The organism is Streptacidiphilus sp. MAP12-20, from assembly GCF_041262525.1.
Taxonomy (GTDB): domain Bacteria; phylum Actinomycetota; class Actinomycetes; order Streptomycetales; family Streptomycetaceae; genus Streptacidiphilus.
The window spans coordinates 1-56,912 of the sequence record NZ_JBGCCK010000034.1; the positions used below are offsets into that span (position 1 = coordinate 1).

Annotated in this window: 50 protein-coding genes and 3 pseudogenes (1 of these 53 running past the window's edge); 33 read left to right on the forward strand and 20 right to left on the reverse strand. The window is 70.3% G+C overall.

The annotated features are described in order from the left end of the window. The first annotated feature begins 329 nt into the window (after positions 1-329). The gene (locus ABIA32_RS31200) at positions 330-1,160 is read left to right on the forward strand and encodes a serine protease (RefSeq protein WP_370102815.1); all 831 of its coding nucleotides are present in this window, start codon (positions 330-332) and stop codon (positions 1,158-1,160) included. A gap of 28 nt (positions 1,161-1,188) precedes the next feature. Here the strand turns inward: ABIA32_RS31200 and ABIA32_RS31205 are convergent, their stop codons facing one another. Further along, complete coding sequence (locus ABIA32_RS31205) at positions 1,189-1,800, reverse strand: maleylpyruvate isomerase family mycothiol-dependent enzyme (RefSeq protein WP_370102816.1); 612 nt, start codon at positions 1,798-1,800, stop codon at positions 1,189-1,191. Between the two features lie 78 nt (positions 1,801-1,878). Continuing rightward, positions 1,879-2,856, reverse strand: coding sequence for an RNA polymerase subunit sigma-70 (locus tag ABIA32_RS31210; protein WP_370102818.1), 978 nt, complete (start codon positions 2,854-2,856; stop codon positions 1,879-1,881). A 123-nt stretch (positions 2,857-2,979) separates the two neighbouring features. Between ABIA32_RS31210 and ABIA32_RS31215 the strand changes: the two genes are divergently transcribed. From ABIA32_RS31215 to ABIA32_RS31240, 6 genes are all read left to right on the forward strand, one after another. After that, positions 2,980-3,966, forward strand: a complete 987-nt coding sequence (locus tag ABIA32_RS31215; protein ID WP_370102820.1) for an ATP-binding cassette domain-containing protein — start codon at positions 2,980-2,982, stop codon at positions 3,964-3,966. Continuing rightward, entirely contained in the window at positions 3,963-4,706 is a 744-nt protein-coding gene (locus tag ABIA32_RS31220) for an ABC transporter permease (RefSeq protein ID WP_370102822.1), read from the forward strand. The genes ABIA32_RS31215 and ABIA32_RS31220 overlap by 4 nt, the downstream gene beginning before the upstream one ends. Positions 4,707-4,740: 34 nt before the next feature. Then, positions 4,741-5,646: an SPFH domain-containing protein gene (locus ABIA32_RS31225; protein WP_370102824.1), complete on the forward strand. Its 906-nt coding sequence runs from the start codon at positions 4,741-4,743 to the stop codon at positions 5,644-5,646. Between the two features lie 10 nt (positions 5,647-5,656). Then, positions 5,657-5,905: a hypothetical protein gene (locus ABIA32_RS31230; protein WP_370102826.1), complete on the forward strand. Its 249-nt coding sequence runs from the start codon at positions 5,657-5,659 to the stop codon at positions 5,903-5,905. A 54-nt stretch (positions 5,906-5,959) separates the two neighbouring features. Continuing rightward, the gene (locus ABIA32_RS31235) at positions 5,960-6,472 is read left to right on the forward strand and encodes a putative immunity protein (RefSeq protein WP_370102827.1); all 513 of its coding nucleotides are present in this window, start codon (positions 5,960-5,962) and stop codon (positions 6,470-6,472) included. Between the two features lie 371 nt (positions 6,473-6,843). Continuing rightward, positions 6,844-7,131 carry a DUF5808 domain-containing protein gene (locus ABIA32_RS31240; protein WP_370102829.1) on the forward strand — a complete coding sequence of 96 codons (288 nt, stop codon included), beginning with the start codon at positions 6,844-6,846 and terminating at the stop codon, positions 7,129-7,131. A 25-nt stretch (positions 7,132-7,156) separates the two neighbouring features. Here the strand turns inward: ABIA32_RS31240 and ABIA32_RS31245 are convergent, their stop codons facing one another. Both ABIA32_RS31245 and ABIA32_RS31250 read right to left on the reverse strand, forming a co-directional pair. After that, positions 7,157-7,870 (reverse strand): spermidine synthase, encoded by a 714-nt coding sequence (locus ABIA32_RS31245; protein WP_370102831.1) that lies wholly within the window; start codon positions 7,868-7,870, stop codon positions 7,157-7,159. A gap of 73 nt (positions 7,871-7,943) precedes the next feature. Next, complete coding sequence (locus ABIA32_RS31250) at positions 7,944-10,118, reverse strand: MMPL family transporter (protein WP_370102833.1); 2,175 nt, start codon at positions 10,116-10,118, stop codon at positions 7,944-7,946. 142 nt (positions 10,119-10,260) lie between these two features. On the opposite strand from ABIA32_RS31250, the gene ABIA32_RS31255 reads away from it, so the two are divergent. Together ABIA32_RS31255 and ABIA32_RS31260 are read left to right on the forward strand one after the other, a co-directional pair. Further along, the gene (locus tag ABIA32_RS31255) at positions 10,261-11,469 is read left to right on the forward strand and encodes a M48 family metallopeptidase (RefSeq protein ID WP_370102835.1); all 1,209 of its coding nucleotides are present in this window, start codon (positions 10,261-10,263) and stop codon (positions 11,467-11,469) included. Positions 11,470-11,495: 26 nt separating this feature from the next. Then, complete coding sequence (locus tag ABIA32_RS31260) at positions 11,496-11,906, forward strand: nuclear transport factor 2 family protein (protein WP_370102837.1); 411 nt, start codon at positions 11,496-11,498, stop codon at positions 11,904-11,906. 10 nt (positions 11,907-11,916) lie between these two features. Here ABIA32_RS31260 and ABIA32_RS31265 read toward each other — a convergent pair whose 3' ends face one another. From ABIA32_RS31265 to ABIA32_RS31275, 3 genes are all read right to left on the reverse strand, one after another. Next, positions 11,917-12,480 (reverse strand): PadR family transcriptional regulator, encoded by a 564-nt coding sequence (locus ABIA32_RS31265; RefSeq protein WP_370102839.1) that lies wholly within the window; start codon positions 12,478-12,480, stop codon positions 11,917-11,919. Between the two features lie 37 nt (positions 12,481-12,517). Then, on the reverse strand, positions 12,518-13,153 hold the full coding sequence (locus ABIA32_RS31270; RefSeq protein WP_370102841.1) for a VOC family protein: 636 nt from the start codon (positions 13,151-13,153) through the stop codon (positions 12,518-12,520). A gap of 105 nt (positions 13,154-13,258) precedes the next feature. After that, the gene (locus ABIA32_RS31275; protein WP_370102843.1) at positions 13,259-14,560 is read right to left on the reverse strand and encodes a YhgE/Pip domain-containing protein; all 1,302 of its coding nucleotides are present in this window, start codon (positions 14,558-14,560) and stop codon (positions 13,259-13,261) included. A gap of 234 nt (positions 14,561-14,794) precedes the next feature. Between ABIA32_RS31275 and ABIA32_RS31280 the strand changes: the two genes are divergently transcribed. From ABIA32_RS31280 to ABIA32_RS31305, 6 genes are all read left to right on the forward strand, one after another. Further along, on the forward strand, positions 14,795-15,397 hold the full coding sequence (locus ABIA32_RS31280; RefSeq protein WP_370102845.1) for a hypothetical protein: 603 nt from the start codon (positions 14,795-14,797) through the stop codon (positions 15,395-15,397). 77 nt (positions 15,398-15,474) lie between these two features. Beyond that, positions 15,475-16,344: a hypothetical protein gene (locus ABIA32_RS31285; protein ID WP_370102847.1), complete on the forward strand. Its 870-nt coding sequence runs from the start codon at positions 15,475-15,477 to the stop codon at positions 16,342-16,344. A gap of 92 nt (positions 16,345-16,436) precedes the next feature. Further along, on the forward strand, positions 16,437-17,690 hold the full coding sequence (locus ABIA32_RS31290; RefSeq protein ID WP_370102849.1) for an amidohydrolase: 1,254 nt from the start codon (positions 16,437-16,439) through the stop codon (positions 17,688-17,690). Between the two features lie 462 nt (positions 17,691-18,152). Further along, entirely contained in the window at positions 18,153-19,706 is a 1,554-nt protein-coding gene (locus ABIA32_RS31295) for a M17 family metallopeptidase (RefSeq protein ID WP_370102851.1), read from the forward strand. Beyond that, complete coding sequence (locus tag ABIA32_RS31300; RefSeq protein ID WP_370102853.1) at positions 19,706-21,406, forward strand: AbgT family transporter; 1,701 nt, start codon at positions 19,706-19,708, stop codon at positions 21,404-21,406. The genes ABIA32_RS31295 and ABIA32_RS31300 overlap by 1 nt, the downstream gene beginning before the upstream one ends. A 33-nt stretch (positions 21,407-21,439) precedes the next feature. Then, entirely contained in the window at positions 21,440-21,760 is a 321-nt protein-coding gene (locus ABIA32_RS31305) for a hypothetical protein (RefSeq protein WP_370102855.1), read from the forward strand. Positions 21,761-21,784: 24 nt separating this feature from the next. Here the strand turns inward: ABIA32_RS31305 and glsA are convergent, their stop codons facing one another. Next, entirely contained in the window at positions 21,785-23,065 is a 1,281-nt protein-coding gene (gene glsA / locus ABIA32_RS31310) for a glutaminase A (protein ID WP_370102857.1), read from the reverse strand. Between glsA and ABIA32_RS31315 the strand changes: the two genes are divergently transcribed. Next, positions 23,064-23,282, forward strand: a complete 219-nt coding sequence (locus tag ABIA32_RS31315; protein WP_370102859.1) for a hypothetical protein — start codon at positions 23,064-23,066, stop codon at positions 23,280-23,282. The two genes, glsA and ABIA32_RS31315, sit on opposite strands and share 2 nt — an antisense overlap. 56 nt (positions 23,283-23,338) lie before the next feature. Here the strand turns inward: ABIA32_RS31315 and ABIA32_RS31320 are convergent, their stop codons facing one another. Continuing rightward, a complete protein-coding gene (locus tag ABIA32_RS31320) occupies positions 23,339-23,620 on the reverse strand; it encodes a hypothetical protein (RefSeq protein ID WP_370102861.1) in 282 nt (93 codons plus the stop codon). A 236-nt stretch (positions 23,621-23,856) separates the two neighbouring features. Between ABIA32_RS31320 and ABIA32_RS31325 the strand changes: the two genes are divergently transcribed. Then, positions 23,857-24,213, forward strand: coding sequence for a hypothetical protein (locus ABIA32_RS31325; protein ID WP_370102863.1), 357 nt, complete (start codon positions 23,857-23,859; stop codon positions 24,211-24,213). 189 nt (positions 24,214-24,402) lie between these two features. Continuing rightward, positions 24,403-26,514 carry a glycosyl hydrolase family 8 gene (locus ABIA32_RS31330; protein WP_370102865.1) on the forward strand — a complete coding sequence of 704 codons (2,112 nt, stop codon included), beginning with the start codon at positions 24,403-24,405 and terminating at the stop codon, positions 26,512-26,514. A gap of 27 nt (positions 26,515-26,541) precedes the next feature. Here the strand turns inward: ABIA32_RS31330 and ABIA32_RS31335 are convergent, their stop codons facing one another. Together ABIA32_RS31335 and ABIA32_RS31340 are read right to left on the reverse strand one after the other, a co-directional pair. Next, positions 26,542-27,123, reverse strand: coding sequence for a hypothetical protein (locus ABIA32_RS31335; protein ID WP_370102866.1), 582 nt, complete (start codon positions 27,121-27,123; stop codon positions 26,542-26,544). 22 nt (positions 27,124-27,145) lie between these two features. Beyond that, positions 27,146-27,505 (reverse strand): excisionase, encoded by a 360-nt coding sequence (locus tag ABIA32_RS31340; protein ID WP_370102868.1) that lies wholly within the window; start codon positions 27,503-27,505, stop codon positions 27,146-27,148. A gap of 68 nt (positions 27,506-27,573) precedes the next feature. Between ABIA32_RS31340 and ABIA32_RS31345 the strand changes: the two genes are divergently transcribed. Continuing rightward, complete coding sequence (locus tag ABIA32_RS31345) at positions 27,574-28,545, forward strand: Clp protease N-terminal domain-containing protein (protein ID WP_370102870.1); 972 nt, start codon at positions 27,574-27,576, stop codon at positions 28,543-28,545. A gap of 58 nt (positions 28,546-28,603) precedes the next feature. Here the strand turns inward: ABIA32_RS31345 and ABIA32_RS31350 are convergent. Continuing rightward, positions 28,604-28,741, reverse strand: a pseudogene (locus ABIA32_RS31350) (Tn3 family transposase); the annotation flags it as partial. 230 nt (positions 28,742-28,971) lie between these two features. Between ABIA32_RS31350 and ABIA32_RS31355 the strand changes: the two are divergent. Continuing rightward, on the forward strand, positions 28,972-32,514 hold the full coding sequence (locus ABIA32_RS31355) for a discoidin domain-containing protein (protein WP_370102872.1): 3,543 nt from the start codon (positions 28,972-28,974) through the stop codon (positions 32,512-32,514). 79 nt (positions 32,515-32,593) lie between these two features. On the opposite strand, the gene ABIA32_RS31360 is transcribed toward ABIA32_RS31355, so the two are convergent. After that, positions 32,594-33,547, reverse strand: coding sequence for a helix-turn-helix domain-containing protein (locus ABIA32_RS31360; protein WP_370102874.1), 954 nt, complete (start codon positions 33,545-33,547; stop codon positions 32,594-32,596). A gap of 86 nt (positions 33,548-33,633) precedes the next feature. On the opposite strand from ABIA32_RS31360, the gene ABIA32_RS31365 reads away from it, so the two are divergent. Then, positions 33,634-33,801 (forward strand): hypothetical protein, encoded by a 168-nt coding sequence (locus tag ABIA32_RS31365; protein WP_370102876.1) that lies wholly within the window; start codon positions 33,634-33,636, stop codon positions 33,799-33,801. Between the two features lie 99 nt (positions 33,802-33,900). Here the strand turns inward: ABIA32_RS31365 and ABIA32_RS31370 are convergent, their stop codons facing one another. From ABIA32_RS31370 to ABIA32_RS31395, 6 genes are all read right to left on the reverse strand, one after another. Further along, positions 33,901-35,502: a glycoside hydrolase family 13 protein gene (locus tag ABIA32_RS31370; protein WP_370102878.1), complete on the reverse strand. Its 1,602-nt coding sequence runs from the start codon at positions 35,500-35,502 to the stop codon at positions 33,901-33,903. Between the two features lie 62 nt (positions 35,503-35,564). Beyond that, a complete protein-coding gene (locus tag ABIA32_RS31375; protein WP_370102880.1) occupies positions 35,565-36,431 on the reverse strand; it encodes a carbohydrate ABC transporter permease in 867 nt (288 codons plus the stop codon). Continuing rightward, positions 36,428-37,369 (reverse strand): carbohydrate ABC transporter permease, encoded by a 942-nt coding sequence (locus ABIA32_RS31380; protein ID WP_370102881.1) that lies wholly within the window; start codon positions 37,367-37,369, stop codon positions 36,428-36,430. Before ABIA32_RS31380 ends, ABIA32_RS31375 begins: the two co-directional genes overlap by 4 nt. Before the next feature lie 43 nt (positions 37,370-37,412). Continuing rightward, a complete protein-coding gene (locus ABIA32_RS31385) occupies positions 37,413-38,780 on the reverse strand; it encodes an ABC transporter substrate-binding protein (RefSeq protein WP_370102883.1) in 1,368 nt (455 codons plus the stop codon). A gap of 204 nt (positions 38,781-38,984) precedes the next feature. Beyond that, positions 38,985-40,004, reverse strand: coding sequence for a LacI family DNA-binding transcriptional regulator (locus ABIA32_RS31390; protein ID WP_370102885.1), 1,020 nt, complete (start codon positions 40,002-40,004; stop codon positions 38,985-38,987). A gap of 88 nt (positions 40,005-40,092) precedes the next feature. Continuing rightward, positions 40,093-40,800, reverse strand: a complete 708-nt coding sequence (locus ABIA32_RS31395; protein WP_370102887.1) for an SDR family oxidoreductase — start codon at positions 40,798-40,800, stop codon at positions 40,093-40,095. 101 nt (positions 40,801-40,901) lie between these two features. On the opposite strand from ABIA32_RS31395, the gene ABIA32_RS31400 reads away from it, so the two are divergent. From ABIA32_RS31400 to ABIA32_RS31410, 3 genes are all read left to right on the forward strand, one after another. Then, positions 40,902-41,735 carry a helix-turn-helix transcriptional regulator gene (locus ABIA32_RS31400; RefSeq protein WP_370102889.1) on the forward strand — a complete coding sequence of 278 codons (834 nt, stop codon included), beginning with the start codon at positions 40,902-40,904 and terminating at the stop codon, positions 41,733-41,735. A 61-nt stretch (positions 41,736-41,796) separates the two neighbouring features. After that, positions 41,797-42,876, forward strand: a complete 1,080-nt coding sequence (locus tag ABIA32_RS31405; protein ID WP_370102891.1) for a dihydrodipicolinate reductase — start codon at positions 41,797-41,799, stop codon at positions 42,874-42,876. Next, positions 42,873-43,370, forward strand: coding sequence for a carboxymuconolactone decarboxylase family protein (locus tag ABIA32_RS31410; RefSeq protein ID WP_370102893.1), 498 nt, complete (start codon positions 42,873-42,875; stop codon positions 43,368-43,370). Before ABIA32_RS31405 ends, ABIA32_RS31410 begins: the two co-directional genes overlap by 4 nt. 90 nt (positions 43,371-43,460) lie before the next feature. Here the strand turns inward: ABIA32_RS31410 and ABIA32_RS31415 are convergent, their stop codons facing one another. Beyond that, a complete protein-coding gene (locus tag ABIA32_RS31415) occupies positions 43,461-44,492 on the reverse strand; it encodes a LacI family DNA-binding transcriptional regulator (protein ID WP_370102895.1) in 1,032 nt (343 codons plus the stop codon). Between the two features lie 224 nt (positions 44,493-44,716). Between ABIA32_RS31415 and ABIA32_RS31420 the strand changes: the two genes are divergently transcribed. From ABIA32_RS31420 to ABIA32_RS31460, 9 genes and pseudogenes are all read left to right on the forward strand, one after another. Further along, a complete protein-coding gene (locus tag ABIA32_RS31420; protein WP_370102897.1) occupies positions 44,717-46,717 on the forward strand; it encodes a glycoside hydrolase family 127 protein in 2,001 nt (666 codons plus the stop codon). Positions 46,718-46,797: 80 nt separating this feature from the next. Then, positions 46,798-47,313 (forward strand): annotated as a pseudogene (locus tag ABIA32_RS31425) (RICIN domain-containing protein); the annotation flags it as partial. Between the two features lie 39 nt (positions 47,314-47,352). Continuing rightward, positions 47,353-47,640: pseudogene (locus tag ABIA32_RS31430) on the forward strand (putative Ig domain-containing protein); the annotation flags it as partial. A gap of 2,320 nt (positions 47,641-49,960) precedes the next feature. After that, positions 49,961-51,250 carry a sugar ABC transporter substrate-binding protein gene (locus tag ABIA32_RS31435; RefSeq protein WP_370102899.1) on the forward strand — a complete coding sequence of 430 codons (1,290 nt, stop codon included), beginning with the start codon at positions 49,961-49,963 and terminating at the stop codon, positions 51,248-51,250. A 59-nt stretch (positions 51,251-51,309) separates the two neighbouring features. After that, entirely contained in the window at positions 51,310-52,272 is a 963-nt protein-coding gene (locus ABIA32_RS31440; protein WP_370102901.1) for a carbohydrate ABC transporter permease, read from the forward strand. Between the two features lie 10 nt (positions 52,273-52,282). Beyond that, positions 52,283-53,110, forward strand: coding sequence for a carbohydrate ABC transporter permease (locus ABIA32_RS31445; protein ID WP_370102903.1), 828 nt, complete (start codon positions 52,283-52,285; stop codon positions 53,108-53,110). 52 nt (positions 53,111-53,162) lie between these two features. After that, positions 53,163-54,647, forward strand: a complete 1,485-nt coding sequence (locus ABIA32_RS31450; protein WP_370102905.1) for an arabinofuranosidase catalytic domain-containing protein — start codon at positions 53,163-53,165, stop codon at positions 54,645-54,647. Between the two features lie 119 nt (positions 54,648-54,766). Then, a complete protein-coding gene (locus ABIA32_RS31455; RefSeq protein ID WP_370102907.1) occupies positions 54,767-56,713 on the forward strand; it encodes a phosphatase PAP2 family protein in 1,947 nt (648 codons plus the stop codon). 47 nt (positions 56,714-56,760) lie between these two features. After that, a protein-coding gene (locus ABIA32_RS31460) for a jacalin-like lectin (RefSeq protein WP_370102909.1) crosses the window boundary here: on the forward strand, positions 56,761-56,912 show its start. It continues 1,228 nt past the right edge of the window; 152 of the gene's 1,380 nt are visible here — the first part of the coding sequence; the start codon lies at positions 56,761-56,763; its stop codon lies off the right edge, out of view.

A 56,912-nucleotide genomic window follows, 5' to 3' on the forward strand; every position in this document is an offset into this window, starting at 1 on the left:
GGCAGCTCTTCGACGAACAGCACGCTTTCACCTCCGTCCCGGCAGATCTGGCCGTCGCTGCTTGACTTGTTAGGCACGTGAGATGTCTTTCAGCGTCCGACAGATAAGCGTCACGTGGCGGCTAACCCGTCCTGGCCCGGCCAAACCCCCGCGGTTCGACGCGTCGGTCAGCGTTGCCTTGCCGAAGAACGACACCAGGGCCCCCGCGATCAAGCAGTCCGGGCACCGCTGCCCGGCCCACTCGGCGTCCCGACGAGCCTTCTTGACAGTACGTCATGGACACGCCAGTTTGGTGGCATTCGCTCCCACACCACTCCGAGAGGTGTCTCGTGAAACGACAGCTGCTCAGCGCCGCCACCGCCCTGCTGCTCGCCGGCGCAGGCGCCCTCGCCGTCACCGTGCCCGCGCACGCGAGCACCGCGGATGTCTCCGTCAGCTTCGCCGGGACCGTCGCCCTCGACGACTGCAGCGGCTCGGTGGTGAGCTTCGCCAACTCCTCCCCCAGCGACCCGGCGCTGGTCCTCACCAACGGCCACTGCCTGGAGTCCGGCATGCCCGACCCCGGTCAGGTGATCGTCGACCAGCCCTCCAGCCGCACGTTCACCCTGCTCGACGCCTCCGGCAACGGCCTCGGCACGCTGCAGGCCGACAAGGTCGCCTACGCGACGATGACCAACACCGACGTGACGATCTACCGGCTGACGAACAGTTACGCCGACATCCAGAACACTTACGGCATCAGCCCGTTGGTGATGTCCGAGAGCCATCCCGCAGCCGGTGCGTCGATCGAGGTGGTCTCCGGCTACTGGCAGACCACCTACTCCTGTTCCATCGACGGCTTCGTCAACCAGCTCGACGAGGGCAACTGGGTCTGGAAGGACTCGGTGCGCTACACCCCCAGCTGCAACACCATCGGCGGCACCTCGGGCTCACCGGTCATCGACACCTCCACCGGACAGGTGGTCGCGGTCAACAACACCGGCAATGAGAACGGCGAGTCCTGCACCGTCAACAACCCCTGCGAAGTGGACGCGAACGGCAACGTCACCGTCCACCAGGGCACGAACTACGCCGAGGAGACGTACTACATCCCCGCCTGCTTCGGCCCCGGCAACCAGCTGGACCTGACCCGCGCCGGCTGCGGTCTGCCCCGCCCCTGAGCACCGGGACTCAAGGGCGTAGCGCCCGTCAGAGTGCGGGATCCGTGGCCCGGTGCGGGACGGGGCGGCGGCCGGTCACGGTCAGCAGGACGTCCTTGACGGGCAGCTCCACCACCCGACCCGTGCCGAGACGGAAGTCCGCATCGGTGGCGCGCAGTTCGAGTCCGGCGAGGTCGACGCCGAAGTAGGCGAGGGCGCGGGGACGCGAGTGTTCGAGGACCACGGCGATGCGCTCGGGCGGAGCCGGGGGCAGCCCGAGGGGCTCGGTGATGTCCAGGCCGTGGATCACGTCATGGCTCAGCGCGGCGGCCGGCCCGCCGCCGGGCGGCTGCCAGGGGTGGCGAACGTTGTCGCGCAAGGTGCCGAGCAGCTCGTCCGAGGTCATCCGGGCGGCGTCGCGGCGGGCGACGCGGTCCGCGTAGCGGTTGAAGGAGAAGCCCGCGGCGATCATTCCCGCCACGAAGCTCGGAGTGCCGGTGCGGAACGGCATGGTGATGTGGGCGACCACCTCGCGCACCCGCCAGCCGGCGCAGAGGGACGGAGCGTCCCACTGTGCTTCGGTGAGATCGGCGAGGAGCGCGGCGAGGCGCTCGCGCTCGGCATGGGTCTGCGCCTGCAGCTCTGTTGTTCTCGGAGTCATGGGGTTCGCTCTTCCTGCTGAGGGAGTGGACATGCCTTTCACTCCCTCATACGAGGCGAGGGCCGCGAACTCATCGCTCTACGACAGAAGACTTTCCGGATGCTGCGGGAGTCCGTACTCGGCGAAGCGCTCGCCCCAGCCGAGGAAGGTGACGATCTCGGCGACCCGGTTCCCGCGCAGCTCCAGCACGAGCAGCGCGAAGGGTCGCAGCATGCCGTCGGGGTCCGGCCGGTACTGGCCGAGCGTCGGGCAGCCGCTGGCGGGCGCCCCCGGCAGGAGTCGGTGGTCGGCGCAGGCGTCCGCGCCGGCGGTCATGGCCGCCCCGATGCTCGCGGGACCGTGCAGCCACCAGGCGAAGGGAGGCATGCCGGAGCGCACGTCCTCGGCGAGCAGTCCGATCAGCCGCTCCACGTCGTGGGCCTCGAAGGCGTCGACGTAGGCGCGGAGCAGCTCCTGCTGCGTGGTGTCCGTCGGGTCGGGCACGTCCGCCGGAGCGGGGCGGTGCTCGGCCAGGGTCGCCCGGGCCCGCTGCAGCGCGCTGTTCGCGGACGCGACCGAGGAGTCGACGATCTGGGCGGCCTCCGCGGCGGAGAAGCCGAGGACGTCGCGCAGCACCAGCACGGCCCGCTGCCGGGGCGGCAGCCACTGCAGGGCCGCGACGAAGGCCAGCCGGACCGACTCCCGGCGCGCCGAGAGCTCGGCCGGGTCGGCGACGTGGAACAGCCGCGAGTCGGCCATCGGCTCCACCCAGTGCGTCGGCGCCAGCGGCGTCCCGAGCACCCCGTCCGTCGCGGCGGGGCCGAGATCCCAGGGCAGCGCGCGGCGGCGGGCACCGCGCAGCAGGTCGAGGCAGACGTTGGTGGCGATGGTGTGCACCCACGTGGACAGGCCTGCCCGGTCCGGGTCGTACCGGTCGAGCTTCCGGTAGGCGCGCAGCATCGTCTCCTGCACCGCGTCGTCGACCTCGCCGGCAGCGCCCAGCATGCGGTAGCAGTAGCCCGTCAGCGGCCCTCGGAGGGGTTCGAGGGCAGTCTCGGCGAAAGTCGATCCATGCATCGCAGCCACCCGTCCATGATGACGAACCCGCACGACGGATTGCCTGCGGAGGGCTCAACACTCTTCAAAAAGTGATATCACTATGCTAGACATAGAGAACCGACCGGAGCGAAGGAGGGCCCGATGCACGCAGCAGAAAGCGGCCGGTCCGCGAGCGACCCCGTGGCGGTCGAGGTCAGCCATCTGGGCAAGAGCTTCGGTGGCCGGACCGCCGTGCACGACGTGTCGTTCAGCGTCGCTCGCGGCGAGGTGTTCGGATTCCTCGGCCCGAACGGCGCCGGCAAGACGACAACGGTGAGGATCCTGGGCACGCTGATCACGCCGACCTCCGGGTCGGCGACGGTGGCCGGTATCCCGTTGACCCCGGAGAACGAGGTGGAGATCCGTCGGCGGATCTCGATCATGCCGGAGGCTCCGGGGCTGTACCGGAGGCTGACCGTGCGGGAGAACCTGGAGTTCTTCGCCCGCCTGTACGGCCTGTCGAAGCGCTCCGCCCGGATCGAGGAGGCACTGGACGCCGTCAACCTCGGCGACCGCGCGGAGGACCCGTGCGGGAGTCTGTCCAAGGGACTGCGCCAGCGGGTCGCCCTCGGCCGCGCGCTGCTCAACGATCCTGAAGTGATGTTCCTCGACGAGCCGACTTCCGGACTGGACCCGGTGGCCGCGCACGATGTGCACGGCCTGATCGACTCGCTGCGGCAGCGCGGCGTCACCGTCTTCCTCACCACCCACCGGCTCAACGAGGCCGAACGGCTCTGCGACCGGATCGCGATCATGAACACCGGCCTGCAGACGATCGGCCGACCCGACGAACTGCGCCACACCCTCTTCGACAGGTCGCTGGAGATCACGACCTCCGCACCCCTCCCAGACGCTGACCTCGTCTTCACCGGCCTCCCGGCCGTCGAGGGCTGGCAGCACGACACCCGGGTGACCGACGGCACGACCGGCTACGTACTGGCCGTGTCCGATCCCGCCCAGGCGGCGCCGCAGGCGGTCCGCGCCCTGGTGGCCGCCGGGGCGGACGTGTTGTCGATCAGCGAAGCGCGGCACTCGCTGGAGGACGTCTACCTCGAACTGGTCGAGGACCAGGAAGGCGGATCCCGATGACCACCGCCACGGCCCAGATCGGCGCGGTCGTCCGCAAGGAGCTCACCGAGTTCCGCCGCAACCGCTTCATCCTCTCCACGATGGCCGTCTTCCCGGTCCTCTTCCTCATCTCGCCGACGGCCACCATCCTGGCGAGCAAGGCGGCGGTGAACAGCCAGAAGCTGGACACCCAGGTCGGCGCCTCCCTGATGATCCTGATGCTGATCCCGGTCCTGCTACCGGCCACTGTCGCGGCCAACTCGGTGGTCGGCGAAAGAGAGCAGGGAACCCTGGAGCCGGTGCTGACCACACCGATCCGCCGCGAGGAACTGCTGATCGGCAAGGCGGTCGCGAACCTCATCCCCGCGATCGTGCTCTCCTACCTCGTGTTCGGCGTTTTCCTGACGGTCGTGGGCATCGGCGCGAATGCGGTGATCGCCACGGCCATCTATCACGCGCCGCAGATGCTCGCCGAGGTCTTCTACATCCCGCTGCTGGCTTGCTGGGCGGTCTGGGTCGGCATCGCCGTCTCCACCAAGGCCAACGACACGCGCGTCGCCCAGCAGCTGAGCACGCTGGGTAGCTTGCCCCCGGTCGCCGTGATCGCGCTCATGTCCTTCGGCGTGATCAAGCCGACGCTCACGACCGCCCTCGCGTTCGCAGGCTGCCTGCTGGTGATCGACTTCGCCGCCTACCGGTTCGTCGCGAAGCTCTTCGACCGCGAACGAATGATCACCGGCACCAAGACCGAGCGGCACTGAACCCACCCCGCACGTCAGAGAAGGAGGCAGCCCGATGGTTGCTGAAGAGCCCAGCGGGATCCAGGCCCGGATGCCGCAGTCGCCGGTGAGCGAGCACCCCGCGAGCGCCTGGCCCGGAGGACCGGCGCTGGCCGGCGGCCTGGTCCTGATCGTCGCGGGCGCGGTGCTGGCCGCGAACTCCACTGGTGCCGCCTCGAAGTTCGCGGCCGTGCCCATCGTGGCCGGTGTCCTGCTGCTGGCCGGGCTGACCGCGGTCTCGCCGGGCCAGGCCCGGGTGGTCTCCCTGTTCGGCCGCTACGCGGGAACCGTGAGGGACACGGGTCTGCGCTGGGTCAATCCGTTCACCCGACGGCAGCGGATCTCCACCCGGATCCGGAACCACGAGACCGAGGTGCTGAAGGTCAACGACGCCGACGGCAACCCGATCGAGATGGCCGCCGTGGTGGTCTGGCAGGTCGACGACACCGCCAAGGCCGTCTACGCGGTCGACGACTTCGTGCAGTTCGTGGCGATCCAGACCGAGACGGCGGTCCGGCACATCGCCGGCAACTACCCGTACGACGCGCACCGCGACGAGCAGCTGTCGCTGCGTCAGAACGCGGAGGAGATCACCTCGCGGCTCTCCGCGGAGATCACCGCCCGGGTCGCCTCCGCCGGCGTCCACGTGATCGAGTCGCGCATCACCCGGCTGTCCTACGCGTCCGAGATCGCCCAGGCGATGCTGCGGCGCCAGCAGGCAGACGCTGTGGTCGCCGCGCGTCAGCGGCTGGTCGAGGGAGCGGTCGGCATGGTCCGCCAGGCCCTCGACGACCTCGCCGACCAGGGCATCGTCGACCTGGACGAGGAACGCAAGGCCGCGATGGTCAGCAACCTGCTTGTCGTGCTGTGCAGCGACCACGCCACCCAGCCCGTGGTCAACACCGGCTCCCTCTACCAGTAGGCGGGGGCAGGTGACCGAACGCAAGAAGATCCTCCTCCGCCTGGACCCGAAGGTCCACGACGCGCTGGCCCGCTGGGCCGGGGACGAACTGCGCAGCACCACCGCCCAGATCGAGTACGTCCTGCGGGCAGCCCTCGCCCAGGCCGGCCGCCTCCCCGGCAACGTCGGCGCCATGCCCCGCCGCGGCCGCCCCCCGAAGGACGGCAGCGCACCGGCCCCCGCCGACGAGCCGCCGGCCGACGGGACGGCTGAGGAGTGACGGCGTGAGAGCCGTCCTGGACGGAGCCGCCCGCCCGCGCTGTACCGTCGAAGTGTGATCTTGCCCAAGGAGCGCGACCCCCGGTTCATCACTGTTCGACGCGGCGGGACCCTTACAGACTCCGACCATCGGCTCCTGGCCCTGTGGGCGGCAGCGTGCGCGGAACACGTGCTGCACTTCTTCGAGTCGGCGCAGCCCGCAGACCCCCGGCCGCGTCAGGCGATCGAGCAGATTCGGGCATGGGCTCGCGGAGAGATCAGGATGTCCGAGTCCCGCGCAGCGGGCGGCCATGCCATGGCTGCGGCACGAGTGTTGAACGGAGCGGCTCGCCACGCGGCATTCGCTGCCGGCCAGGCCGCGGTGGTGGCGCATGTCGCCGCGCACGAGCTCGGAGCCGCCGCCTGCGCGATCAAGACTGTGCGAGCCGCGGCTCCCGCAGGCGAGACCGAGGGCGCCGGACAGCTCGAGTGCCGCTGGCAGCGTGAACAGCTTCCGGCGGCGATTCGCGAACTTGTCCTGGACGATCAACGCTTGCGCAACGAGATCTGTTGGTCGGTCTTCGACTGACGCAGGAGGCCGCAGGCACCACGGTCCCCGCGAGGCGGCGTGGACCCGGTACGACTGCGGCATCGTGGAGTTCCTGGTGCGCACGTTCCAGGGGCGGCTTCAGCGCACCCCTTTCAGTGGGACCGACCTGTGGCGGAACGGGTCCCCGAGCTTTGTTCGCGGCTGAGCCACGAGGGACTGGCCTACTTCGACCGGGCGGGCTACCGGCGCGGGCCAGCCTGGCTCGATCAACCCTGGTCGCCGTCGAGGGCCTGCGCCGTTCCGGCTGAGCCGGGTCCGTCGGAGCCCGCCCGGGCGGGTTCCCGACGGAACCCGCTGCCGCCAACCGTTCGGCCCTTTCCTCCGGGGCGCACCCGGCATAGCGTCCTGTTATGACCTCACGTTCCGGCAACAAGACCCTCAACCGCGTCGTCCTGCTGACCGCCTGCGGGATCGTCGGCGCCGCCGTGGCCAAGGAACTGCGCAAGCCCGCCGGTGAGCGCAGCTGGCACGGCCGGATCGTCGGCCTGCCGTACGACTTCCGCCCGCCGACGCCCGCGCGGGTGCGCGCAGAGTTCTGGGACCCGGACAACAACGCGCTGTTCACCCCGCACGCCTTCGGGGTCGGCTACGGCGTGAATCTCGCCCGCGTCGTCGGGCGCTTCTGCCCGCCGGACTGACGAGGCCGGTCTCGGGGCCGCCGAGCTACCTCGCGAGGTAGACGGTGTTGGTCGCCGCGCGCTCCTGCAGTGGGTTGTCGAAGGTGACGACCTCGGCCCGCACCTCGCCGAAGACCTGTGCAAGCTTCGCCATGAACTCCTCGTCGGGCCGATCGTTCGACCAGAGCGCGAAGACCCCGCCGGGTCGCAGCTGCGCCCGGAGTCGCAGCAGGCCCGCGGGCTCGTAGAAGTCGGCGTGGCTCGGATGCAGCAGATGCCGCGGCGAGTGGTCGACGTCGACGAGGATCGCGTGGAACCGCCGGTCCGGGGCGGCGGGGTCGAGGGCGACGGCGGAGCGGATCAGCGCGAAGAAGTCGCCGTGGACCAGCGTGCAGCGAGGGTCCGCCGCCACGCCGGAGGCGATCAGGCCCTGCTCGTGCCATTCGATCACCTCGCTCAGCGCGTCGACGACGACGAGCGAGGACACGTACGGGTTCTCCAGCGCCGCCTGCGCCGTGCAGCCGAGGCCGAGCCCGGCCACGGCCACGTCGAGGGAGGTCCCCGCGGCGTCCGCCAGCTCCGCGAGAGCCAGGCGCGCCAGCTCCACCTCGGCGACCGTGAAAAGGCTCGACATCAGGTACTCGTCGTTCAGTTTGATCTCGTAGACGTCCTTGCCCACCGCTGGGTACCAACGCCGGCGCAGCACGAGCTCACCCATCGGCGTCTGCCGCCAGTCGAGTTCCTCGAAACGGAGACTCACAAGAACTCCCCCAGCAGGGTGGTGCGCGAAGACTGTCGTCTCGGAGTCTGACACGCGCGAGCCCCCACCTCCGTCAACCGCCCGACAGCCGGTGTGTGAGCTTCTCGCCCTCGATGTCGGGGTCGGGCACGTACTTGGCGAACCACTGCGGGTGGTACCAGAGCTTCGCGCGGACCAGTGCCATCACGGCGGGCACGAGGGCGAGGCGGACGACGAAGGCGTCGAGGAAGACGCCCGCCGCGAAGCTGAACCCGATGGCCTTGATGGTGGGGTCCTTGCTGAACATGAACGCCACGAAGATCGCGAACATGATCAGTGCGGCCGCCGTCACCACCCGCGCCGCCAGGCCGGTGCCGCGTTCGACGGCGTTCCTGGCCTCGCCGGTCTTCGTGTAGTCCTCCTTGATCCGCGAGACGACGAACACCTCGTAGTCGCTGGAGAGGCCGAAGATGATCGCCAGCATGATGATGGGCAGGAAGCTGATCGTCTCGGACTTGGTGATGCCGAAGACCCGTTGGCCCCAGCCCCACTGGAAGAGCGCGACCTGCATGCCGAACGCCGCGGACACCGAGAGCAGGAAGCCGAGGATCGACGTGATCGGCACCAGGATCGTCCGGAACGCGAAGGTCAGCAGGACGAAGGCCAGGCCGACCACCACCACCAGGAACACCGGCAGCGCGGAGGACAGCTTCGCGGACACGTCGATGTTCGAGGCGGTGACGCCGCCGATGAGGATCGTCGCGCCGCTGGTTCCCGCGATCGTGGCGCGGTTGTCGCGCAGCGCGTTGACCAGGTCGGCGGTGGCCGGGTCGTTCGGGCCGGTCGTCGGGACCACGCGGATGACGCCGATGCCGTTGGCCACGGTGACCGGCGTCGCCACGGCGACACCCGGGATCTTGCTGAGCGAGGTCGCCATGGTCTGCACGGTCTGCGGCGAGGTGACACCGTCCGCCACCACCTGCAGCGGCCCGTTGAAGCCGGGCCCGAACGCGGCCGTCGTCAGGTCGTAGGCCCGGCGGGAGGTGTCGGAGGTGGGCTTCGAGGAGCCGCTGGGCAGGCCGAGCTGGACACTCAGGGCCGGCACCGCCAGCAGCAGGAGCAGCGCGATTCCCCCGATGAGCACGGGCACGCGGAACCGGACCACGAAACGGGCCCAGGCCGCGCCGAAGGTCCGATGCGGAGCGGTGGCGGCGGTGACCGCGACGTCCTCGTGATGGCCGGGCCGCAGCGGGGTGCTGATGAAGTTGGTGACCTTCTCCCCCGCAAAGCCGAGCATCGCCGGGAGCAGGGTCAGCGAGATCAGCATGGCGATCGCCACGGCGGCGGCCGCGGCCAGGCCCATGACGGTGAGGAAGGGGATGCCGACGACGGAGAGGCCGCAGAGTGCGATGACGACGGTGAGCCCGGCGAAGACCACGGAACTGCCGGCGGTCCCGGCGGCCAGGCCCACCGATTCCTCCAGTTCCCGGCCCTGGAGCAGGTTGTTGCGGTGCCGGGACAGGATGAACAGGCCGTAGTCGATGCCGCAGGAGAGTCCCAGCATCAGTGCGACGGTCGTCGACGCCGACGCGATGGTGATCACCGCCGCGAGAGCGGTGACCCCGGTCAGCGTGATCACCACGCCGATGACCGCGGTGAGGATCGGCAACCCGGCGGCGACCAGGGCCCCGAAGGTGACCAGCAGGATGATGAACGCGACGACCAGCCCGATGATCTCGGGCAGTTCGGAGGGGACGAGCCGCCACCCCGGGTAGACGCTGCCGGAGTACTCGACCTGCACGCCGGCGTCCCTCGCGGGGGCCACGGCGTCCTGGACGGCGTTCAGCGACGCGTCCTTCACGTCCGCAGGCTGGGCGGAGAACTGCACCTGCCCGAGCGCGACCTGACCGTTCGGCGAGACCGCTTTCGCCTGGTAGGGATCGCTCGCCGAGGCCACCTGCGGTGCCTTGGCCAGGTTTGCGACTGCCGCCTCGATCCCTGCCTTCGGCCCCGGATCGGTGACCTTCACCGCGCCGTGGGTGGCGAACACCACCTGCATCTGACCGCCCGCCAGAGCGGGCAGCTTCGCCTTGAGCAGATCCGCGGTCTGCTGCGACTCGGTGCCGGGGATGGTGAAGTTGTCGTTGGTCTTGCCCCCGCTGACCACCGAGAGCAGGACGGTGGCGACCACGGCGACGAGCCACAGGCACAGCACGAGGCGGCGCCGCCGGAAAGCCCACTGGGCGAGACGGAACAGGTAGGTCGACACGCGCCCACCGTCGCACGGCACCCCGCCGACCTGCCCGCCGAGCTGCGCCGTCCGAGGAGCCGCGCCCTTCCCTTCCCTGCCCTTCCCTGCCCTTCCGTGCCCTCCGTACGGGCGCAGGCCCGCCGTCACGCACACTGGACGCATGCCAGGTCTGGAAGCCGAGTTCACCCCCGAGCAGATCGACCGTTCCCGGGCCAGGAAGCGGGAGACCGTGCCGCTGCGCTACGCCTCCGCGTCGCTCGGCCTGGTCGTGCCCGCCGTCCTGGGCTTCACCCCGCTCGGCGCCGCGCTGGTGCGCGCCGCCGGGCGGATCGCGGGCGGGGGCTGGATCGCCACCGCCGTGCTGGGCGCGATCGCCCTCCTGCTGGTGATGTATCTGCTCGCGCTGCCGGTGTCCGCGCGGATGGAGGTCGTCAACCGGCGGTGGGGTCTGTCCATGCGCTCGTGGCGGCTGTTCGCCGCCGACGCGGCGAAGGGGTTCGCGATCGGCGCGGTGCTGTTCGCCGGCGCCGCCGTCGGCCTCTACGGGCTGATGCGGGCGCTGCCCGGCAGTTGGTGGACCTACGCGGCGGCGGGCGCGGCGGGGCTGGTCTTCCTGCTGTCGTTTCTGCTGCCCGTGGTCGTCGAGCCGCTCTTCAACCGGTTCACCCCGCTGCCCGACGGGCCGTTGCGTCGTCAGCTGATGTCCCTGGTCGACGCGTCCGGCGTGCGGGTGCGGGACATTCTGCTGACCGACGCCTCCCGGCGCACCACGGCGACCAACGCCTACGTCTCCGGCATCGGACGCACCCGACGCGTGGTCGTCTGGGACACCACCGTGGAGCGCGCAGCCCCGGAGGAGGTCGCCGCGGTGGCGGCCCACGAGCTCGGCCACGCCGCCCGAAGGGACGTGCTCATCGGCACGCTGGTCGGTTCCCTCGGCACGGCCGCCACCGTCTGCCTCATCGCGGCCGCCCTGCGCTGGGGCCCGCTGCTGCACGCCGCCGGCGTCAGCCGACCGGCCGACCCGAGGTCGCTGGGGCTGGTGCTCGCCCTCGCCACGGCGATCGGCGCGGCCGGCGGACCGGTCCGCCTCGCGTTCAGCCGACGCGTCGAGGCACGCGCCGACACCTACGCACTCGGTCTGACCCGCGCCCCGGAGACCGTCGTCGCGATGCAGCGCCGCCTCGCGGTGCTCAACCTCGCCGACCTCGAGCCCCACCCCCTCGCCGTCCTCCTCTTCGGCAGCCATCCGCCCACCCTCGCCCGCATCGCCCAGGCCCGCGCCTGGGCCGCGACCCACGGCCTGCCGGACCCGCCCCGCCTGCCCTGGACAGAGCACCCGAGCGGACCTACTGTCGAGGCACCTTAATCAATTAGTTGACTATGGAGTGCCTGATGAAGTCCTTCCGTGAGGCGATCGAAGCCAAGGACATGGACGCGGTCGAGGCGATGCTCGCCGACGACGTCGTCTTCACCAGCCCGGTCGCGTTCCGGCCCTACCCCGGCAAGGCGATCACGGCGGCGATCCTGCGCGGCGTGGTCAAGGTCTTCGACGACTTCCGCTACGTCCGCGAGATTCAGGGCGGCGCGCACCACGCCTACGAGTTCGTCGCCACGGTGGACGGCCTGGAGATCAACGGCTGCGACTTCCTGACCTGGAACGACGAGGGGAAGATCGTCGACTTCAAGGTCATGGTGCGCCCGCTGCGCGCGGCCGAGGCGCTCGCGGCACGCATGGGTGCGCAGTTCGCATCCATCAAGGCCGAGGCGGATGCCTTCGAGGCGGAGGCCGCCGAGGCCGGGTGACGGCAGCCGGTCAACGCAGGGTAGCGGCGCGCCGGTCCAGGACAGCCAGGCTCTGCTCGGCCCAGCGCAGGTTCTCCTGTTCGAAGGCGATCCCGCGCTGCAGCGTGAGATACGGGCCGACGCGCTCGGCGTGCGCGAGGTAGTCGTGCTCGCTGCGCCCGGCCAGCAGCCGGGCGCGCAGGCGCTCGTAGCGGGCGAGCTTCGCCCGCGCCCACTCCCCCCGCTCGCGGATCGCGGCACGGACGGCCTCGTCGTCCCCCGCGTCGATCGCCTGGACCTTGACCAGCAGCTCGTCCCGGATCGCGGTGGGCCGGGGCGGATCGGCGGTGAATGCGCGCAGGGCGACGCGACCGGCCTCCGTGAGCGAGAAGAGGCGCTTGTTGGGTCGCCGCTCCTGCTCGACCAGGCGCGCCCGGATCAGGCCCTCGGCCTCCATCCGGTCCAGCTCCCGGTACAACTGCTGAGGAGTGGCCATCCAGAAGTTGGCCACCGACGCGTCGAACTCCTTGGCCAGGTCGTAACCCGACGCCTCGCCCTCCAGGAGTGCGGCCATCACCGCATTGCGCAACGCCATGCCCCGAGGCTACCGGCCCTCGGACCCCCGTCCGGGTTCAGATCGTCACCGGGCCCCGCTCGGTGGCGAACTCGACGGCCACCAGGCCGGGCTCCTCGTCCTCCACCCAGGTGACGTCCACCTGGTCGAGCGGATGGTCGGCGGGCTCCCCCAGGAAGTCGGCGATCGCCGCGGCGTCCCCGGCGATGGAGAGCCCCTGGATCCGCGAGGTCGTGCGCGGCTCCGCCGAGGGCCGCTGGTCCGGGCCGACCAGCCACTGCAGGAAGTAGGGCAGCTGCGGATCCTCCATCAGCTCCAGCAGCCCGATCTGCTTCCAGTGCAGGTCGAAGCCGTCCGGGCGGACCCGGTGGCCCTCGGCGGCGGTGCGGCCCAGGCGCGCCTCGACCGGTGCCATGTCCTCGACGGCGACCACCCAGCCGAGCCAGCCGCCGCCCTCCGCGGCGCGTCTGGCGACCGCCTGCCCGAAGGGCGCACGGTCGGCCGCCGGGTGGTCGAGCGTGGTCACCACCTCGACGTAGGTTCCTCCGGCCAGCGGCAGCACGAAGTTGCGGGTGCCGAAGCGCGGGTGCACCCCGCCGTCGACGAACCCCGCGCCGAGGGCGGAGCCGATCCGCTGCACCGTCGATACGAAACTGTCGCGGGCCACCGCGTATGACACATGATCCAATCGCACCCGGTCATCATGGCTCGCCCCGTCCCCTCGACGCCGTTCGCCACGCGCCGACCGCCGTCGGGTAACGCATCCGGCCGAACGCCGCCGGGCGTGCCGCCGACGGCGTCAGGCAGGCTGCGGGGTGAGCCGGTGCAGGCCCTTGCGGTCGTAGTAGCGGGTCATCCCGAAGCCGAAGAGCAGGGCGAGCGCGAAGCCGATCGCGATCATGATCCAGGCGCGGGTGAGGCCGGCGTCGGCGCGCGCGTCGAAGTAGAGGATGGCCCGCACCCCGTCGCTGAGTTGACGCATCGGCTCGAAGATCGCCAGGAAGCGGTAGAAGGACGGGACGGCCTGCAGCGGGATGGTCGCCCCGGACGACGGCAGGCCGAGGACGATGAAGACGAACATCGCCACGAGCTGTCCGATCCCGCCGAACGCGGCGTTGAGTGCCTGGACGCCCAGGCCGACCGCGAGGCTGGCGCAGTAGGAGTAGATCCAAAGCAGCGGGATGTGCGAGGCGTCCATGCCGAGGATCGCGATGGTGGCCACCATGACCAGGGTGGTGCTGAGCACGGTGATGCCCGCGCTCATCACCATCTTCAGCAACAGCGTCTGGGTGCGGCTGATCGGCACGGTGGGGCGGCGGGTGTGCCAGGGGCCGATCTCGTTGTCGGCGTAGCCGAGGGCGGTGTCGACGCCGGTGTTGATGATGTTGCCGCCGAGGAAGCCCGCCAGCACCAGCAGCAGCGTGTAGTAGAACGCGCTCAGGCCCAGGCCGCTGTGCGCGCCGAGCGGGTGGCCTGCCTGTGTGACGACCTCGACCGGGTCCGCCAGCAGCAGGCGGGTCGTGGAGCCGGTCTGCGCCGTGGCCGGGGAGGCGGTCAGCTGCTTGCCGATCGTCAGTGAGGCCTGGTGGGCAGCGTTCTGGGTGATCTGACTGGCCAGCGACGAGCCGAGGCTGCCCTTGGCCGGGTTGGTGAGGACCGTGATCGTCGGATGCGCGGTGGCGTTCGCCGTGGTGAGCGCGGCGACGGAGGCGGTGAAACCGGCGGGGATCTCCAGGGCGCCGTAGACCTTGCCGGAGGCGAGCTCGTCCGCGGCCTCGCTCTGGCTGAGCGTGCGCCACTCGACCGGACTTCCCCCAGCCCTGGCGGTGGTGACGGACCGGGTGATCTCGGCGCCGAGGTTCTGCTGCTGACCGGGCAACGGCGGGCCCTGGTCCGCGTCGACCACGGCGATCGGCAGCCGGTGCAGGTCCTGGCTCGGGGTCAGGATGCCGCCCATGTAGAGCAGGGACAGCAGCAGCGCGAGCAGTGCGCTCATCACGGTGGGGAGGAGCCACAGCTTGGGTCGGCGCAGCAGCGAGGCTGCGCGTGTCTGGCGGGGTGCCGGGCGCTGTGTCGGTCGCTGGGAGCTGGCGGAGGCCATGGTTCTCCGAAGGGTTCTGGACGGGTCGTCGGCGCAGTTGACCGCCAGCTCAGGATCGGCGCAGCGGCAGAACGCGGCAACGCGGCGCGGGGCCTCGCGGACGTCGGGGCGAGCCGTCCACCGCACCCGTCCGGAGGAGTCGCGCGTCACCGGCTCGGGTGGCGCCGCGTCGCGGTCCGGCGGACGCGAGAGTCTAATCGAAGGCAATCCGACCACGATCGTGAGGACCGACCGATGCCCAGCGTCCGCCGCCGCTCCCGCCCCGTCGCTTACACCCTGGCCCTCGTGGGCGCGCTGACCCTCGGCCTCAGCGCCTGCAGTTCCACGTCGACGAGCAACAACTTCTCGGGCTCCACGACCAGCGCCTTGGGGCCGGCCACCGGCGCCTCGGGAGTCGGGCCCTCCGCTCTCAAGTCCCTGGCCTCCGCCGGGGTGGCGTCGGCGGCCTCAGCCTCGGCCTCGAACGCGGCCCAGGCCTCGGCCTTCGCCTCCTCGGCCGCCGCCCAGGCCGCACAGAACGCCGCCCTCTACCGTTCCGAGCTCTCACACGTCACCGGGCGGGGCGACGCCGTCTCCGACGTCCAGGTCACGGGTGTGCCCAAGGCGGAGACCGGGGGGCTGCACGCGGTCATCGTGAACATCACCAACCGCAGCCGCGCCGAAGCCTCCTACGCCGTCCAGATCGACTTCACCGACCCGGCCGGACACGTGATCGACACCGACATCGTCGGCACGCAGCATCTCGCACCTGGCGCGAAGGCCACTCCGGTCGCCTTCAGCACCAAGGATGCCGCGCTCACGCTGATCCCCGTGATCGCGAAGGCGCAACGGTTCTGAACAGCCCGGCGGACCGTGAGCGCCGACGTGTCGTCAGGACTCTGACGTTCTGGCTGCGCCCCGCCTTCGTGCTGCGCGTGGTCAACCGCTTCCAGCGCATCGTCGCTTTCGACCGCGCCATGGCGCTGGCCTCCACGGCACTGACAGCGATGATCGCGCTCGCCATCCTCCTCGGTCCGCTGCTGGGCTACGTCGGACAGCAGGACACGGCGAGCCGCATCGTCGCCCGCTACGGCCTGACCGGCGGCGGCGCGGACGCCGTCCAGCAGATCTTCTCCGCCGACGAGCAGACGAGCACCAACCTCCTCGGCGTGCCGTTCCTGCTGATCTCCGTGCTCAGCTTCACCCGTGCCGGGCAGCGATTCTTCGAGCAGACATGGGAGCTGAAACCACTGGGCGTCCGCAACACCGCCAACGGGCTGCTCTGGATCGCCGCGCTCGCGGTGTACCTGACCGGCGCCACCTGGATCCGAGCGGTCACCGGGCGTTCGGGCTCCCTGGATGCCACCTCCGCATGGCTGACCGCTCCCCTGAGCTGCGCGTTCCTGCTGCTGACCGGTCTGTTGCTGACCAATCGGCGGCTCTCCTGGAGGGACCTGCTCCCCTTCGCCGTGGCGGCGGCGATGGCGGAGGCGGCCTACTCGATGGGGGCGACCGCCTATCTGCCCGTCTACTTCAGCACCTCGGCTTCCCGCTACGGCCCGGTCGGCGCGGTCTTCGCGATGATTTCAACCCTCTTCGTCGTCATGCTGATCACCGTCGGCGCCGGCGCCCTCGGCCGTGAGGTCGTCATCGAACTGGAGCGCATCCGCCGTGGGGAGGAAACCCCTGACGGGGAGGTGCGCCAGGAATGGAGCAATCTCCGCGCTGAGGCGCGACTCCGCTGGGACGTCACTCGCGAGCGCATCCAACGGCGTGAGAGCCACCCTCCGCGCGAGCCCGGCTGAGAGGGCCCGACCCTGGCGGCCCAAGATCTCGTCTCGCGTCCGGCGGGCTCCGGGCTTACCTTGCCCGTATCCGCGCACAGAGAGGCTGGACCATGGTTCATGGGGTCGTCGAGGGCCTGTCGGAGATCCGGGAAAGCTTGGCCGACCTCTATCGGGACCTGCATCAGCATCCGGAGCTCTCCTTGCAGGAGACCCGATCGGCTGCCGTGCTCGCGCGGCATCTGCGGGAGGCCGGCTGCGACGAGGTCGCGGAGCAGGTGGGCGTGACGGGCGTGGTCGGGGTGCTGCGCAACGGCGAGGGCCCGGTCGTCATGCTCCGGGCCGACTTCGACGCGCTTCCGGTGGAGGAGCGGACGGGCCTGCCGTACGCGAGCGTGGCACGCGGCGTCGACCAGGAGGGCCGCGAGGTCCCGGTGATGCATGCGTGCGGCCACGACATGCACGCGGCGTGTCTCGTCGGCGCCGCCACGCTCCTCGCGCGGTCGCGGGACCAGTGGCGCGGAACGCTGCTGGTGGTGTTCCAGCCGGCCGAGGAACTCGCGGTCGGCGCGCGCGGGATGGTCGACGACGGGCTCTTCGAACGCTTCCCCGAGCCGCAGATCGTACTCGGCCAGCACGTCGCGCCACTGCCGGCCGGCTTCATCGGTTACGGCACCGGACCCGTGATGGCTGCGGCGGACTCCCTCCACATCACCCTGCACGGGAAGGGCGGGCACGGCTCCCGTCCGGAGTCGACGATCGACCCGGTTCTGATGGCGGCGAATGTGGTGACCCGGCTGCAGGGGATCGTGGCCCGCGAGGTACCGCCGGCCGAGCCCGCCGTGGTCACCGTGGGCCGCCTTCAGGCCGGCACGAAGGAGAACATCATCCCCGACAGGGCCGAACTCGGGGTCAACATCCGCACCTACACGCCGCAGGCGCGCGATCTGGTCCGAGCGGCGGTCGAGCGGATCGTGCGAGCCGAATCAGCGGCCAGCGCCGCCGTGGCCGAACCGGATCTCGATTGGTTCGGCAGTGCCCCGGCCCTGGTGAGCGAGCCGGACGCCACGAAGGCCACGATGGCCGTCTTCACCGAGTACTTCGGCGCGCAGCGGATCCAGACGATGCCGCTCGTGAACGCGAGCGAGGACGTGGGGGTGTTCGGACAGGCCATCGCGGTACCGACCGTCTTCTGGTTCTGGGGAGGCCTCGAAACCGAGCCCACCCTCGCCGCTCTCATGGAGGGCCGCCTCGACGAACTGCCGGGCAATCACTCCCCGTTCTTCGCCCCGGTCATCGAGCCGACCCTGAGCACCGGTGTCGAAGCGCTCGTCATCGCGGCGTTGACCTGGCTCGGCGCACCCTGATCCCCCAGGGCGCTGCGTTCAGCCGTTGCGAACCCGCGTCCACACCAGACGACCGTCCGACCCGGGCTCGCAAGTCAGTTTGGTCTGCTGGCTGCTCGTCGCCGCCTGGCCCTTCGTCGCGCAGAACGTGCCGGCTTTGACCCTCGTGACACCTCCCGGAGCGTGGTTCCGGCGACCGATCGGCACCGGCGCCGCCCCGTGCACCGTGCTGGTGGAAGCCTGCATGCACCCATGGGCCTGCACGGGGCGACGAACGCCCTGGGATACCTGGCGGCCCACGCGCTCGCTCGATGCGCTGAGCCGGTGAGGCCGTGAGCCGGTGGGAGCAGCGGCGTCGCCCGGTCGGCGCAGCGGGCGGCGTGCCGGAGTGTGACGAACCGGTGACTGTGGGACCACTGGACGTGGCCTGCCTGACTTCGTGCATCCGCACCGCTGGCAACCGCGGGCCGGGAGGAGCCGGGGATGGCCTTGGACGCAGAGGACTTCGACCCAATTCCGTCGTGGGGTCGCTCCTGCGACGTCTCCGTCGTCGCGTCGGCCGACGGCGCGACAGCGGCGGTGCTGGGCGTGCCGATCGCCCGGGGCGGCGAGCCGCCCGAGTGGCTCGGCGCGGCCGACCTCGCCGCGGCGGGGTTCCAGGGCAAGGTCGGTGAGACCTTCCTCAGCCCCGGCCCCGGCGGGCGCCCGGTCGTGCTCTACGGGATCGGTCCGGCCGACACCGTGGGCGTGACCGAACTACGCGACGCCGCCGCCACGTTCGCCCTCGCCGCCACAGCTCGTGCCCACCTCGCGACCACCCTGCCCGAGACGGACCGGCAAGGCGTGGAATCGGCGGCGCAGGCTCTCGTCGAGGGCGCCCTGATGGCGCGCTACTCGTTCGATCCGCTCAAGGCGGAGCCTGCGGCTCCTGGCCTGGCATCGCTGACGCTGGTGCTGCCGGAGGCCGCGCGCGCCGACGCGGAGCGGGGGGCCAGGCGCGGCTGGTGGCTGGCGCGAGCGACGCTGCTCGCCCGGGATCTGGCGAACTCGCCCCCCAGTCTGCTGAACGCCGCGCGCATCGCGGAGTGCGCCCTGGACCTCGGCCGCGAGACGGGCCTCGAGGTGGAGGTGTTCGACCAGGAGACCCTGCGACGCATGGGGTGCGGCGGCCTTCTCGGGGTCAACGCCGGCAGCGTCGACGAGGCCCGGATGATCAAGCTCAGCTACACGCCGCCCGCCGCGGACGGGCCACCCCGAGGACGGCTCACCCTGGTCGGCAAGGGGATCATGTACGACTCCGGCGGGATCAGTCTCAAGCCGTCGGACGCGGTGCACGCGACCATGAAGAACGACATGTCCGGTGCCGGGGCCGTCCTCGCGGCCATGTCGGTGCTGGGCGGCCTCGGCTGCCGGACCGCGGTGACCGGCTACCTGATGTGCACGGACAACATGCCCTCGGGTTCGGCCACCAAGCTCGGCGACGTCCTGTGGATCCGCGGCGGCAAGACCGTCGAGGTGCTGAACACGGACGCGGAGGGCCGCCTGGTCATGGCGGACGCGCTCGTGCTCGCCACCGAGGAGCCCACCGACGCCATCGTGGACATCGCCACCCTGACCGGCGCCTGCCTGCGGGCGCTCGGTGCGGAGATCGCCGGGGTCTTCGGGAACGCGCAGGGCCTGGTCGACCAGGTGCTGGACGCCTCCCTCAAGGCGGACGAGCCCGCCTGGCAGCTGCCGCTGGCGCGGCGCTACCGGGCGGAACTGGACTCGGACCTCGCCGACATCAAGAACATGGGCGGCCCGAACGGCGGCGCGATCCACGCCGCGCTGTTCCTCGAGGACTTCGTGGCCGGCCGGCCCTGGGCGCACATCGATATCGCCGGCCCCGCCCAGAACGACCGGGCCGCGTCCTGGCGTCCCAAGGGCTGCACCGGATTCGGGGCGCGACTGCTCGCCCAGCTCGCCTTGGACTTCTCGCCCCCCGAAGCCTCCGAGAGCGGCACCGCGCTCCACGGCGTGAGCGAGGTGACCCGCTGATGAGCGTGCTCGCGTCCATGGACTCCGATTCCGGTGACGAGAAGGGGAGTTCCGCCACCGCGACGGGTAAGGGCAAGTCCGCCGGCGGCGGCATGCAGCGGATCCTCGACGTCATCGAGCGGGTCGGCAACAAGGTCCCGCACCCCGCCGTCATCTTCCTGCTGCTGTGCGTGCTGGTGATCGCGCTGTCCGCGATCCTCTCCGCCTTCAACGTGCACGCCACCTACGAGACCGCCCAGTCCGTCCCGGTGCCCGCGACGCAGCTGCACGAGGGGGGCACCGAGTATCCGGGCACACAACTCCCCGCGGACTCGCAGTACACCCATAACTACGTGACGGTGATGGAGACCAAGAAGGTCGAGAGCCTGCTCTCCGGCGACGGCGTCCGGTTCCTCTTCACCTCGATGACGCACAACTTCAACGACTTCGGCGTCGTGGCCGTCATCCTCGTGGTCATGGTCGGCGTCGGCCTGGCGGAGGAGTCCGGGCTGATCGCGACACTGATCCGGAAGTTGGTGAACCTCGCACCGGCCTGGGCCCTGACGGCCATCATCGTCTTCGCGGGCATCATCTCCAGCGTCGCCACGGACGCCGGATACCTGGTGCTGATCCCGTTGGGAGCAGTCGCCTTCATCGGCGCCGGGCGCCATCCGCTGGCGGGGATCGCCGCGGCGTTCGGCGGGGTCAGCGCCGCGTTCGGCGTCAACATCCTGATCGCTCCCGTGGACGGGATCATCACCGAGATCACCAACCAGTCGATCAAGCTCGTCAAACCCGGCGAGTCGCTCAACCTGACGGCCAACTACTACTTCGCCATCGGTTCGACCATCTTCCTCACCGCGGTGATCACCTTTGTCACGGAGCGGATCATCGAACCGCGGCTGGGCCGGTACGAGGGCGGAGAGGCCGAGGCAGAGCCCAAGGAGCGCCTCGACGCGGCGGCCGAGAAGCGCGGGATGCGTTTCGCCGGTCTGGCGCTGGTCGGCGTGGTCGTCGCCATCACACTGCTCGCGTTCATCCCCGGGGCGCCGCTGCGGAATCCCAAGACGGGCAGCCTCTTCGAGGACTCCCCGTTCATGGACGGCCTGATCGTGATCATCATGATCGCGTTCCTGGTCATGGGCCTCGCCTACGGCGCCGGGGCGAAGACCCTCAGGGGCAGTGCGGCCACGATGGAGGCGATCACGAAGACCTTCTCCGGTCTGGCCGGGCTGATCTTCCTGCTGCTGATCATCGCCCAGTTCATCGCCTACTTCAACTACAGCAACATCGCGACCGTCGCCGCGGTCAAGCTCGCCGATCAGCTCGAAAGCGCGAACATCGGCGCGATCTGGCTGCTCATCATGTTCATCCTGGTCACCTACCTGCTGAACGTGATCATCCCGGGAATCATCCCCAAGTGGGCGATCTTCGCGCCGATCTTCGTGCCGCTCTTCCTCCGGCTGCACGTCGCACCGCAGACCGTTCTGGCCGCCTACCGGGTCGGCGACTCGCCGACCAACGTGATCACTCCGCTGATGGTCTACCTGCCCTTCATCGTCCTGCTCTGCGAGAGGTACAAGAAGAAGTCCGGTGTCGGCACCGTCATCTCGCTGATGGTCCCCTACACCCTGGTCGTCGGCGTCGCCTGGCTCCTGTTCTTCGTGGTCTGGTACTTGATCGGGATTCCGATGGGCCCGGGTGCGCCCGTCAAGATCTGAGCGGCGGGGTGCTGCCTCGGAGGTGGTGACGCGATGAGCCATGCCGCGATATGCCTGGTGATCCTCGCCGTGGTCATCGGTCTGTTCGTCTGGAACCGACTGCCCGTCGAGGTCCTGGCGCTCGGATCCGGTCTCGCGCTGCTGGCCACCGGCGCGCTGACCGTCGACCAGGTGTTCGCCGGTTCTGCTCAACCCGGACACCGGCCTGGTGTCCGGGTTGCCGGTGCTGATGTGCCTGGCTGTTCCCGCCGCCGCGGCCCTGCTCACCCCCGTCGCCACCGCGGCCAACATGATGGTGATGGGGCCGGCCGGGTCGGCGCGATGGCCGTCGTGCCGCTCGCCTGGCCCCTGTGAGGCGGCCCCTGAGGAATGACGGGGTCAGCCTGCCGATCCGGCCCAGGCGAGGGCCGCCTCCCTTGAGCCGTGAACCACGACGTGATCGGCGAGTCCGGAATCCGAGGATGCGACCAGACCCACCCGGAGGCCCGCCGCGGCGACCGCGGCGATCGCGCCGCGCAACAGGGCCACGGCCGAGGCGTCCACGTCGGTGACCCGGTCGAGGTCGAGCACCAGGCAGCCGGGGGGCTCCTCGGGCAGGCACTCGCCGACGGCGTGGACGACTCGCTCGGCCGCGGTGAAGTCGAGCGCCCCCTGCGCCGTGACCAGGGCGAGGCGCCCGCCGTCGGTCCAGGCCTCGGTGACCGTGGGCGCGCTCGGCGCCGGGTTGTGCATGAGGTGGAGGCCGAAGCGGGCGGACAGCTCGCGCAGGGCGGCGACGACCCGTACCGAGTTCCCTGAACTGTCGAGCAGGGGACTGTAGCCCGCGACCCCGAAGCGCCCGGGGCTGACCGCGACCACCCCGCCGGAGACGCCGCTCTTGGCGGGCAGCCCCACCCTGAGCAGCCACTCTCCGGAGCCGTCGTACATTCCGCAGGTCGCCATGACCGCCAGCACCTGGACGGCGACGGGCTCCGGCACCACCTGCTCGCCGGTGAGCGGGTTGCGGCCGCCGGCGGCGAGCGTGGCGCCCATGACCGCGACGTCGACGGTGTCCACCAGCACCGCGCACTGCCGGAAGTACACCTCGGCGGCCTCCACGGGAGAGCAGCGCAGCGACCCGGACGCCCGCATCAGGTGGGCCAGCGCACGGTTCCGGTCCCCCGTCTCCGACTCGGCGCGACGGACCCCCTCGTCGACGTCGAGCACGCGCCCTGCGAAGCGGCCGAGGACGTCCAGGATCCGGGCGAACCGGTCCTCCGGATCGGTGGCCTCAAGCAGAGCGGTCGTAGCGATGGCGCCTGCGTTGATCATGGGATTGGCGGGTCGCCCGGTCCCCGGTTCCAGGCTGATCGCGTTGAACGCCTCGCCGCTGGGCTCGGCTCCGACGCAGCGCGCCACTTCCGCCAGGCCCTGCTCGGCGAGTGCGAGAGCGTAGACGAAGGGCTTCGACACGGACTGGATGGTGAACGGGACCTCCGCGTCACCGGCCCGGTAGCGGTGCCCCTCCGGACTGACGAGCGCCAAGCCGAAAGCCCCTGGTTCGGCCAGCGCCAGGGGCGGGATGTAGGAGGCCAGGTCGCCGGAGTCGTCGCGGGCGTGGCTGCCGCACAGCTCCGCAAGCGTGGCGCTGACCACCTCGAACGCGATGCGGGAGGCCATGCGACCCATGCTGGACGCCTTCCGGGCGTCCCGCAACGCCTGGCTCGGCGCCTTGCCCGCGGATCGGAGCCCGGACACCTGCAGTCCGGGGACCGGCGCGCCGGAGCAGAGCCGCAGCGAACAGCAGTGGTTCGCCGCCCTCGACGCGAATGAGCCGGCCACGCTCACCGGCCTGATCACCCGTGCCCTGACCGCACGCCCCGAGGGCGCCGACTGACCCGATCCCGCCCACCGGGCCGACGGCGCCCGCCACGACCCCGCCCGGCCTCCGCCTCAGCGGCAGCGGGTGCTGATCCACCGCGCGCCGCGCTCGGCGGCCCTGATCCGCCGTTCGCGTCGGGACAGCGGCCATGAAGCGCTCGCGGCGAGGCCCTCAGGGGCCGCCTCCGCGGCCAGGCGGGCACCCGCTTCGCTCAGTTCGGCGAGCAGCTGCCCGCGCCGATCCGGTCGCCTGGTCCGCAGCAGCGCCGCGTACAGACCCTCGATCCGAGCGACCACGCCACCGAGACGAAGCCTTGCCTCGGTGGCGTCGCGCAGTTCCCCACCAGATGACACTCGCCGCTCCCCCTCGCCCAGCATCCAACAGTTGCCTACTTGCGCAAGTGTATGCGAGGGGTCCCCGACGCAGGCTCAGTCGAGCTTCACCGGCGGCTAGTTGGGATCGGCGCGGGCGAAGCAGGCAGCGCCGGGTTCTGTACGACCGGTGCCGTGTCGCCCGCCCCGGTGGTTTGCCGCTCGGCTCATCACCCTTGGCCTGACGCGCATCCCCGTCGCCCGCTACCGTTTTGATCATGACTCAGATACTTGTCGAGGAGAACTTCGAGCACATCGACGGCCAGGACATGGAGGACATCATCGCCGCGCTGGCCGCCCTCGGCCTCACCGCCGATCCCACCCAGCCGCGCACCGCCGTTCGGGGCCGCCCGTGGGTCATGGTGCTGCACTGGATCCAGGGCGAACTCCCGCCCGCCGTCGACGAGAAGCTCAACTCCACGCTCGCGGACACGGTCAGGGACATCTTCGGCAGGCCGCGAGCGGTCGACCGGGCCACCGGCTCCATGCGGCCCCGGACCGCGCCTCGGCTCGTCGAGGTCCACGGCCCGACTGGCGCGGTCATCCGGACGATCGGAGTTCCGAGCATCGGGTGACCCCGACTCCTTCGTGCGGCAGCGCAGCGGCACGGCGGCCCGCCGTCGCGACGAAAGCTGTGTGCGGACTATGCGTCAGCCCCCTTGACGGAATCGTGTCAGGAAAGTTTCCTAACTAATTGCTGGTTCCGCACCCCAGCTTCCGCCTCCCCTGGCGCTAACAGGCATGCCCCGGAGCGAAGGAGTCCCATGCACCGTCCCGTTCACCATCCCCTTCACAGTCCCAGCCGGCGATGGAAGAAGCCCCTGGCAGCGGCCGTCAGCGGAGCCCTCCTCGGGCTCTCGCTCACCGCTTTGGCGGCCGCGCCCGCGCACGCCACGACGACACCGGCACTGCCGTTCCCGCAGCACCAGACCTACAAGGTGGGCGTCATGCCGTCCGCCTCGCAGGCCACCCGCGACGCGGCGGTGGAGAAGCAGTACAACTCCTGGAAGTCCACCTACCTGGTCCACGGCTGTGCCTCGAACGAGTACTACGTCTCCACCAAGGGCGACGGCGACGCCACCAACAACGGCCCGGTGTCCGAGGGTCAGGGCTACGGCATGAACATCGTGCCGCTGATGGCGGGTTACGACGCCAACGCGCAGACCGAGTTCAACGGCCTGTGGCAGCTGGTCAAGGACCACGAGGACCAGTACGGCCTGATGCAGTGGCAGTTGGACGGCCTCTCCTGCAAGTACTACAGCTCGGGCACCCCGGACGCCGCGACCGACGGCGACCTCGACATCGGCTACGGACTGATCCTGGCCGACAAGCAGTGGGGCGGCTACACCGCCGACGCCCAGACCTGGCTGAACAACATCTGGAACCACGACGTCACCTCGGACGGCCACCTCAAGTGCGAGGACGACGGCCCGACGACCGACACCCGGCCCTCCGACCACATGCTCGACCACCTGCGCGCCTTCGCCGCCTACGACACCACGCACGACTGGAACAAGGTCATCACCCGCACCGAGGCGCTGGACTCGGCGTTCACCGCCGCCTACTCGCCTAGCGCGGGCCTGCTCTCCGACTTCGTCATCAACGCGAACACCAGCTCCCCCTCCCCCGCGCCGGCGAACTACCAGGAGAACCAGCCGGACAACATCGTCGGCTACAACTCCATCCGCGTCCCCTGGCACATGGGCACGGACGCGCTCCAGAACGGCAGCAGCGTCGCCGCGACCGCCTACGACATCGCGAAGAAGTGGTCGGCCTGCACCAAGGGCCTGGCGGGCGGCAATCCGGCCAACGTCCAGCCGCACATCAAGCTGAACTGCGCCAACGCCAACATCTCCGGCGACACGACGGCGGAGGAAGCGGGCGACTCCATCGGCCCGGCGGCGATGGCCGCCGGTGACCAGGCCTGGACGGATGCCATCTGGAACCAGCTGGCGACCAACCCCTTCGGTGACCACTACTACGGCGAGACCATCAAGATGCTGGTCTACCTGGTCATGTCGGGCGACTACTGGAACCCGGCGGGCACGACCAGCCCGGCCGAAGACTTCTCCCTCTCCGCCAGTCCCACCGCCGCCTCGGTGACGGCGGGTCAGGCCGCCACGGCCACCGTCTCCACCGCGGTCACCTCCGGCCGCACCGAGTCCGTCTCGCTCACCGCGTCGGGCGCGCCGTCGGGTGCGACCGTCAGCTTCAGCCCGGCCTCGGTCAGCTCGGGCGGCAGCTCCACCATGACCGTGTCCACCACCTCCACCGTCGCCGCGGGCAGTTACCCGATCACGGTGACCGGCACGGCCGCCTCCGGCAGCCACAGCGCGAGCTACACCCTCACCGTCACCACCTCGTCCGGCGGCGGCTGCACCGCAGCTCAGCTGCTCGGCAACCCGGGATTCGAGAACGGCAGCACCACCGCGCCCTGGACCGGCACGTCGACCCTCGGCTTCAACCCGATCACCGCGGCGTCGAGCGCGGAACCGGCCCATTCGGGCAGCTGGGAAGCCTGGCTCAACGGAAACGGCACCGCCGACACCGACACCGTCAGCCAGAGCGTCACCATCCCGACCGGCTGTGTGAGCGCCACGCTGACCTACTGGCAGCACATCGACACCACCGAGAACACCAGCACCGCGACACCTGACACCTTCAAGGTCCAGCTGCTCAACAGCAGCGGCACCGTGCTGACGACCCTGGCCACCTTCAGCAACCTGAACAAGAACACCGGCTATGCCCAGCAGAGCTTCAGTCTCGTCCCCTACATCGGCCAGACCGTGAAGCTCAAGTTCACCGGCACTGAGACCGACGCCAACGGCGGCACCACCAACTTCGTCATCGACGACACCGCCCTCAACGTCAACTGACGCCCACCGCAAGGCCGTCCGAGCCGGTCACCGCACCGGCTCGGACGGCACGGCCTCCTGCAGCAGCCCGTAGACGAAGCGGGCCCGGTACGTGCGAACCACGCCGGCAGAATCGCGCAGGCCGAACCGGCTGACCCACCGGTGCGGCGCGTCCGGGGGCAGGTGGACGACGTCGGTGAAGAGCTCGTGCAGATCACCGACCACGTACTGCCAGGGCGCGAGAGCGTCCGTCGCCGGCACGGCAGGCGGGCGACTCCCTTCCTCCCTGACCAGCCACTCCTGCCAGACCGCCCCTTCGGGCCCCTCGACCGCCTCGAAGAGCAGCCCCGGCCAGAGCGGCAGCCGCCAGCGGTGCAGGCGGCAGGGCAGATCGCCCACGCGCTGCTCGCGGACCTCCGTCGGCGGCCCGAGCACCGCCCGGTATCGGCTCACTCCGCGCGGCGCCGTCCGGGACCGGACGAAGCGCTGCCAGTCGGCGTTCACCTGACGCATCTCCGTCGCCGAGAAGCCGAGCGCCTGCCGGGCCCGCTCCACCAGGGCCGGCTGAAAATCGGCCATCCTCCGCAGCAGCACGAGCTGGAACTCGGACACTCCGAACGCCACAGTCATCGCTGCTGCCTGCCCCGGCCGGTCACTTTCGCTCCAGCGCGGCCAGCCGCAGCTCGAGCTGGTCAACCCGGTGCCGTAGCAGGGTGACCTGGGCTTCCAGGCTGACTTCCCGTTCCGCCCTGCGCTGGATGCGCGGTGACGTGGCGGCGCGCTCGATCACCGCGTCCAGCTGGACCAGGCGCTGCGGCCCGTTCGGGCCGTCCACCAGCCGGGACTGGATCTCGCCATTGCGGTACCAGGACCGCAGGGCCGAGCGGGAAACGCCGGTCTCGGCTTCCGCCTTGCCCAGCGTGACCCAGGGTTTCTCGTCCAGCTGCTCGAACAGCTCCAGCTCATTCTGCCAGCGGGCGAGCCGGTCCTCCCAGTCCGACGATGGCTCCATCACACCCTCCCTTCAGCACAGTGACCCTGTCAATACCAGTGTATTGACAGGGTTGCAACCATAGAACCATGACATTCGAGAGGTTCACGGTGGAAGCCCGCAAGGTGGTCGTCACGGCTCAGGAGGAGGCGAGACTGCTCAAGCACCACCACATCGGCACGGAGCACATCCTGTTGGGGCTGCTGGACGCGCCGGACAGCATGGCGGCGAAAGTTCTGCACCAGCTCGGGTACGACAAGGAGACGGCGCAGGTCGATATCGCCGCGGTGGTCAAGCCCGGCACGCGGGAGCTGAGCGGCCATATCCCGTTCGCGCCGAGCGCGAAGAAGACGCTGGACCTCGCCCTACGCGAGGCGCTGCAGCTGCACCACACCTCCATCGGAACGGAACACATCCTGCTTGCCCTGGTCAGGGAAGGGGAGAGCGTCGGCGCGAAGGTGCTTGCCGAGCGGATCAATCCGATCAGCAAGATCCGTGCCGCCGTGCTGGCGTCGTCGGAGGGATCGCAGGACGTCGAGGCCGGCCCATGGCCGACCGGCACACCTGCCACCGAGGACACCGTGTCCGCCGCTCGCGCGCTGGCGGGTGGCGCACCGATCGGCAGCCATCACCTGCTTGAGGCGATGCTGTGGGCGGAGAACAGCATGGCGGCCAAGGTGCTGCGCGAACTCGGGGTCGACCCGGACGCGGTCGCCGCCAAGATCGACGAACTGGATCCGGAGACGACCACGGACGCGAACCCGGAGGAGGCTGCCGCGCGCACGATGGAGATCCGGCTGGTCGACGGTGAGGTGCACGTGATCCTGCGGGACCCGACAACGGTCACGATCGCCAAGAAGGTCACCGAGCTGTCCGGCGGCCCGATCCAGGGGGTCGGCCCGGTGGCCGGCATGTTCGTCCCGCTCTGGCGGTCGACCAACCAGCTGCTGCAGCAGATCCAGCGTGTGCTGGAACCGGAACCCGGAGAAGAGGACGGATCCGCCGCGGGCAACGTGGCCAAGCTCGTACGCGCGATCCTCGCACCCCGGCTCCGCCGGTGAACCGGCTGATCAGCGGGCCGGAACCTGTCGTTGGGACGGGCGAGGACGGGGGCCTGGACCGCAGGTAGGTCTGGTGGACGTGGGAGAGCCGGCCCTGCTTCAGTGCGTCCAGCCCGCCGCTCACCGGGGTGCAGTCGACATTGCAGCCGTGCGCAACCAGCAGCGCGGCGATCGTGGCATGCAGGTCCCGAACCTGCCTCGCTTGCGCTGCTTGCGGTAAAGATGACGCTATTTGCGCTATGGATAGCGGTAGTTGCGCATCTTGTTCTAGATATTGCGTCGATCGAGTGACGCCCATACGCTCCCTCGTTAGCAACTGACTCCCCCTCACCCCACCCACCATCCCCCCGACCCGCGAGGGAATCCATGTCAGGCACTCGCCAATCGAGACTCCGAACGGCCACGCTGGGCCTCCTGGCCCTGCTGTTGTCCCTGTTGCCCCTCCTCCACCCCGTCGGCGCCCGTGCCGCAGGGACCAACCTGGCGCTCGGCAAGACGATGAGCGCGAGCGGCGTCCAGCAGAACTACGCCGCGAGCAACGCCAACGACGGCAACCAGAACAGCTACTGGGAGAGCACCAACAACGCCTTCCCGCAGTGGCTCCAGGTCGATCTCGGCGCGAACACGGCCGTCGACCACATCGTCCTGAAGACGCCGACCGCCTCCGGCTGGGGCGCCCGCACCCAGACGCTGAGCGTCCTGGGCAGCACGGACGGCAGCAACTTCTCGACCCTGGTCGGTTCGGCGGCCTACAACTTCGACCCGGCGACCGGAGCCGCGGTCACCATCGCCCTGCCGGCCTCGACGAGCACCCGTTATCTGCGGGTCAACGTCACCGCCAACACCGCCTGGCCCGCCGCACAGGTCTCCGAGTTCGAGGTCTACGCCCCGACCGGCGGCGACACCACCCCGCCCACCGCGCCCGGCAACCTCGCGTACACGCAGCCGCAGTCCGGGCAGATCAACCTGACCTGGACCGCCGCGACCGACAACGTCGGCGTGACCGCCTATGACATCTACGCCAACGGCGCCAAGGTCGGCTCGGTCGGCGGCAGCACGCTGACCTACACCGACTCCCAGCCCGACACCGCCACCGTCACCTACTACGTCGTCGCCCGCGACGCGGCCGGCAACCAGTCGCCCGCCAGCAACAGCGTCACCCGGACCGGAAGCACCCCGACCGGCAGCAACCTCGCCCTCGGCAAGCCGATCAGCGGGAGCGCGTACACCTACACCTACGCGCCCACCAACGCCAACGACGGGGACCTCACCACCTACTTCGAGGGCTCGACCTACCCGAGCCAGCTCACCGTCAAGCTCGGCGCCAACGCCGATGTGACGGCGGTGAAGGTGCTGCTCAACCCCGCCTCGGTCTGGTCGGCGCGGACCCAGACCATCCAGGTGCTGGGCCGCGAGCAGAGCGCCACCGGCTTCACCAGCATCAGCGCGGCGCAGACCTACACCTTCGACCCGAACACCGGCAACACCGTCACCATCCCGGTCAGTGCCCGGGTCGCCGACGTCGAGCTGAGCATCACCAGCAACAGCGGCGCGCCCGGCGGCCAGGTCGCCGAGTTCCAGGTGATCGGCACTCCGGCCCCCAACCCGGACTACACCGTCACCGGCTCCTCCTGGTCCCCCGCCTCCCCCGTGGAGACCGACCCGGTGACCGTCTCCGCGACCGTGCAGAACATCGGCACCGCCGCCGCGCCCGCGAGCAGCGTCAACTTCTACCTGGGCACCACCAAGGTCGGCAGCGCCGCCGTGGGCGCCCTGGCTGTCGGCGCGTCGACGACCGTCAGTGCGAACATCGGGACCCAGGCGGCGGGCAGCTACCCGCTGACCGCCAAGGTCAACGAGTCCGGCGCGGTCATCGAGCTCAATACCTCCAACAACAGCTACACCAACCCCACCAACCTGGTCGTCTCCGCCGTGCAGAGCTCGGACCTGGTGGCCTCGCCGGTCGGCTGGACGCCGTCCAACCCGTCGGCGGGCAACACCGTCAACTTCTCGGTGGCGGTGAAGAACCAGGGCAACATCGCGACCGCGAGCGGCTCGCACGCGATCACCATGACGCTGCTCGACAGCAACGGCGCGACGCTGACGACGTTCAACGGCTCCTTCAGCGGCTCACTCGCGGCCGGAGCGACCAGCGCGCCGGTAGCGATGGGTAGTTGGACGGCGGCCAACGGCAAGTACACCGTGCACACGGTGATCGCCGCGGACGCCAACGAGCTGCCCGTCAAGCAGGCCAACAACACCAGCGACACGCCGTTCTTCGTCGGCCGCGGCGCCAACATGCCCTACGACACCTACCACGCCTACGACGGCCAGCTCGGCGGCGGCGCGGCCGTCGTCGGCCCGAACCGCACCATCGGCGACATCGCGGGCGAGGCGTCCGGCCGCAAGGCGGTCACGCTGAACTCGACCGGCGCCTACGTCCAGTGGACCTCGCGCGAGGCCACCAACACGCTGGTCACCCGCTTCTCCATCCCCGACGCGTCGGGCGGCGGCGGCACCACCGCCACGCTCGACCTCTACGCCAACGGCCAGCTCGTCCAGCCGGTCACGCTGACCTCCCACTACGCCTGGCTCTACGGCGCGGAGACCAGCCCCGGCAACGACCCGAGCGCGGGCGGCCCCCGCCACATCTACGACGAGGCGCACGTCCTGCTCGCCCAGAGCTACCCGCAGGGCACCGTCTTCAAGCTGCAGAAGGACGCCTCCAACACCTCCCAGTACGCGATCGACTTCGTCGACCTGGAGCAGGTCGCACCGATCGCCAACCCGGACCCGACCACGTTCGTCACTCCGGCCGGCTTCGCCCAGCAGGACGTGCAGAACGCGCTGGACAAGGTCCGGATGGACACCACCGGCAAGCTGCAGGGCGTCTACCTGCCCGCCGGGCAGTACCAGGTCTCCAGCAAGATCCAGGTCTACGGCAAGGCCATCAAGGTCGTCGGCGCGGGCCCCTGGTACACCCAGTTCAACGCGCCCACCGGACAGGACAACACAGACGACGGCTGGTCGGTGGCGACCTCCGCCAACGGCTCGTCCTTCTCCGGCTTCGGCTGGTTCGGCAACTACGTGCAGCGCATCGACGGTCCGGGCAAGGTCTTCGACCTGACCGACGTCAGCGGGATCACCATCGACAACATCTGGATCGAGCACCAGGTCTGCGCGATCTGGGGCACCCACGTCAGCGGCCTGTCCGCCACGAACATGCGGATCAGGGACACCTTCGCCGACGGCATCAACCTCACCAACGGCAGCCAGAACAACCTGGTCAGCAACGACGAGGCACGATCCACGGGCGACGACAGCTTCGCGCTGTTCGCGGCCCAGGACCACAACAGCTCGCCCCTGACCGGCAACACCTTCCAGAACCTCACCGCGCTGATGCCGTGGAGGGCGGCCGGCATAGCGGTCTACGGCGGTGACGGCAACACCATCCAGAACATCTACGTCGCCGACACGCTGACCTACGCCGGCATGACAGTGAGCTCGCTCAACTTCGGCTACCCGTTCCAGGGCTTCGGCGCCAGCCCGCAGACGGTGATCCAGAACATCTCGCTGGTCCGTGACGGCGGGCACTTCTGGGGCGGCCAGGTCTTCCCGGCGCTGTGGATGTTCTCGGCGACCCAGCCCTTCCAGGGGATCCGGATCAACAGCCTCGACATCACCGATCCGACCTACTCCGGAATCATGTTCCAGACCGACTACTCGGGAGGCACCGCTCTCAACCCCATCACCGACACGGTCTTCACCGACGTCAACATCACCGGGGCGCAGCAGAGCGGCGACGCCTACAACGCCAAGTCCGGCTATGGCATCTGGGCCAACCCGCTGCCTGAGTCCGGCCAGGGACCGGCGGTCGGTTCGGTCACCTTCAACCACCTGACCGAGAGCAACAACTACATCAACATCAACAACCCGACGTCGACCTTCACCATCACCGTCAACCCGTAGTCCCGCCGATCGCACCCACGGGGGCTGTCGCGGCCGTGCACCGGCCGCGGCGGCCCCCGACGCGTGGGAGGGTTCGGGCTCAGGAGCACTGCGTGAAGGAGCGGCGGTACTCCGCCGGTGAGATGCCCACCGCCCGGCGGAAGTGGTGGCGCAGCATCGCCGCCGTCTGGAAGCCGGAGGAGTGGGCCACGTCCTCGATCGAGAGCGGGGACCGCTCCAACAGCCTGCGGGCGTGCAGCACGCGCTGCGCGGCGAGCCAGCGGCCCGGGGTGGTCCCGGTCTCGGCGAGGAAGCGGCGGGCGAAGGTGCGTTCGGACATGTGGGCCCGGTGGGCCATCTCGGCCACCGGGTGCTCCTCGTCCAGTCGCTCGGCGAGCCAGGCGAGCAGCGGCTGAAGGCTGTCGGCGACCCGCTCGGGCACCGGCTGGACGATGAACTGCCGCTGTCCGCCCTCCCGTTGCGGTGGCACGACCATGCGCCTGGCGATCGCGGTGGCCGCCTCCGAGCCGAGCTCGCGCCGGACCAGGTGCAGCGCGGCGTCGATGCCGGCGGCGGTGCCCGCGCTGGTGATGATCTGTCCGTCGTCGACGTAGAGGACGTCCGGGTCCATCTTGGCGCTCGGAAAGCGCTCCGCGAACTCGTCGGCGTGACGCCAGTGGGTCGTGCAGCGTCTGCCGTCCAGCAGGCCTGCGGCCGCGAGCGCGAAGGCGCCGCTGCACACCGTCAGCAGTTGCGCGCCGCGGGCGTGGGCGGCCCGCAGCGCGTCCAGGAACTGTGGCGGGTACTCGGCGCGAATGAGGTAAGCCGGGACGGCGACCAGATCGGCGAGGGCCAGTTGGTCGAAGCCGAAGGGCGTGGTCATGGTGGCACCACCGTTGACCCGCACCGGCTGTCCCGGCTCGGGCGTGCAGATGCGGAAGTCGAAGGGCGGCACCCCGTCCTCCGTCCGGTCGATGCCGAAGACCTCACAGAGCACGCCGAACTCGAAGGGCGCGAAGTCGTCGATCAGGGGCACCGCGACGGTATGCAACATGCGCCCAGCGTAGATGGCAGGATCTCGATGCACCAGGGCGCTCCTGCCACTGGTGGCAGAATCTCGCCGGGCGCAATCTGGGTGCCATGGGAATCGTCGTCCTGGCCCTCGCGGCCCTCGCTCTCGTCATCGGTCTCGAACTCAACCAGCGCCGGAACCGCCGCCACCTCCCCGCCGCCCCTGCGCGCTTCACCGCCACCGCGCCGCAGGACCGGGATCTGGAACGGATCCGGGCCGAACTGCTCTCCCGCTGATGCGGACAACCACCGTCCTCAGCGGCCCCACGACGTGGGAAGGGCCGCGCCGTCCACCCTCGGGGACGGCGCGACCCTGTGCGACCCGATTGCGCCCCGTCAGGGGAGGCGCAGCCAGACCGCGGTATCGGGGGGCAGCGCACCGTCGGCGAGCTGCCCGCTGCAGAGCAGCACCCGGCTGCCCGCAGGCAACTGCACCGGCTCCGCGCCGAGGTTGACTACACAGGCGAACCGCTCCGAGCGCGTGAAAGCCAGCACCTCGCCGTCGCCGTAGCCGTCGAACCAGCTCAACTCGCCGTCGCCGAGCGCGGACTCACTGCGGCGCAGCCGCAGCGCCGTGCGGTAGAGCGCGAGCATCGACTGCGGGTCTTCGCTCTGCCGCTCCACGGTCAGCCCCGCCCAGTCCGCCGGCTGCGGCAGCCAGGTGGGTGACCCGCCGAAGCCGAACGGCGGGTCGTCGCCGCTCCACGGGAGCGGGACGCGGCAGCCGTCCCGGCCGGGGTCGGCGCCGTCGGTGCGGTGGAACATCGGGTCCTCGATGACCTCCACCGGCAGGTCCTCGACCTCGGGCAGTCCCAACTCCTCACCCTGGTACAGGTACACCGACCCCGGCAGGGCGAGGCTGAGCAGCGCCGCCGCTCGGGCGCGGCGGGTGCCGAGCTCCAGGTCGGTGGGGATGCCGTGCGCCTTGGCGGCGAAGTCGAAACCGGTGTCGGCGCGGCCGTACCGGGTCACTGTGCGGGTGATGTCGTGGTTGGCCAGTACCCAGGTCGCCGGCGCCCGGACCGGGGCGTGCACGGCCAAGGTCGTGGTGATCGCCTCACGCAGCCGCTCGGCGTCCCAGGGACAGGTCAGGAAACCGAAGTTGAACGCGGTGTGCAGTTCGTCCGGGCGCAGGTAGCGGGCGAAGCGCTCCGGATCCGGCAGCCAGACCTCGCCGATCAGGGCGCGTGGCTGCGCATAGGACTCGGCGAGCTTGCGCCAGGCCCGGTAGACGTCGTGGATCTCGTCGCGGTCCAGATAGGGGTGCGGGTCCGCGCCCTCGACCAGATCGGGGAGGTTCGGGTCCTTGACGACCTCGGCGGCGGAGTCGATGCGTACCCCGGCCGCGCCGCGGTCGAACCAGAAGCGCAGCACCTCCTCGTGCTCGGTGCGGACGTCGGGGTGCTGCCAGTTGAGGTCCGGCTGGGCGGAGGCGAAGCGGTGCAGGTACCACTGGCCGTCCGGTACTCGGGTCCAGGCGCTGCCGCCGAACTGCGAGGTCCAGTTGTTGGGCGGCAGCTCGCCCTCCTCGCCGCGACCCTCCCGGAACCAGAAACGCTCGCGCGCCGCCGACCCCGGCCCGGCCGCCAGCGCCTCCTGGAACCAGCGGTGCTGGTCGGAGACGTGGTTGGGGACGATGTCGATGATGGTCCTGATGCCGTGGTCGAGCGCCTCGGCGATCAGCCGCTCGGCCTCGGCGAGTGTCCCGAAGGCGGGGTGGATGGCGCGGTAATCGGCGACGTCGTAGCCGCCGTCGGCCATCGGCGAGGCGTACCAGGGGTTGAACCAGAGGGCGTCGACGCCGAGTTCGGCCAGGTAGGGCAGTCGGGAGTGGACTCCCGCCAGGTCGCCCACGCCGTCGCCGTCCGCGTCGGCGAAACTGCGCACGTAGACCTGGTAGATCGCGGCGCCGCGCCACCACTCGTGGGGATTGAGCAAGGTAGGAATCTCCTTGGCGATTTGGCCCTTTGGCGATTTGGCGAGGACGCGAGGACGCGAGGTCAGCCCTTGAGGCTGCCGGCGGTCAGACCGGACATGATGTTGCGCTGGAAGAAGAGGAAGAAGAGCACGGTCGGCACGGCCGAGATGGCAGCCGCCGCGATCAGGATGTTCTGCGGCACTCCGAGCGAGAGGGAGTAGATGCCGGCGTTGAGCGTCTGCTTCGTCGGGTCGGGCTCGGCCAGCAGCGGCCAGAGGAAGTCCTTCCACACATTGACGAGCGCGAAGATCGACACCACGCCGATGATCGGACGCGACATGGGCAGCACGATGGAGAGCAGCGTGCGCAGCGGTCCTGCCCCGTCGATGGCGGCGGAGTCGAGCAACTCCTGCGGCACCGAGTCGAAGAACCGCTTGAGCAGATAGATGTTGAAGGCGTTGGCCACCGACGGCAGCCAGATCGCCCAGGGCGAGTTGAGCAGGTTCAGGTGCAGCAGCGGCAGATCGAGCACGGTCAGGTACTGCGGTACGACCAGCACCATGGCCGGGATCATCAGCGTGGCGAGCATCAGCCCGAGGATCGCGTTGCCCAGCACCGGCCGCAGCTTGGAGAGCGAGTAGGCCGCACCGATGTCGAACACCAGCTGGAAGGCGAGGGCCCCGAAGGCGTACCACAGGGTGTTCAGCAGCAACTGGGAGATGGAGAGCCGGTCCCAGGCCTGGCTGTAGTTGGAGAGCTGGACGTGGTGCGGGTAGAAGGTCGGCGGTGTCTGGATCGCCTCGGTGGTGCCCTTGAGCCCGTCGGTGACGAGCAGGTACAAGGGGCCGAGGAAGACCAGCGTGAACGCGGCGACGACGAGGATCAGCACCGTCCGGTACACCGTGCGGTTCAGCTGCGCGGGGTTGATCAGAGTACGGGTCGCGCTCACGCCTCGGCCCTCCGGTTGAGTCGCACGTAGATCACCGAGAAGCCGGCCAGCACCAGCAGCAGGAGCAGCCCGAGCGCGCAGGCCGCGCCGTAGTTGGAGAAGTTGAAGGCGTACTGGTAGATCAGGTAGACCACGGTGGCGGTCGAACCGTTCACGCCCTGGCCGCCGTTGGTGAGCACGAAGGGCTCGACGAAGACCTGCATGGTGGCGACGATCTGCAGCATCAGCATCAACGAGAGGATCAGCCGCGTCTGCGGGATCGTCACGTGCCAGATCCTCTGCAGCAGTCCGGCGCCGTCCAGTTCGGCGGCCTCGTAGAGCTCGCCGGGGATGTTCTGCAGCGCGGCCAGGTAGATCAGCGTGGCACTGCCCATGTTCATCCAGGTCGAGGCGATCACCACGGAGAGCAGGGCCAGGTTGGGCGACTGCAGCCAGCCGGAGGTCGGCAGGTGCGCAAGGTGCAGCAGGCGGTTGAGCAGACCGGAGTCGGGGTTGTAGAGGTCCTTGAACAGGACCAGCGAGGAGACCGGCGGCAGCATCACCGGCAGGTAGACCAGGATCCGCAGGTAGCCGCGGGTGTGGCGCAGTTCGTTCATCACCACGGCCAGCACGAACGGCAGACCGAAGCCGAGCAGCAGCGCCATCCCGGTGAACTCGGCGGTGTTGCGCCAGGCCTGCCAGAAACTGGGGTCGTTGGCGACCTGGTTGAGGTTGTGCAGGCCCACCCAGGTGGTCCTGCCCGCTCTCACCTTCTGGAAGCTCATGATCACTTCGCGAACCATGGGGTACCAGGAGAAGCACGCGAAGCAGAGCACCGCGCCGATCAGGAAGCCATGGGCGGCGAGGTTGCGTTGCACGCTTCTGCGCAGGGCCCCGGGCCGACCCGTCGCCCGGGCGGGCGACGAGTCGGTGCCGGAGGACGCGGTCAGGACCGCCATCTTCGAACTCCTCGAAACTACTGGGACTGCGGCGCGCGGACTACTACGCGTTGGCCAGGACCTGGTTGACCTGCGTCTCGGCGGTGGTCAGCAGCTTCTGCGCGTCGGCGTGCGGGTCGGTCAGGACGGAGGCCATGGCGTTGTCCAGGATCTTGTAGATCGCCTGGGCGTTGGCCGGCTCGGTCACCCCGGGGACGTTCGCGCCGACGTAGGGCGTGAAGGCGGCGACGGACATGGTGGCGTTGGCCGTCTTGAGCTGGGTGTCCTTGGCCGCGGTCGAGCCCTGGAAGAGCTGCGGCTCGGGGATGCCGACCGCCTGACCGGCCGCCTTGGAGCGGGAGTAGTTGAACTGCTGCCCCTGGCCCTCGGTCAGCCAGAGGTAACTGACCAACTGGATCCCGGCCTTGATCTGCGCCGGAGTGTCCTTGACGTTGAACATGTAGTCGTCGCCGCCGCCGAGCGTGCCCACGCCGGGTCCGCTGTCTCCGGGCATCGGGCCCATGCCGTAGTCGGCGTACTTGGCGCCCAGGCTCTGCACCATGTAGGTGATGTCGTCCGGGGCGGCGATGTACATCCCGAGCTTGCCGGCTGCCATCTGCTTCTGCAGGTCGCCCCACTTGTAGAGCTGGGTGCTGCCCATGACGTTGTCGGTGTAGCGAAGCTTCTGCAGGTTCTGCAGGACGGCGAGGCCCTGCGCGTTGTTGAAGGCGGCCTTCTTGCCGTCGTCGCTGACCATCTTGCCGCCCTGGGCGTACATCTCGGCGGTGAAGTGCCAGCCGCCGTTGTTGCCCGCGCTGTAGTCGCCGTAGCCGGCGACGCCGTTGCCCAGCGCCGCGATCTTCTTGGCGTCCGTCTCGACGTCGGCCCAGGTCTGCGGCGGCTGGTCCGGGTTCAGGCCGGCCTGCTGGAACAGCTTCCGATTGATGATCATCCCCATGGTGTAGTTCTCCCGCGGGATGCCGTACGTCTTGCCCCCGGCCTGCAGCGGTGCCCACACCGAGGAGAGGATGTCGTCCTTGACCGGCAGGGTGTCCGCCGTGACGTACGAGGTGATGTCGGCGGCCTGCCCCGCGTCGAGGACCTGCTGACGGTCGGTGAAGTAGGTGTAGAAGACGTTCGCCTCGGTCCCGCCGCGCAGGGCCGCGGTGAACAGCTCCGGCGTCTCGCAGGGGAACGTGTCGATGCTCTTGACCGTGATGTTCGGGTGCAGCTTCTCGAAGGCGGCGATGTCGTCGTTCCACTGCTGAACCTGCGTCGGGCGGCTGCTCGGGGGCGCGCAGTCGATCGAGATGGTGACCTTGCCGTTGTCCGCGCCGCCGGTGGCGGAGCCGCCGGGCGAGGCGGAGCTGGAGCAGGCGGCAGTCAGCGAGAGAGCAGTGGCGGTGATCAGCAACGCTGCGGATCTGCGCATGGGTGGTCGACCCCTTCATGGGCGATGAATGTGTGGGGAGTGGCGGGGCTCACTTAAGCACCGGCGATACGGGGCGCACAAGATGTCGACGGAAATCCGCAAGAAATGAACGTTGAACTGCGATGTAGCATCGCGGTAACGGCAGAAGGCCGCATCCAGTCGGATGCGGCCTTCGTCGCCGTTCAGGTGCGTCGCAGGGGTGGGTCAGCCGACCCGCGCCCGTGGTGCGGGGCCGGTCGAGCCGCGGACGACGAGCTCGGGCTCGAACAGCAACTCGTCGTGGGTGACCCTGACTCCGGCCAACTCCCCCACCAGCAGCTCGACCGCGGCCCGGCCCATCGCCTCGATGGGCTGACGGATCGTCGTCAGCGGCGGATCGGTGCAGGTCATGAAGGGGGAATCGTCGAAGCCGACGATCGACACGTCGGCGGGAACGACCAGGCCACGGCGGCGGGCGGCCCGGACCGCGCCCAGCGCGAGCGGATCACTCGCGCAGATCACGCCGGTCACCCCGCGCGCGAGCAGCCTGGTCGCGGCCGCCTGACCGCCCTCCACCGAGAACAGCGCGTGCTCCACTTCCCACTCGGCCGGCCCCAGGCCCGCACGGACCGACGCGTCCCGGGCGGCCGCCAGCTTTCGCCGCGTGGGCATGTGGTCGGGCGGCCCGAGCAGTAGCCCCAGCCGGCGGTGGCCGAGCGAGACGAGATGGCTCACCGCCTGCTCGACCGCCACCGCGTCGTCGCAGCTGACCTGCGGAAATCCGATGTCGGGGATGGCCGCGTTGGTCAGCACGGTGGGCAGGCCACGCCGGAACAGGCGTCGGTAGTGGTCGTGCGGGGACTCCGCCTGCGCATAGAGGCCGCCGAAGAAGACGACGCCGGAGACCTGCTGCTGGAGCAGGAGTTCGACGTAGTCGGACTCGGAGACCCCGCCGGCGGTCTGCGTGCACAGCACCGGCGTGAACCCCTGCTGCGCCAGCGCGCCGCCGACCACCTCGGCGAAGGCCGGGAAGATCGGATTCTGCAGCTCGGGCAGCACCAGGCCGACCAACCGGGAGCGTTCGCCCCGCAGTTGGGTCGGTCGCTCGTAGCCGAGCACATCCAGGGCGGTGAGCACGGTGGCCCGGGTCCGGTCGGAGACACCCGGCTTGCCGTTGAGCACCCGACTGACGGTCGCTTCGCTGACCCCGACCTTTCTGGCCACCTCGGCAAGTCGTCGTGTCATGCTCAGAGTGTAGGGCATCGTCCGCAATAGACAGATGAAAGATCGCAACTTCTTTGCATTACTTGCAACAGAAGTATCAGGCGCAGAGCTACCAGGGCAGCACGCCCTCGGCGTCGAAGAAGCCTCCGGTGGGGCCGTCGGGGCCGATCTGCGCCATCCGCACGATGATCTCGGCGCCCTGCTCGACGGTCTGGTGGCCGGTGTTCCCATTCAGGTCGGTCGCGGTGTAGCCGGGCTCGACCGCGTTGATCCGCATCGCGGGGAACGCCTTCGCGTACTGCACGGTGACCATGTTCACCGCCGTCTTCGACGCCGGGTAGGCCACACCCGGGTAGGCGTGCTTCGGGGTGCCCGGAGTGCTGACGCCGGCGAGGGAGGCCAGGCCACTGCTGACGTTGACCACGACGGGCGCGGCGGAACGCCGCAGCAGGGGGAGGAAGGCGTGGGTGACCCGCACCAGGCCGAAGACGTTCGTCTCGAAGGTCCCGCGCATCAGGTCGGCGGTGAGGTCCGCGGCGCCGATCACCGCGTTCTGTGCCGCCCGCGCCTCGATCCCGGCGTTGTTGACCAGCACGTCCAGCCCACCCTCGGCCTCGATCAGCTTCGCCGCGGCCTGCACCGACGTCTCGTCGGTGACGTCGAGCTGCACGGCTCGGGCGCCCAGCCGCTCGGCGGCGCGGCGTCCGCGCTCCTCGTCCCTGCTGCCGATCCAGACGGTGTGTCCCGCGGCCAGCAGGCGGCGGGCGGTCTCGAAGCCGAGACCCTTGTTCGCTCCAGTGATCAGTGTTGTCGTCATGTCTCCAGCCTGCGGCGGGACGAGGAGGGCAGCCAGGAGTCCGGTCTTCCTGGGACTGCCAGTACCAGGTAGATCCTGACGCGGCGGTGCACAGTGGATTCATGGCGACCACGGAGTTCGGGCAGGCGGTGCGGCGGTGGCGCGACCGGGTCTCCCCGGAGGCGGCCGGACTGCCGCTGGGCGGCCACCGGCGGGCCGCCGGGCTGCGCCGTGAGGAGCTCGCGCTGCTGGCCGGGATCTCCGTCGACTACGTGACCCGCCTCGAACAGGGCCGGGCCACCAACCCGTCGGAACAGGTCGTCGAGGCGCTGGGCAGGGCGCTGCGTCTGTCCGGGCCCGAGCGCGAGCACCTCTTCCACGTCGCGGGGCTCGTCCCACCGGGCCAGGGCACCGTGCCCGCGTACATCACGCCGAGCGTGCAGCGGATGCTGGACCGGCTGACCGGGACGCCCGTCGCGGTCTCCGACGCGACCTGGACGCTGCTGCTGGCCAACCCGATGTACACGGCCCTGATGGGCGAGTACCACGGCAACGAGCGCAACGCGGTCTGGCGCAACTTCCTCGGCTCGGGCAACCGCCGGGTCCGGCACACCCCGCAGTCGCTCCAGGCGCTCGAGGCCGCGCAGGTCTCCGCCCTGCGTTCCGCCTCCCGCCACTATCCGGCCGACCAGCGGCTGCGCCGCCTGATCGCCGAACTGCGCGCGAACAGCAAGCGCTTCGCCGAGCTCTGGGACTCCGGCGCGGTGGGCCGGATCGAGGGCTCACGCAAGACGATCGACCACCCGCAGGTGGGCACGCTGACCCTGGACTGCGACGTGCTCAGCGTCGCCGGCAGCGACCTGCGCATCATGGTCTACACGGCCGAGCCGGACACCGTGGACGCCGAACGCCTGGCTCTGCTCGCCGTCGTGGGCACGCAGTCCTTCGTCGAATGACCTCGCGACCCGGGCCGCCGTCGCCCTAGGAAGTTCAGGGCGCTCTCGCTACTCTCCGCCCATGATTTCCACGGTTGTCTGGGGTACCGGCAATGTCGGCCGCTCGGCGATCCGCTCCGTGGTCGCCCATCCCGGGCTGGACCTGGTCGCCGTGCTGGTGCACGATCCCGCCAAGGTGGGACGCGACGCGGGAGAGCTCGCGGGGCTCGGCTACGAGCTGCGCCTCCCGGCCACGGACGACATCGGCGCGGTCCTCGCCGCCCGCCCGCAGGCCGTCGTCTACGCGGCGACCGGCGACATCCGCCCCGACGAGGCCCTCGCCGACATCACCCGGGCGATCCGGGCCGGGGCCGTCGTGGTCAGCCCTGCCTTGTACGCGCTCTACGACCAGCGCAACGCCCCACCCGAGCTGCGCGATCCGGTGCTGGCCGCGATCGCGCAGGGCGGCGGCTCGCTCTTCGTCTCCGGCGTCGACCCGGGCTGGGGCAACGACGTGCTGCCGCTGCTCATCAGCGGACTCGGCAGCACCGTCGACGTGATCCGCTGTCAGGAGATCTTCGACTACTCCACGTACGACCAGGCCGACTCGGTCCGGTACCTGGTCGGCATGGGCCAGCCGATGGACTACGAGCCGCCGATGCTCGCGCCGGAGGTCCCGACCATGGTCTGGGGCGGGCAGCTGCGGCTGATGGCCCGGGCACTGGGCGTCGAACTCGACGAGATTCGCGAGACCACGGACCGGCGCCCGCTCGACGCAACCATCAGCACCAGGACCATGGGCGACTTCGAAGCCGGTACGCAGGGCGCGGTGCGCTTCGAGGTCCAGGGCATCGTCGACGGCGAGGCCAGGCTCGTCATCGAGCACGTCACCCGCATCCACGCCTCCTGTGCGCCCGACTGGCCGACTCCGCCCGACGGCGACGGCGCGCACCGGGTGATCATCGAGGGCCGCCCGCGCATCGAGGTCACCGTCGCGGCCACGGACGAGGGCGAGAACCGCTCCGCAGGCGGCAACGCCACGGCGGTCGGCCGCCTGGTGAACGCCGTCGACTGGCTCGTGGACGCCGCGCCCGGCCTGTACGACGCACTCGACGTGCCCCTGCGTCCCGCCACCGGCCGACTCGGAAGGAAACAGAGATGATCATCGACATCCCCGAGGGCAACGACCCGATCGGCTACGTCTGGGGCGAGATGGTGCCGGGCATCGGCATGGCCGCCGCCGGATTCTCGCTGGCCGTGTACGAGCACTCGACGCTGGGACTGCGCGAGTTCGAGGCCGCGCGGCTGCGCATCGCGCAGATCAACGGCTGCCTCTTCTGCCTCGACTGGCGCACCGAACGCGACGGAACCACGGTCGAGGACGAGTTCGCCGACGCGGTCGCCGACTGGCGCACCACGGACGCCTTCGACACCCGCACCCGCCTGGCCGCCGAGTACGCCGAGCGCTACGCGCTGGACCACCACGGCCTCGACGAGGAGTTCTGGACGCGGATGAGCGCCCAGTACAGCCAGGCCGAGATCGTGGAACTCACCATGAGCATCGGCTCCTGGCTGGCGTTCGGCCGACTCAACCACGTGCTGGGCCTCGACGCCGTCTGCGTGCTGCCGAGCCACGCGGGGCGATCAGCCACCTAGGCCTTTCAGTCACCTACCCCGTCACGTTCAGCCGGGCGGATCTCCGCGAGCCGGAGATCTCGTCGTGGTGGCGCGCCGGCCGGAGCGCTCTCAGCCCGGTGCGCCCGAGGACTCGCGGACGACCAGGCGGCACGGCACCCGGTGCACGCCGGGCTCGGGCCGCCCGTCGATGGCCTCCATCAGCCGCAGCGCCGCGATCCGGCCGAGCTCCATCAGGTCCATGTCCACCGTGGTCAGCGGCGGGCGGCAGGCCAGGGCCATGACGTCCCAGTTGTCGTAGCCGACCACCGCCACGTCCTCCGGCACCCGGCGGCCGGCCTCGCGCAACGCGTCGACCGCGCCGCGGGCTATCTGGTCGTTGCCGCAGAACATCGCGTCGCAGTCCGGGTCGACCCGCAGCACCGAGCGGGCGGCCTGACGCCCCCAGGCCTCGCTCCAGTCGCCGTGCTGGACCCGGCCGGTGGCCAGCACCAGCCCCGCCTCGGCCAGCGCGGACCGGGTCGCCTCCGCTCGGTCCCTGGCGGCCGCGTGGTGAGTGGGGCCCGCCAGGTGGGCGACGCGGGTGCGACCGGTGTCGGCGAGGTGGTCGACGGCGAGGCGGACACCGAGCTCGTCGTCCGAGACGACGGAGATGTCGGCCGGGTCGGTCGAGGGCCCGAAGGCGTAGACGACGGGCACCGGAAGCTCGCCGAGCAACGGCGGCCGGGGGTCGGTGCGGCGGCCGGTCACGATGATCCCGTCGATCCGCCGGGCGACCAGCGTGCGCAGATGGTGCCGCTCACGGATGGCGTCCCCCCGGGTGTCGCAGAGCAGCACCGAGATCTGTCCCGCGCCCAGCGCGTCCTCCGCGCCGAGCAGGACCGGGATGCTGAACCGCCCGATGCTGTCCGTCGTGACCAGCCCGACCGTCCAACTGCGTCCGGCCAGCAGGCCCTGGGCCAACGGGTTGGGCTGGAAGGCGAGCTGTTCCGCGGCCTCGACCACGCGCTGACGGGTCTCCGGGCGGAGCCTCCCCCGGCCGTTGAGCGCTTTCGACGCGGTGCCCGGCGTCACTCCGGCCAGGGCGGCCACATCGGCGAGGGTGGCGCGCCCGCCGCGAGCCGGCTCCGGTGCTGGGGCCATGGGAAACCCTTTTCTCGACGGCATGCTGACGCTCCTTCATAGCACCGGGAACAGCTGTCTGGACAGCCTGCCGAAGTGGCGCAGATTCAGGCCGCGTGCTCTCTTGACGCTCCGTCAGGTCGCTCCTACATTCACCGGGCAAAGGATTTCCCTGCTTGCCCGCCACGCTGCGCACTACCCTGCTCCGCCGTGACCGGATCCGCGACTCCCCGGGGGAACCGACCATGACCGCTCAACCGCACCGCACCGACCGCACCGACCGGCCCACCGGCCCGGTCCGGCCGACCGCGCGCGCCCGCACCACACTGCGGCCGGTGGACACCCCGCGCCTGACCGGCGGATTCTGGGCCGGGCGGCGGCGCGTCAACGCCGAAGCGGCGATCCCGCAGGGGCCCGCGCTGCTGGAGTCGGCCGGCAACCTCCACGACCTGCGTCTCGCCGCCGGGACGGCCACCGGCCCCTACCGCGGCGAGCTGCCATTCATGGACTCCGACGTCTACAAATGGCTGGAGGCCGCCTCCTGGCAGCTCGGCCCGGCCGGTGCGCCGATGGACCCCCGGCAGCGGATCGGCCTGGCCGAGGAGACCGACCGGATCATCGCCCTGGTCGAAGCCGCCCAGCAGCCCGACGGCTACCTCAGCAGCTGGTTCCAGGTCGCCAGGCCCGGCGAGCGCTACCGCGACCTGCGCTGGGGGCACGAGCTCTACTGCGCGGGCCACCTGATCCAGGCGGGCGTCGCCCACCACCGCAGCACCGGTCGGCGCGACCTGCTCGACATCGCCCGTCGCTTCGCCGACCACCTGGACCAGGTCTTCGGGCCGGACAAGCGGATCGACGGCATCTGCGGCCACCCCGAGATCGAGACGGCGCTGGTCGAGCTGGCCAGAGAGACCGACGAGCCGCGCTACCTCGCGCTGGCGAGGTACTTCGTCGACCGGCGCGGCCACGGACTGCTCGCCGACGCCGAGCGGCGGGTGCCGGGCGCGGAGGTGGTGACCGGCCCCGGGTACTGCCAGGACCGGGTGCCGATCCGGCAGGCCGAGGACGTCGAGGGCCACGCCGTCCGCCAGCTCTACCTGCTGGCGGGCGCGACAGACGTCGCGGCCGAGACCGACGACCCTGAGCTGTGGGCGGCGCTCACCCGGCTCTGGTCGGCCATGACCGCGGCCAAGACCCACCTCACCGGCGGTCTGGGCGCGCACCACGACAAGGAGGACTTCGGCGATCCCTTCGAGCTTCCCACCGAGCGCGCCTACTGCGAGACCTGCGCGGCGGTCGCCTCGGTCCAGTGGAACTGGCGGATGTCCCTGCTCACCGGCGAGGCCAGGTACGCCGACCTGGCCGAGCGCACGCTGTACAACGCGCTGCTGGCCGGCGTCTCACTGGACGGCACCCGCTGGCTCTACGTCAATCCGCTGCAGGTCCGGGACGGGTACCGGGATCGCGGCAGCGATCAGGGCTCGCGGCGCACCCACTGGTTCCGCTGCGCCTGCTGCCCGCCCAATGTGATGCGGCTGCTGGCCGCACTGCCCCACTACCTCGTCTCCAGCGACGGCGAGGGCTTGCAACTGCACCAGTACGCGACGGGAAGCTACGCCGCCGCACTCGGCGAGGGCGGCCAGGGCGGCGAGGCCGCCGTCGCCGTGGAGACCGACTACCCGTGGCAGGGCCGGATCGCGGTCACCGTCGAGTCGACGCCGGAACACCCGTGGACGCTCTCGCTGCGGGTGCCGCAGTGGTGCGACCGCTGGAGCCTGCAGGTGGACGGTCAGCCCGCAGAACTGCCGCTGCAGGACGGCTGGCTGCGCGTTCGTCGGGCCTGGACACCCGGCGAGACCCTGGTGCTGGACCTGGACCTGGAACCCCGCCTGGTCACGGCCGATCCGCGCGTCGACGCCGTACGCGGCTGCGTCGCGGTGGAGCGCGGACCGCTCGTCTACTGCCTGGAACAGGTCGACCACCCCGGCGGCGGGCTGGACGACGTGGTCCTGGACGCGGACGCGCCGCTGACGGTGAAGCAGCGCCCCGACCTGCTCGGCGGCGTCTCCGTCGTGGTCGCCTCCGGCCACCGCAGGCCCGCGCGGCAGGAGCCGGGCTGGTGGCCCTACCGCCGCGCGGAGCCGCAGGCCACGGTCGGCGAGCCGCTGGAGTTGACCGCCATCCCCTATTACGCCTGGGCCAACCGCGAGGCCGGCAGCATGCGCGTCTGGCTGCCCACGAACTGAGCGCGTGGCCGGGGCCGCAAGACCCGGCCCGGCAGCAGCCGGGCCGTCGTCCGCCTCACCCCTCGGGAGGGGAACCCGTCATGAACCCACCCAGACGGCTCGCCGGACTCGCCGGCGGGCTGGTCGTCGCCCTGCTGGCGGCCGTGTTACCCGTCCTCGCCCTCGCCGGCCCCGCGCACGCCGCGTCCTCGTTCACCAGCACCGCCGTCGACCAGGGCGGCGGCAACTGCCTGGACGACCCGAACAGCCAGACCACCACGGGCGTCCAGCTGATCCAGTACTCCTGCAACGGCGGCACCAACCAGAACTGGACCTTCACTCCCGTCTCCGGCACCACCGCGAGCTACACCGTCACCAGCGTGGCAGGCCTGTGCGTGGACGTCTCCGGCCGCTCCACCGCGGACAACGCCAAAATCATCCAGTGGACCTGCAACAACCAGACCAACCAGGAGTTCACCCTCCAACCGGTCGCGGTCTCCGGCGTCAGCAACACCTTCAACCTCGTCGCCGTCCACTCCGGCAAGTGCATCGTCCCGAGCGGTGACAGCACTGCCTCCAACACCCTCCTCGTCCAACTCCCCTGCAGCACCGCCACCACCCGCGTCTGGCAACTGCCCAGCTACCCGGGCGGCGGCAGCAGTGGGAACACCGTCACCGTCAACAACCCCGGCACGCAGACCTCGACCGTCGGCACCGCCGTGTCGCTGCAGCTCAGCGGCTCGGACTCGGCGAGCGGTCAGAGCCTGACCTACACCGCGAGCGGGCTGCCGGCCGGGCTGGCCATCAGCTCCTCCGGCCTGATCTCCGGCACCCCGACGACGGCGGGAACCTCCACGGCCACCGTCACCGCGACCGACACGACCGGCGCCTCCGGCACGGCGTCCTTCTCCTGGACCGTCAACACCGGGTCGGGCGGCGGCAGCTACCAGGGCATCCCGGCGGTGGCTCCCAACGCCTGCCACAACTCCTCGCTGCCCAACGCCTACGGCACCAACTTCCCCACCCCGTCGGACCCGTACGGCCAGGGCTACTCCAACGAGTCGGCGCTGGGCTGGGACGGCAACTACTGGCCGGTCTTCTCCTACCTCTCCGGCTCCTACTTCGCGCGCGGCGTGCCCACGACCTACAACTCGGGCGGCACGAACATCTGCGGCGCCATGTACGCGTTCAGCATCTACCACAACGGCGGCAACCGGCCCGCGCAGTCGGTGCAGTGGGCGGAGGACAGCGGCTACCTGCCCGCGTTGACCACCTCGTTCACGACCGGCAGCGCCTCGGTGTCCATCAAGGACTTCGCCGACAAGGCGACCATCGGCGGCAACCCGGTCATGCTCGTCTACACCCGGGTCTCCGTCACGAACAACGGCAGCTCGGCGCTGACTCTCGACCCGGGCGGGAGCGGCACCAACCTGGTCCGACTGACCAGCAGTTCGCTCAACACCGTGCAGCCGGGCGCCACCAGCAACCACGACTACGTGGCCGCCGTCGACACCTTCGGCTCGGGTGCGGCGCTGCCCGGCAGCAGCACGCTCAGCGGCAACGCACCGAGTCTGGACAGCGCCTACAGCGCGATGACGTCCTACTGGAACGGCCGCGTCGCCGAGACGCCGACCGTCTCGCTGCCCAACCTCACCCTCCCCAACACCGGCAGCCTCGCCAACCCGGGCACCGCCCTCACCAACGCCTACAAGGCGGGCACGATCTACGACCTCATCATGCAGGTCGGCGAGGCGCAGTTCTCCGCCGCGAACAACTACGCCTGGCTGCTCAACCACGACGTGCCCGGCGAGCTGATCGCCCGCTTCGAGACCGGTGACTTCCACGACGCGCAGAACCTGCTGCTGACCGGCCGGATCTCGGAGGACCCGAGCTTCAACGAGCAGGGTGCCAACTGGTACTACGACGGCGACTGGAAGACCCCGGCCGCCTGGGCGCTCTACCTCGCCAAGACCGGTGACACCGCCTTCGTCAGCCAGTACTTCCACGACGACTCCGGCGGCAGCAGCCCGTGGGGGCCCAGCCTCTACACCATCATGCACAGCATCTACCAGGGTCAGCTCGCCTCCGACGGCGTGCTCGCCACGAGCTACGACAACGACTCCTCCGGGCGCTGGCTCTTCGACGACTACTCGGCGCTGCAGGGCCTGGCGGCCTACAAGTACATCGCGACCAGGCTCGGCAACACCGCCGAGGCGCAGTATGCGGACTCCGCCTACACCTCGCTGCTGAGCCACCTCAACACCCTGCTGGGCACCAACGAGTCGGCGAACGGCTTCAGTTACCTGCCCTGCACGGTGGATCAGCCCAACTCGGCCAACCGGTGCAACACCTACAACGATGCCAACTGGGCCTCGCCGGAATGGGTCGGCCAGAACCAGTGGTCGACGATGCTCGAGGGCGGCACGCTCAACGGCATCGCTGGCAACCCGGCCCAGGGCGACGCGCTCTACGCCTGGGGCTTGAACCGGCTCTCCGCCAACGGGTTGCCCTACCCGACCTTCGGGGCGTTCAACGGCTACTCGACGGCCTACAACACGGCCTACGCGTCCAACGGCCTGTACGGGACGCAGTACCGCGACCTGCCGATCACCAGCTACGCCTGGCAGCTCGCCACCACGACCGGCGGCCCCAACGCCTGGTGGGAGGCGAACGGCACCGGGCCCGACTCGGGCAATCCGTGGATCGGCAACCACGCCGGTCCCGAGTTCGGCGCCTGCCCGTACGCCTGGCCGACCTCCGCGCAGCAGCAGGGCCTGCTGGAGTCGATCGTCGCCGAGGGGCTCGCGTCCACCGGCAGTGGTCCCTACAGCTTCACCAAGCCGCTCTACCTCGGCCGCGGCATCCCCAACACCTGGGTGACGGCCGGCCAGACCGTCTCCGTCTCCAACCTGACCAGTGCGTACGACGTGTCCAACGGATCCCGCTCCAGCTACGGGGTCACGCTGGCCGTCACCAAGCCGGGCAGCAGCAGGGTCGTCACCGTCAGCCTCAGCGGCACGCTGCCGGGCGGCACGGTCGCGATCCAGCTGCCGATCTTCCTCTCCGTGGGCGTGACCGGCGTCAGCGGAGGCAGCTACGACTCCACCACCCACACCGTCACGGCGAACTCCGGAGCCACCACGGTGACCATCACGCTGGCGAGCTGACGCGACGTCAATTGTGATCGCTCACACGCCGGCGGTCCCGGGGCCCCCGGGACCGCCGGCCCACCGACCCACCCCACCGACCGAGGAGCACACCCCGATGAGACCACCCGCCTGGCGAAGAAGCCTCGCCGCCGCGCTCGCCGCCCTCGCCCTGGCCGTCACGGCCGCCTGCAGCAGCGGCGGCGGCAACCCAACGCCGGGCGGGAGCGCGGCGCAGCAGGGGACGCAGATCACGATGTGGACCCGCGCGGGCACCCAGTCGCAGACGCAGGCCCTGGTCAGTGCCTACAACGCGTCCCACAAGAACCACGTCGTGCTGACCACCTACCCGAACGAGCAGTACCCCGCCAAGATCGCCGCGGCAGCGGGGGCCCACGCCCTGCCCGACATCTTCACCTCCGACGTGGTCTTCGCGCCCAACTACGTCTCGCAGGGGCTCTGGCAGGACGTCTCCGCCCGCTTCCAGGCGCTGCCCTTCAAGGACAGCGTGGCTCCCTCCCACATCAAGGCCGCCACCAAGGACGGCAAGCTCTACGCCGTCCCGCACGCGCTGGACCTGTCCGTGCTCTTCTACAACAAGGCCCTCTACAAGCAGGCCGGGCTCGACCCGGCCAAGCCGCCGACCACCATGGCCGAGTTCGCCGCGCAGGCGCGCGCCGTTGCCAAGCTGGGCGGCAAGGTCAAAGGCACGTACATCGGCGGCAACTGCGGCGGCTGCGTCGAGTTCACATTCTGGCCCTCGGTCTGGGCGGACGGCGGCACGGTGATGGACGACGCCGGAACGAAGAGCAATATCGCCAGTCCGCAGGTCACCGCCGTCTTCAAGATCTACCACGACCTGTTCGCCGACGGCACCATGGACCCGGCCGCCAAGTCCGAGGACGGCACCACCTGGCTCGGCGCACTGCAGTCCGGCACCGTCGGCATCGCCCCCGGCCCGTCCTCCTGGTTGAGCCTGATCCGGCAGAAGGGCATCGACGTGGGCGTGGCCCCCATCCCGGGCGTGAACGGCGGCAGTTCGACGTTCGTCGGCGGCGACGTGGCCGGGATCTCCGCGACCAGCTCGCACGCCGACGCGGCCTGGGACTTCCTCTCCTGGACGCTCGGCGACCAGGCGCAGGTCGAGGTCGTGGCCAAGCAGGGCCAGATCATCGCCCGCACCGACCTGGCACAGAACAAGTACGCCGCGAGCGACCCGGCCGTGGTCGCCATCAACCAGGTGCTCGCCAAGGGCCAGACGCCCTATGCACTGAACTTCAACGCCAGCTACAACGACCCGCAGAGTCCGTGGACGGCGGCCCTGCGCGGCGCTCTGTTCGGGCCGGACCCGGCCAAGGCACTGTCGGACGGGCAGGCGGCGATCACCAAGTCCCTGAACCAGCAGTAACGCGGCCGCCCACGTCAGAAGTCCGAGCAGGTCCGAGCCCCGCACGGAGGCGCACCACCATGCAGACATCCCTCGACCGGCTGTCCCGCTCCCGCGCCCCGGGCGGCCGCTCGGCTCCCGCTCCGTCCGCCGCGAAGCCGGGCGCCGGCGCGCGCCGCAGGCGACTGACGGGCCTGCTCTACGCCGCACCGACGGCGCTGGTGGTCGCGGTGCTCTTCGTCGCGCCGCTGGTGCTGGTCGGCTGGATGTCGCTGAACCACTGGCCGCTACTGGCTCCGCCCACGCTCAACGCGCCGCACAACTACGCGAGCGTGGCCGACAACCCGCTGATCGGGCAGGCGGCCTGGTTCACGCTCAAGTACACCCTCGTCACGACCGTGGTGCTGTTCGCGGTCTCCTTCGGGCTGGCCCTGCTGGTGCAGCATCGCCGGCCCGGCACGGGCCTGCTGCGCACCGCCTTCTTCCTGCCCGCCGCCGTGGGCTTCGCCACCGCCTCGCTGCTCTTCCTCGGGCTGCTCAGCAACGAGATCGGGCCGGTCAATCCGATGCTGCACGGGCTCGGCCTGATCACCAAGCCGATCGACTGGATCACCGGCAGCCCGAACACCGCGCTCTCCTCCACCGTCGCGCTGGTGACCTGGCGCTTCGCCGGGTTCAACATGCTGATCCTGCTGACCGGCCTGCACGCGATCCCGGTCGAGCTCTACGAGGCCGCGCGGATCGACGGCGCGGGCCCGGTGCAGATCCTGCGCCGGATCACACTGCCCCTGCTCCGGCCGACGATCGCGCTGGTGCTGATCATGATGATCACCGGCTCGCTGCTGGCCTTCGACCAGTTCTACATCCTCACCAAGGGCGGGCCTGACAACAGCACCACCTCCGTGGTGATGGTCATCGTCCGGGAGGCCTTCGTCCGCTTCGACCTCGGTTCGGCGGCGGCCCTCTCCGTACTCGCGCTGGCCGTGCTGATCGTGCTCAACGTGCTGCAACTTTCACTGCTGCGCCGCCGCGACGACCGCTAGGAGCCACCCGATGACATCCCTCGCTCTCCCTTACCGCACCCGCCGCACGGCGGGCCGGCTCGGGTACTACGGCACCGGCGCGGCGCTGGCCGTGCTCTTCCTCTTCCCGCTGCTGTGGAGCGGCTGGGCCTCGGTGCGCACGCCACACGGCTTCGGCCTGCAGAATTTCCGCGCCATGGTCCACTACGGCAACGGCATCGGCGCCTACCTGGCCAACAGCGCGGCCGTCACGCTGATGACGGTGACCGGCACGCTGGCGGTCTCCGTACTCGGCGGCTACGCCTTCGGCCGGTTCCGCTTCCCCGGCAAAAACCTGCTCTTCCTGCTCACACTGGCGATCCTGATGGTGCCCTATCCGACCATCCTGATCCCGCTCTACGTCCTGCTCGGTGATCTGGGCCTGCAGAATTCGCTGGTCGGGCTCTCGTTGGTGCTGATCATGTTCCAACTGCCGTTCGCCACCTTTATGATGCGCAACTCCTTCGAGGCGATCCCGCAGGAGCTGCTGGACTCCGCCGCGATCGACGGCTGCGGCAGCTTCGCGACGCTGACCCGCGTGCTGGTGCACGCGGTGCGCCCCGCTGTGGTGACGGTCGGACTCTTCGCGTTCCTGGCCGCCTGGAACGACTTCTTCGCCTCACTGATCCTGCTCAACTCCTCGGACAGGTTCACCCTCCCGCTCGCCGTGGTCGACATGGAGGGCCGCACCTTCGGCGCGATCGACTACCCGACGCTGCAGGCCGGTGTCGTCTTCATGGCGGCCCCGTGCCTGCTGCTCTTCCTGCTGCTCCAGCGCAGCTACGTGCGGGGCTTCATGTCCGGCGCGCTGCGTGGCTGAGCCGGGCTGTCCCACCCACCACTCCGGTCCACCCACCTGAAAGGGGATCTGCATGACCGTTCGAACGAGAGCGACACTGCTGGGGAGGCGGCTTGCGGCCGCCGGAGCCGGGCTCGCCCTGGCCCTCGGCGCACTCGTCGGCGCAGGCGCGGGGGCGGCGCAGGCCGCGACGTCCCTGCCCTGCGACCTCTACGCCGCTGCGGGCACGCCCTGCGTCGCCGCGCACAGCACGGTCCGGGCCCTGTTCGCCGCCTACAGCGGCCCGCTCTACCAGGTCCAGCGCGCCTCCGACGGCGCCACCGCCGACATCGGCCTGCTCAGCTCCGGCGGGTACGCGAACGCCGCGGCGCAGGACTCCTTCTGCGCGGGCACCACCTGCACGATCACCGTGCTCTACGACCAGAGCTCCCAGCACAACAACCTCACCATCGCCGGCCCCGGCGGGAACGGCGGCCAGGACGTCGGCGCGAACGCGTCGGCGCTGCCGCTGACGGTGGGCGGCCACAAGGTCTACGGCGTCTACGTCAGCGCCGGGGTCGGCTACCGGAACAACGCCACCACCGGTGTGCCGACCGGCAGTCAGCCGCAGGGCGCGTACATGGTCGCCGCCGGCGACCATGTGAACGGCGGCTGCTGCTTCGACTACGGGAACGCCGAGACCTCCGGCACCGACACCGGCAACGGCCACATGGACGCGATCAACTTCAGCACCGAGTGCTGGTTCTCCCCCTGCTCCGGCTCCGGACCCTGGGTCCAGGCGGACCTCGAGAACGGCCTCTTCGCGGGGGCGAACGGATCCGACACCAACAACAAGGGCAACTCGAGTGCTTTCGTGACCGCACTGCTGAAGAACAACGGCACGACGACCTATGCGATCAAGGGCGGCAACGCCCAATCGGGTTCGCTGACCACCTGGTACAACGGCCCGCTGCCCAATCTCGGCGGATACGCCCCGATGCATCAGGAAGGCGCGATCATCCTGGGGACCGGCGGTGACAACAGCAACAGCTCGGTCGGCTCGTTCTTCGAAGGCGTCATCACCGCCGGCTACCCGACGGACGCGGCGGACGACTCGGTCCAGGCGAACATCGTCGCCGCCGGCTACACCGCCGCAAGCGGCGGCGGAGGCGGGGGCGGCAGCGTCACCGGGGCGCTGCACGCGGTCGGCGCGGGTAAGTGTCTGGATGTGCCCAACTCCACCACCACGGGTGGCACCCAGCTCCAGATCTACAGCTGCGGCGGGGCCGCCAACCAGACCTGGACGCACACCGCCGCCAACCAGCTGACCGTCTACAGCGGCAGCTCCCAGATGTGCCTGGACGCCAACTACAACGGGACCACGCCCGGCACGAAGGTCATCATCTGGCCCTGCAACGGCCAGACCAACCAGCAGTGGCAGCTCAACGCCAACGGCACCGTCACCGGTGTGCAGTCAGGCCTCTGCCTGGACGTCACCGGCGCCCGGACCGCCAACGGCGCCCTGGTCGAACTGTGGACCTGCAACGGCGGCAGCAACCAGCAGTGGGCCATTCCCTGAGTCGATTGTTAGCGTTCACAATCCAGAGGGCGACCGTTCGGCTCCGCGTGACTCCCGGCCTCTAGCTTTCCTGCGGACCGGTCCGCTCGGGAGACCGGGAGTCAGCGACGGAGAGTGCGATGCGCGCATCAAGAACGGTCAGCCGACGGGCAGTTCTCGGCAGTGCGATCGGCGTGACGGCGGGGCTGGCACTGCCGGCCCCGCTCGCCGTCGCGTCCAGCACGACTCCCCGGTCGGCAGCCGCGTCGAGCACCGACGCGATGCTGCCCTTCGTCGAGCACTACACCACCAACACCTCGGCGAATCTGACCGCAGCCACGAACGCCGCCGTCGACGCCCTGTCCGGGATGGCCAGGGCCTGGCAGACCGGATCGGTCTGGAACAACGGGACGGTGATCGACCGTCAGCTGCTGCGCGCCAATATGCGCCACTGCGTCGAGACCACCGCGAGGCGTACCGCCGAGCAGGCCAAGCAGGCGTTCATCCACGACCGCCAGGACCAGAGCTACGGCGTGATCGACGGGCTAGGCCCGCTCGCCGAGCTCTACAAAGCCGGTGCGCTCGCCGTCACCAGCATCACCGCCGCGCCGGACGGCACTCCCCCCGGCCCAGTGAACGAAGGCGTTCCCGCCGGCGCTCCGGCCGGATCGGCGACCGGCGCCGGCTCCACCGCCTCGCAGCTCGGTGCGGTGGTCGCGCTGGTGCAGACCCTGCGCGGCACCTACTCCTCCGGCAACCCGTCCAAGCTCGCCTACCGCTACCCCCGGCCCTGGCGGATGACCGAGGACAGCGAGGTCGTCGACACCGGCGCCACGGACGCCTTCGGCTTCCCCGTCTACCGGTCCGAGGTGATCGTGGCACCGCAGTTGCTGCGGCAGCGCAGCGCGACCCCGGCCACCGACGGCGGCTACCCCAGCGGCCACACCAACGCCTTCTTCCTGGCCGCTCTCGCGCTCGCCCACGCCGTCCCCGAACGCTTCCAGGAGCTGGTGACCCGCGCCTTCGAACTGGCGGACTCGCGCATCGTCGCGGGCATGCACTCCCCCGTCGACGTCCTCGGCGGCCGCACCCTGGCCACCGCCCTTGCGGCGGCGATCCTGTCCGACCCGGCCAACGCGGGCATCAAGACCGCTGCCCGCAACACGGCCTCGGCCTACTTCCAGGCGGTGACGGGAACGACCGCCGACACGCTGTACGCCTTCGCCCACGGCGCCGACAGCGCCGACAGCGCCGACAGCTCCACCGACCCCTACGCGGACCGCCGGGTCAACGCCGCCACCGTCGCACCGCTGCTGACCTACGGCCTGCCCCGGCGAGGAGAGCGCCGGGAGATGACGGTGCCGCAGGGCGCCGAGGTGCTGCTGGAAACCCGACTGCCCTACCTCAGCGCGGACCAGCGCCGGGAGGTGCTGCGGACCACCGCTCTGCCGTCCGGCCACCCGATTCTCGAAGGACCGGAGCAGTGGGGGCGACTGAACCTCTTCGCGGCGGCCGACGCCTACGCCGCCTTCGACGAGGACGTCCGGGTCACCATGGCCGCCTCCGCGCAGGGCTTCCACGCCGCCGACAGCTGGCGCAACGACATCGCGGGCCCCGGCGGCCTGACCAAGCGGGGCACCGGCACGCTCACCCTCGCGGGCGCCAACCGCTACCGCGGCGGCACCCAGGTCCGGGAGGGCGTGCTGGTTGCCGCGAGCCGTGAGGCGCTGGGCCGGGGCGACGTCCTGGTCCAGGGCGGCACCCTGCGGCTGGCCGCAGACTCCGGCGTCCGCGTCCACGGCTCGCTCACGCTGGCCGGCGGCAGCCTGGAAGCCGCGGATGGCGACGCGCACGACGGCGCTCCCGCTTTGGACGCGGCCGGGTGCGTGCGCCTGGGCTGGGACAGCGATCTGACGATCCACCTCTCCTCGGCCGCAGCGTCGGGCCACACCCGGAGCCTTCACCTCATCAGCGCGGACGGGCTGACCGGCCGGTTCCGCTCGATCAGCGTCGACGTCCCCGGCTACCGGCTCCAGCCCCGTTACACCGGCACCGGGCTGCACCTCAAACTCACCGCCGCGCACTGACCTGCTCTCACGGACGCACGAGCCCCACTCATCCCAGGGAGATCCGCATGAGGAAGCTGCACACGTTCGCCGTCGCCACCGCCCTGCTCACCCTCGCCTCGACCGGCCCCGCGGCGGCGGGCGCGACGACCCCCGCCTCCGCCGCGTCCACGACCTCTTACGCTTCCGCTTCCGCTTCCGGCATCGGCGGAAGTTTCTC

Bases quoted from the DNA above. Each gene is read 5' to 3' on its own strand.
- ABIA32_RS31290 (WP_370102849.1), top strand. From the start codon at position 16,437: ATGGTTCATGGGGTCGTCGAGGGCCTGTCGGAGATCCGGGAAAGCTTG.
- ABIA32_RS31345 (WP_370102870.1), top strand. From the start codon at position 27,574: ATGACATTCGAGAGGTTCACGGTGGAAGCCCGCAAGGTGGTCGTCACG.
- ABIA32_RS31325 (WP_370102863.1), top strand. From the start codon at position 23,857: ATGACTCAGATACTTGTCGAGGAGAACTTCGAGCACATCGACGGCCAG.
- ABIA32_RS31305 (WP_370102855.1), top strand. From the start codon at position 21,440: ATGAGCCATGCCGCGATATGCCTGGTGATCCTCGCCGTGGTCATCGGT.
- ABIA32_RS31335 (WP_370102866.1), bottom strand. From the start codon at position 27,123: ATGACTGTGGCGTTCGGAGTGTCCGAGTTCCAGCTCGTGCTGCTGCGG.
- ABIA32_RS31260 (WP_370102837.1), top strand. From the start codon at position 11,496: ATGAAGTCCTTCCGTGAGGCGATCGAAGCCAAGGACATGGACGCGGTC.
- ABIA32_RS31280 (WP_370102845.1), top strand. From the start codon at position 14,795: ATGCCCAGCGTCCGCCGCCGCTCCCGCCCCGTCGCTTACACCCTGGCC.
- ABIA32_RS31340 (WP_370102868.1), bottom strand. From the start codon at position 27,505: ATGGAGCCATCGTCGGACTGGGAGGACCGGCTCGCCCGCTGGCAGAAT.
- ABIA32_RS31220 (WP_370102822.1), top strand. From the start codon at position 3,963: ATGACCACCGCCACGGCCCAGATCGGCGCGGTCGTCCGCAAGGAGCTC.
- ABIA32_RS31455 (WP_370102907.1), top strand. From the start codon at position 54,767: ATGCGCGCATCAAGAACGGTCAGCCGACGGGCAGTTCTCGGCAGTGCG.
- ABIA32_RS31440 (WP_370102901.1), top strand. From the start codon at position 51,310: ATGCAGACATCCCTCGACCGGCTGTCCCGCTCCCGCGCCCCGGGCGGC.
- ABIA32_RS31255 (WP_370102835.1), top strand. From the start codon at position 10,261: ATGCCAGGTCTGGAAGCCGAGTTCACCCCCGAGCAGATCGACCGTTCC.
- ABIA32_RS31405 (WP_370102891.1), top strand. From the start codon at position 41,797: ATGATTTCCACGGTTGTCTGGGGTACCGGCAATGTCGGCCGCTCGGCG.
- ABIA32_RS31390 (WP_370102885.1), bottom strand. From the start codon at position 40,004: ATGACACGACGACTTGCCGAGGTGGCCAGAAAGGTCGGGGTCAGCGAA.
- glsA (WP_370102857.1), bottom strand. From the start codon at position 23,065: ATGGCCTCCCGCATCGCGTTCGAGGTGGTCAGCGCCACGCTTGCGGAG.
- ABIA32_RS31415 (WP_370102895.1), bottom strand. From the start codon at position 44,492: ATGGCCCCAGCACCGGAGCCGGCTCGCGGCGGGCGCGCCACCCTCGCC.
- ABIA32_RS31420 (WP_370102897.1), top strand. From the start codon at position 44,717: ATGACCGCTCAACCGCACCGCACCGACCGCACCGACCGGCCCACCGGC.
- ABIA32_RS31360 (WP_370102874.1), bottom strand. From the start codon at position 33,547: ATGTTGCATACCGTCGCGGTGCCCCTGATCGACGACTTCGCGCCCTTC.
- ABIA32_RS31265 (WP_370102839.1), bottom strand. From the start codon at position 12,480: ATGGCGTTGCGCAATGCGGTGATGGCCGCACTCCTGGAGGGCGAGGCG.
- ABIA32_RS31380 (WP_370102881.1), bottom strand. From the start codon at position 37,369: ATGGCGGTCCTGACCGCGTCCTCCGGCACCGACTCGTCGCCCGCCCGG.
- ABIA32_RS31400 (WP_370102889.1), top strand. From the start codon at position 40,902: ATGGCGACCACGGAGTTCGGGCAGGCGGTGCGGCGGTGGCGCGACCGG.
- ABIA32_RS31410 (WP_370102893.1), top strand. From the start codon at position 42,873: ATGATCATCGACATCCCCGAGGGCAACGACCCGATCGGCTACGTCTGG.
- ABIA32_RS31300 (WP_370102853.1), top strand. From the start codon at position 19,706: ATGAGCGTGCTCGCGTCCATGGACTCCGATTCCGGTGACGAGAAGGGG.
- ABIA32_RS31365 (WP_370102876.1), top strand. From the start codon at position 33,634: ATGGGAATCGTCGTCCTGGCCCTCGCGGCCCTCGCTCTCGTCATCGGT.
- ABIA32_RS31275 (WP_370102843.1), bottom strand. From the start codon at position 14,560: ATGGCCTCCGCCAGCTCCCAGCGACCGACACAGCGCCCGGCACCCCGC.
- ABIA32_RS31295 (WP_370102851.1), top strand. From the start codon at position 18,153: ATGGCCTTGGACGCAGAGGACTTCGACCCAATTCCGTCGTGGGGTCGC.
- ABIA32_RS31215 (WP_370102820.1), top strand. From the start codon at position 2,980: ATGCACGCAGCAGAAAGCGGCCGGTCCGCGAGCGACCCCGTGGCGGTC.
- ABIA32_RS31385 (WP_370102883.1), bottom strand. From the start codon at position 38,780: ATGCGCAGATCCGCAGCGTTGCTGATCACCGCCACTGCTCTCTCGCTG.
- ABIA32_RS31225 (WP_370102824.1), top strand. From the start codon at position 4,741: ATGGTTGCTGAAGAGCCCAGCGGGATCCAGGCCCGGATGCCGCAGTCG.
- ABIA32_RS31210 (WP_370102818.1), bottom strand. From the start codon at position 2,856: ATGCATGGATCGACTTTCGCCGAGACTGCCCTCGAACCCCTCCGAGGG.
- ABIA32_RS31315 (WP_370102859.1), top strand. From the start codon at position 23,064: ATGCGACCCATGCTGGACGCCTTCCGGGCGTCCCGCAACGCCTGGCTC.
- ABIA32_RS31395 (WP_370102887.1), bottom strand. From the start codon at position 40,800: ATGACGACAACACTGATCACTGGAGCGAACAAGGGTCTCGGCTTCGAG.
- ABIA32_RS31330 (WP_370102865.1), top strand. From the start codon at position 24,403: ATGCACCGTCCCGTTCACCATCCCCTTCACAGTCCCAGCCGGCGATGG.
- ABIA32_RS31205 (WP_370102816.1), bottom strand. From the start codon at position 1,800: ATGACTCCGAGAACAACAGAGCTGCAGGCGCAGACCCATGCCGAGCGC.
- ABIA32_RS31445 (WP_370102903.1), top strand. From the start codon at position 52,283: ATGACATCCCTCGCTCTCCCTTACCGCACCCGCCGCACGGCGGGCCGG.
- ABIA32_RS31240 (WP_370102829.1), top strand. From the start codon at position 6,844: ATGACCTCACGTTCCGGCAACAAGACCCTCAACCGCGTCGTCCTGCTG.
- ABIA32_RS31450 (WP_370102905.1), top strand. From the start codon at position 53,163: ATGACCGTTCGAACGAGAGCGACACTGCTGGGGAGGCGGCTTGCGGCC.
- ABIA32_RS31435 (WP_370102899.1), top strand. From the start codon at position 49,961: ATGAGACCACCCGCCTGGCGAAGAAGCCTCGCCGCCGCGCTCGCCGCC.